Consider the following 55,378-nt stretch of genomic DNA (forward strand, 5'->3'; position numbering starts at 1 on the left):
GATGGCCGGGACCGAGAAGTCCAAGGGCGCCCACCAGGGCGCCAAGGCGCTGGCCGGGCGGATCATCACCACCCAGAACGCCGAGATCACCCGGATGGACACGCTGCTCGGCAAGGACTGAGCGACGGCGCGCCGACCGGGACCGGCGGTCCCGGTCGGCCCCTCACCGGCGCCCTGCGCCACCGGTCCCGGCCGGGTCCCAGCCGGATGGCAGACCGAGCGGATAACGGACCGGCGGCCCCGGCCCCGGTCGGGTACGGACCGGCAGACCCGGTCGAGTCCTCACCGGCGGCCCCGGCCGGCCCCGTCGAGCCCGGACCGGCGCGACGGAGTGCGGCGGAGTGGGGGCGGGCGTGGTGCGGGGCGCGTCCCGCACCACCCCGCCGTCGCTGCCCTCCCGGTCCCGCGCGCCCCCGCGCCCGGGACCGGGCGCGCCATCCCGGTGCCCCGCCCGCCGCGGCCCACCACCCGTCCGCCGGGTCAGACGGCCCGTCCGCCGGCTACCCACGACCCGTCCGCCGGGTCCCTCGGCCCGTCCGTCCGTGAGCCACGGCCCGCCCCGCCGGCGTCCACGGCCCGCCCGCCCGGGCTACCGGTCCGCCCCACCGGCGCCCGCGGCCCGTCTCGCCGACGGCCCGCGTCCGGCGGTCCCGTGCCCCCACGGCCAGGGGCTGCCGCTGCCGCTGCCGCTGCCGCGCACCCGATTGCGTCAGAAAGACGATTACACTGGGCCCGTGCCTCAACTTCGCCTCGCTCTGAACCAGATCGACTCGACCGTCGGCGACATCTCCGGCAACGTGGAGACGATCATCCACTGGACCCGGCACTCCGCCGGGCAGGGCGCCCATCTGGTGGCGTTCCCCGAGATGGCGCTGACCGGCTACCCCGTCGAGGACCTCGCCCTGCGCGCCTCCTTCGTCGAGGCCTCGCGCGCCGCGCTGCGCACCCTCGCCACCCGGCTGGCCGAGGCGGGCTTCGGCGACCTTCCGGTGGTCGTGGGCTATCTGGACCGCAGCGAGCAGGCCGAGCCGCGGTACGGCCAGCCGGCGGGCGCGCCGCGGAACGCGGCCGCGGTGCTGCACCGCGGCGAGGTGGCGCTGACCTTCGCCAAGCACCACCTGCCCAACTACGGCGTCTTCGACGAGTTCCGCTACTTCGTGCCCGGCGACACCCTGCCGATGATCCGGGTGCACGGGGTGGACGTGGCGCTGGCGATCTGTGAGGACTTGTGGCAGGAGGGCGGCCGGGTGCCGGCCGCGCGCACCGCCGGAGCCGGTCTGCTGCTCTCCGTCAACGCCTCGCCGTACGAGCGGGAGAAGGACGACACCCGGCTGGACCTGGTGCGCAAGCGCGCCCAGGAGGCCGGCTGCACCACCGCGTACCTGGCCATGATCGGCGGCCAGGACGAGCTGGTCTTCGACGGCGACTCGCTCATCGTGGACCGGGACGGGGCGGTGATCGCCCGCGCCCCGCAGTTCGCGGAGGGCTGCGTGCTGGTCGACCTGGACCTGCCCGCCGCGGGGGAGGTGCCGGCCGGCGTGGTCGACGACGGCCTGCGCATCGACCATGTGACGCTCTCCGCCGACCCGCTGCCGCCCTACGAGCCGGAGCTGGCCGGCGGCGAGGCGGACCGGCTCGGCGACGACGAGGAGGTCTACACCGCGCTGGTGGTGGGGTTGCGGGCGTACGCCGCCAAGAACGGCTTCCGCAGTGTGCTGATCGGGCTCTCCGGCGGCATCGACTCCGCGCTCGTGGCGGCGATCGCCTGCGACGCGCTCGGCGCGCAGCAGGTGTACGGCGTCTCCATGCCGTCCCGGTACTCCTCCGAGCACTCCCGGGACGACGCCGCGGAACTGGCCCGGCGTACCGGGCTCAACTTCCGTACGGTGCCGATCGCCCCGATGTTCGACGCCTATCTGGGGTCGCTTGGGCTGACCGGGCTGGCCGAGGAGAACCTCCAGTCCCGGCTGCGCGGCACCATGTTGATGGCCCTCTCCAACCAGGAGGGGCACATCGTCCTCGCGCCCGGCAACAAGTCCGAACTGGCTTGCGGCTACTCGACGCTCTACGGCGACTCGGTCGGCGCCTACGGGCCGATCAAGGACGTCTACAAGACCTCGGTCTTCCGGCTCGCGAGGTGGCGCAACCAGGCCGCGCTGGACCGGGGCCAGACCCCGCCGATCCCGGAGAACTCCATCAGCAAGCCGCCGAGCGCCGAGCTGCGGCCGGGCCAGGTGGACACCGACTCGCTGCCGGACTACGAGGTCCTCGACCGGATCCTGGAGCGCTACGTGGACCGGGACCAGGGGTTCGCCGAGATCGTCGCCGCCGGGTTCGACGACGCGCTGGTGGCCCGGGTGCTGCGGATGGTCGACACCGCCGAGTACAAGCGGCGGCAGTACCCGCCGGGGACCAAGATCTCCGCGAAGGGCTTCGGCAAGGACCGCCGGCTGCCGATCACCAACCGCTGGCGCGAGCGGGTGTGACCCCGGGCGCGCCGCCGCCGCGGGACCGCCGGACACGGACCGCCCGGCGCCGGAGGCCGCGTGCCCGGTACCGGGCGGCCGGCAGCACCCGGCGCGCGGCCGGCCGACAGTGCGGCGGGCCGGCCGGCCGACGGTGCGGCCCGCCGCGCGGGAACAGCCGGCCACCCGCCGCGGTTAGCATTGCTTGAGTTTTCAAGCACATGTCGGCAATGGAGTGAGTGCCCCCGTGAAGGTCGAGATCTACAGCGACATCGCATGCCCGTGGTGCCACCTGGGCAAGAGCCGGTTCGAGCGGGCCCTGGCGGCGTTCCCGCAGGCCGACCGGGTCGAGGTGGTCTACCGGCCGTTCCAGCTCGATCCCGCCGCCCCCGAGGAGCCGCGGCCGCACCGCGAGGTGCTCGCGGAGAAGTTCGGGCCCCGGTCGGTGGCGATGGACGCGCACATCACCGAACTCGGCGCGGCCGAGGATCTCACCTTCGACTTCGACACCGTGGTGGAGAACAACTCGCTCCTCGCCCACCGGTTGCTCCGCTTCGCCCTGGAGGAGTACGGGCCCGCCGCCCAGGCCCGCCTCAAGGGGCGGCTGCTGGAAGCCCACTTCGGTGAGGGGCTCGACATCGGCGACCGCGAGCACCTGACCGACGCCGCCGTCACCGTCGGCCTGGACCGCGACCCGGTGGCCGCGTTCCTGGACGGCGACGCGCTGCACGACGAGGTCCTGGACGAGATCGAGGAGGCCCGGCAGCGCGGCATCACCGCGGTGCCCACCTTCGTCTTCGAGGGGCAGTGGGCGGTGCAGGGCGGCCAGGAACCGGCGACCTTCCTCAGCGTCCTGCACCAGATCGCGGAAGAGACCGGCGCCGCCCCGGAACAGCCGGCCGGACCGGACGCCGGGTGCGCGGACGGCGCCTGCGAGGTGCCGCGCGACTGACCGCCCGGCAGCCGGCGGTCGCCACGGCCGCCGGCGGTCGTGGCGGGTCCGGTGGTGGACCGCCCCGCCCGCCCCTAGCCTCGTGACGGGGACCACCGAGTTCCGGGAGGCGAGCTGCGTGACCGAGCGGTTCGAGGTGGATCATCCGATCCTGAAGCGGATGTACTCGCTCGGCGGCGACGTCGAGGAGCGCACCGGCATCTACGACGAGTGGGCGGGGAACTACGACCGGGACACCGTCGAGGGCCTGGGCTACGTCGGCCCCGCGCTGGTCGCGGCCCGGGTCGCCGCGCTCGTGCCGGCCGCCACCCCGGTCCTGGACGCCGGCTGCGGGACCGGGCTGGTGGGCGGTGAACTGGCCCGGCGGGGCTTCACCACGGTCGACGGGGTGGACCTGTCCCCCGGCATGCTCGCCGTCGCCCGCGAGAAGGGCGTCTACCGGCGGCTGGCGCGGGCGGACATCACCCGCCCGCTGCCCCCGTCCCCGGACCCCGGCGGCTACGGCGCGGTCGTCTGCGCGGGCACCTTCACCGCCGGGCACGTCGGGCCGGAGGGGCTCGGACCGCTGCTCCGGGCCACCCGGACCGGCGGCTACCTGGTCGTCACCGTGCTCACCCAGGTATGGGAGCGGATGGGCTTCGACCGGCGGGTGGCGGAGCTGACCCGGCGCGGCGCCGCCCGGCCGGTGGAGGACCGGGCCGACCAGACGTACCACGCCAAGGAGCACGTCACCTGCCGGCTGGTGGTGCTCCGGGCGGCGTGACCGCGCGCTCCGGTACGGCCGGGACCGCTCCGGTACGGCCGGGCCGCCCCCGCGCGGCCGGCCGGCGCCCGGCACGGCCCGCTACCGGGACGCCTCCGCGAACGGGCGGTCGCGCCGGGCGTCGTGCAGAACCGAGCCCCACCACAGCAGCTGGTCGAGCATCACCTTGGCGGCGGCCTCGGGCCCCTCGGGGGCGAGCAGCTCGCCGTCCTGGCCGAACAGTTCGTAGTACCGGGGGAAGCTCACGTAGTCGCGGATCGTGTGGGCGTGCAACTCCCCGAAGACCTGGCGCAGTTGCTCGATCGCCAGCAGCCCGCCGCTCGCGCCGCTGTAGCCGACGAAGCCGATCGGCTTGGCCGCCCACTCGGTGTAGTGCCAGTCGATCGCGGCCTTCAGCGCCGCCGGGAAGCTGCGGTTGTAGTCCGGGGTCAGCACCACGATCGCGTCGGCCGCCGCGATCCGCGCGGTGAGGTCCGCCATCCCGGCGGGCCGGGCCAGGTCGGGGTCGACGGCCGGCGGCACCGGCGGCAGGGCGAGCGGCAGCGGCGTGTCCGCCAGGTCGACCAGGTTCACCGTGAACCGGCCGTGCCGCTCGGCCTGCCGGACGAACCAGTCCGCCACCACCGGCGCGAACCGCCCCTCCCGGACACTGCCGACGATCACCGCGAGGTCGAGATTGTCACTGGACACAGCTGGGCTCCTCAGTTCTCCCGGGCCGTCCCCGGGCTCTCCCCTGCCCTCCCCGGTGCTCCGGGTCGGGCGGCGCCCGCCGTCGCGGGGCCACGTCCCTCAATCTGCCGGGCCCGGCGGGGGCCAGGAAGGCCGGGCGGAGACTGGTAGTGGCAGGGCCACCATCCGTTCCTGCCGCGCCTGTTACGTTCGGGCGGTGAGCGACAACGAGCTGGGGATGTTCCTGCGCCACCGCCGGGAGGCGGTCAGTCCCGCCGAGGCGGGGCTGCCCACCGGCCCGCGGCGGCGCACGCCGGGGCTGCGCCGGGCCGAGCTGGCCACCCTGGCCGGGGTCAGCGTCGAGTACGTGACCCGGCTGGAGCAGGGGCGCGACCGCCACCCGTCGGCACAGGTGCTCTCCGCGCTGGCCGACGCGCTGCGCCTGACCGCCGCCGAACGCGTCCATCTGCACCGCCTCAGCAAGGGGGCGGAGGGCGGCTTCAGCTGCCTGGGTGGCGCGGCCCCCGGCCGCACGGTCCGCCCCACCGTGCGGGCGCTGGTCGAACGCCTGGAACCGACGCCCGCGGTGGTGCTCAACCGGCTGAGCGAGGCGCTGCTCTGGACGGCGGGCTACGAGCGCCTCGCCGGGCCCGTCGGGCTGCTGGACGACGGGCCGCACGGCACGCCGCCGAACCTCGCCCGGTTCGTCTTCACCGACGAACGGGCCCGGACCGCCTACCCCGACTGGGACCGGATCGCCGACCAGCAGGTGTCCGCCCTCAAGCAGGGGCCGTTCCGGGCGGACCCGCACATCGCGGCCCTCGCCGACGAGCTGGCCGTGACGGCGGGCGCCGCCTTCACCGGGCGCACCGGGACCGTGCTCGGACTCCCCCGGTCCAGCGGCGTGGAGCGGCTCGTGCATCCGGAGGCCGGCGAGCTGCGGCTGGCGTACGAGACCCTCGACCTGTCCGCGGACGACGATCTGCGCCTGATCGTGCAACTGCCCGCCGACGAGGCCACCGCGGCCGCCCTCGACCACCTCACCGGACGCCGGCCGGGCATGCTCCGCTCGGTCTCCGCCTGACGCTTCCGCGCCCGGCCCGGACCGGTGCCGCGGCGGCCCGGCGCCGGGCGGGACGGGACGGGGCCGGGCGGGACGGGACGGGGCCGGCGGTCCCGGCGCCGCGTGGTGCGGTGCGGTGCGTCGGCGGCCCGGCGCCCGGCGCGGCTCCGGGCCGCGCGGCGTCAGTCGACCGGCTGCCGCTCGGGGTCGGGTACCGCGGACCGGGCCACCAGCCGGGACGGGCCGGGCGTACGGTCCAGCAGCCCGGCGGTGACCGCGATGCCCAGGCCGGCGATCGCCAGGACCGCGCCGACCAGGGTCGGGGACGTCCAGCCCCAGCCCGCCGCGATGGCCGCCCCACCCAGCCAGGCGCCGCCCGCGTTGGCCAGGTTGAAGGCGGAGTGGTTGGAGGCGGAGGCGAGGGTCGGGGCGTGCTTGGCCTTGTTCATGACCAGCATCTGCAGCGGGGTGGTGGTCATGAAGCCGACCGCGCCGAGCACCACCACGGTGACCAGGGCCGCCCACGCGACGTGGACGGTGAAGTGGAATACGACCAGCACGACGGCGAGCGCGGCCAGCGAACCGTACAGCGTGGGACGCAGCGCCCGGTCGGTCAGCGGTCCGGCGACCAGCGCGCCGAGGGTCATGCCGATACCGAAGAGGGCGAGCACCACGGTCACGGACGACTCGGCGAAGCCGGTGACCTCGGTCGCCATGGACGCGAGGTAGCTGTAGACGGCGAAGACCCCGGCGAAGCCGAAGACCGCGGTCAGCAGCCCGAGCAGCACCTGGCGGTCGCGGAGGGCGCCGAGTTCGCGGCGCAGACCGCCCTGCGGGTCGGCCGGGACCTGCGGGACGAGCCGGACGAGCGCGGCCATCGCGAGCACGCCGATGGCGGTGACCACCAGGAAGGTGGCGCGCCAGCCGAGGTGCTGGCCGAGCAGGGTGGCGGCCGGGACACCGATGATGTTGGCGACGGTCAGGCCGAGGAACATGGTGGCGACGGCGCGCGCCTGCCGGCCCTCGGCGACCAGGCGCGCGGCGACGACCGCGCCGACGCCGAAGAACGCGCCGTGCGGCAGCCCGGCGAGCACCCGGCCGGCCAGGAGCAGCCCGAAGGACGGGGCGAGCGCGGAGGCCAGGTTGCCGAGCGTGAACACGCCCATCAGCGCCACCAGCATCCGCTTGCGCGGCACGCGGGAGCCGAGCGCGGTGAGCAGGGGCGCGCCCACGACGACCCCGAGGGCGTAGGCGGAGACGAGGTAGCCGGCGGTGGGGACGGAGGTGCCCAGGTCGTCCGCGACGTTGGGCAGCAGGCCCATCATCACGAACTCGGTGGTGCCGATGCCGAAGGCCGAGATCGCGAGCGCGAGCAGGGCGAGGGGCATGAGAGACCTTTCGGGAACGAGGGGCGGAGGTCAGCGGGAAGGTTATGTTTCTCAGCTGAACAAAGTCTCTCATGGCCGGTCCGCCCCGCGCCGCCCCGCGGGTGAACGGCGGGACGGGACCCGGTGAACACGGCGTTCCCACCCGGCCCGGGCGGAACCGGTGGCCGTCCCCGGCGGACGGCGTGGCGGCCGTCCCCGGCGGACGGCACGGCGGCCGGAGCGACGACCGGCCCGGCGGACGACCTGCCGGACGACCCGGCGGACGACGTGACGGCACGGCCGGGCGCAGCAGCAGCAGACGGGACGCCCGGGCTCCACGGCCCGGCCGGATGCCCGGGGCGACCGCCGGACCACAACGCCCCGGACCGCAACGCCCCGGTGTGGCACGCCCCGGCCCGGCACGCCCCGGCGTGGCCCCCGGGGCCGACGACCGGCTCAGTGGCCGCCGGTCAGAGCTTCACCGAGGCGGCCACCGGCAGGTGGTCGCTGGCGGTCCGCGGCAGGGTCCACGCCGACACCGGGTCCATCCCCCGCACCATGATCTGGTCGATCCGGGCCATCGGGAACGACGCGGGCCAGCTGAAGCCGAAGCCGTCCCCGGCCGCGCCCTGCGCCGAGCGCAGCTGGGAGGTGACCGGGGCCAGCGCCCGGTCGTTCATGGTGCCGTTCAGGTCGCCGAGCAGGACCACCCTGCCCAGCCGTTCGTCCGCGATCCGCTCGCCCAGCGCTTCCGCGCTGTCGTCCCGCTGTCCGGCGGTGAACCCCTTGTCGGACTTCACCCGGACCGACGGCAGGTGGGCGACGTAGACCGCGACGTCGCCGTACGGGGTGGCGACGGTGGTGCGCAGCGCGCGGGTCCAGCCCAGCTTGATGTCCACCGGGGCGCTGTCCCGCAGCGGGTACTTGCTCCACAGTCCGACCGTGCCCTGCACCGTGTGGAACGGGTAGGCGTCCGCCAGTGCCTTCCGGTACGCGGGGACCGCCTCGCCGGTCAGCTCCTCCAGGGCCACCACGTCGGCGCCGGAGGCGGAGACCTTGCGCGCGGTGCCCGCGGGGTCGGTGTTGTCGGCGTTGACGTTGTGGGTGACGACGGAGAAGTTGCCGCCGGTGCCCGAGCGGTCGAAGAACATCAGCCCGCCGAAGAGGTTCAGCCAGACGACCACCGGGAGCAGCAGGGCGATCAGGGCGGTGGCGGACCGCCGCACCAGCGCCACCACCAGCAGCACCGGGATGAACAGCCCCAGCCAGGGCAGGAAGGTCTCCAGCAGGCTGCCGAGGTTTCCCACCCGGTTGGGGATCTGCGCGTGGAAGACCATCATCAGCGCCAGCAGGACGGCGAACCCCGCGGTGACCAGGCCGCGCCGCCAGATGCCCCGGTCGTGCCGCCAGCGGCGCAGCAGGCGCCGGGCCCGGGAGCCGGCCGACTCGGAGCCGTCCCCGCCTTGTCCCGTCTCCTGCGTGTACGCCTGCACCATGCGTTGTCCCTCACTCCGGATGTGCCGGTCCGCCCCGACCCGCGCCTACGGGCACGACCATAGGCGATGACCAGGCATTTTCCCGGCGTCCTGACGGGCGCCGTCCGAACCTGGGGACGTCGTCGCGGCGCGGTCGGGTTCCAGCGGGACCGGATGAGGCGGCATCTGTGACAGAACGGGCACAAACCGGCTGATCAGGGCCGGGCACCGGATGGGCCGCGGGGCGGGCCGAGCGGGCCCGGCACCCCGGCGCGCCCCCGCGCGCCCCGGTCCGGCGGCGCCTCGCGCGTGTCGCCGCCCTCCCCCGGCCGGCCCGCACGCCGGGCGCGGGCGGGCGTCCCCGGGCCGCGGCGTCGCGGTGCCGGTCAGCCGCGCGGCCGGACCCCGTCCAGCACGGTGTCGACTATCCGTTCGGAGAGTCCTTCCGGCAGGTCCCGCCACTCGTGCATCATCGCCCGGGTCAGCATCGGCCCGACGAACAGGTCGGCGAGGAGTTCCAGGTCCTCGGTGGCGCGGATCTCGCCGCCCTCGATGCCCCGGCGCAGCACCGTCAGCAGCGTCTCGCGGCGCCGCCGCAGGACGGTGTCGTGGTACTCCTGCCACAGGTCCGGATGGGCCCGGACATGGGCGACGACCGCGCGCAGCAGCGCCGAGTGCCGCTTGGCCAGCGCCCGCTTCCGTATGAACTCCAGCATGGTCACCAGGTCGTCGCGGACCGATACGCCCGCGGGCCGGGGGTTCTCGTCGTCCAGGGAGCGCATCACGTCGAGCATCAGCGCCTCCTTGCCGCGCCAGCGGCGGTAGACGGTGGCCTTGCCGACCCCCGCGTCCCGGGCGATGCGTTCCATCGACAGCTCCCCGATGGTCGCGCCCTCCTCCAGCAGCCGCAGCACGGTCTCGATGACCACGCTGTCCACGGCGGCGCTGCGCGGCCGGCCGCGGGGGCGGGCCGCGGGCGGGCCGGCGGCGTCGGTCACCGGTCCGCTCCGGTGGGCGCCTGGCGGGGCTCGGGGCGGGCTCCGGCCGGCGCCCCGGCTCCTTCCTGCCCGGTCCGCCCGGGCAGGAAGGAGCCGACCACCACCGCGCCGACGAGGGCGACGACGGCCGCGCTCAGCGAGGTCACGTGCATGGCGTGGACGAAGGAGTCCTCGGCCGCGGTGGCGAGCCCCTTGCCGGCCGGGCCCATCCGTTCGGCGACGGCGAGGGTGGCCTCGACCGACTCGCCCGCCGTGTGGCGCGCGGTGTCGCTCAGCCCGGGGGTGCGGGCGAGGTCGTCCTCGACGCCGCCGCGGTAGGTGGTGGACAGCACCGAGCCGAGCACCGCGACCCCCATCGCGCCGCCGACCTGCCGGAAGGTGTTGTTCAGCGCCGAACCGGAGCCGGCCCGCTCGCGGGGCAGCGCCTGCATGATCGAGACCGTCACGGGCGGCATGATGTGCGCCATTCCGCAGCCCTGTACGAAGAACAGGACTTCCAGCACCCAGATCGGTGATTCGGCGTCCATGGTCAGGAAGCCGAAGAGGGTGGCCGCGACCATCAGCATCCCGGCCGTGCACACCGCCCGGGCGCCGAAGCGCTCGACGGCCAGCCGGGCGCGCGGCGCGAAGATCAGCTGGGCGGCGGCGACCGGCAGCAGCAGCATGCCGGACTGGAGCGCGCTGTAGCCGCGCACGCTCTGGGTGTAGAAGACCATGAAGAAGGTGACGCCCATCAGCGCGAAGAAGACCAGCGCGATGGCGGCGATGGACGCCGAGAAGGCGGGCTTGCGGAACTGCCCGATGTCGATCGACGGGTGGTCGCTGCGCTTCTGGTGCAGCACGAACAGGACCAGCACCGCCAGGCCGCCGCCCGCGGTGGCCAGCACCTCGGGGTCGGTGAAGTCGGCGAGCTGACCGCCCTTGATGATCCCGTACACCAGCAGCACGAGGCCGACGACGGAGAGCAGCACGCCGACCGGGTCGAGCCTGCCCGGGGCCGGGTCCCGGGAGTCGGGGACCAGCACCGTCATCGCGATCAGCGCGACCACCACCACCGGCACGTTGACGAAGAAGACCGAGCCCCACCAGAAGTGCTCCAGCAGCAGGCCGCCGGTGATCGGGCCGATCGCGATGGCCAGCCCCACGGCGGCGACCCAGATGCCGATCGCCTTGGGCTGCTCGTCGCGCTCGAAGACGTTGACCAGGATGGCGAGGGTGGCGGGCATCACGAACGCCGCCCCCAGGCCCATCACGGCACGGAAGGTGATGAGTTCGGTGGGTGAGCCGGAGAAGGCGGCGAGCACCGAGCCCACTCCGAACAGGGCCATCCCGCCGAGCAGCACCTTCTTGCGGCCGAGCCGGTCGCCGACCAGGCCGGCGGTGAACAGCAGCCCGGCGAAGACCAGCGTGTAGGAGTTGATCGCCCACTCCAGCTCGCTCTGGGTGGCCCCCAGGCCGGTGGGCTGCGGCGAGGCGATGGTCTTCATCGCCACGTTGAGGATGGAGTTGTCCAGCACCACGACGAGCACGCTGAACATCAGGACGGTGAGGATCGCCCACCGCTTGCGGTGGATGCTGTCCGGTACGGCGCGCGCCTGGTCGTCGTCGCGGTGGGGTGGGGTAGCCATGGCGCCACCGTAACTCTTTTCCGATACGGAACCGTCTCGTATCGGATAGCCATGGGGAAAGCTTTGCGATCCCGGCTCCGGCGGCCCGCCGACCGCCCGCGACCGCCGCTTCCGGGCCGCCCGTCCGGACGGTGACGCGGGCACTTCCGTGCCGAGGGTGACGCGTGCCAGCATGGGGGGTGGTCCGGAGACACCGTCAGGGTGCTTCGAGATGACAAAGGAGCCATTGCGATGACGCACGTCAGCCATGCCCCCACGCCGAAACCGGCCGACAGCGGCAAGTCGCTGTACGGGGGGACCAGCTCCCGGCGTATCACCGTCCGTGACATCGCCGCCGCCAAGCAGCGCGGCGAGAAGTGGCCCATGCTCACCGCCTACGACGCGATGACCGCCTCGGTCTTCGACGACGCGGGCATCCCGGTGATGCTGGTGGGCGACTCCATGGGCAACTGCCACCTGGGCTACGAGACCACCGTGCCGGTCACCATGGACGAGATCACGATGCTGTCCGCCGCGGTGGTACGCGGCACCAAGCGCGCCCTGATCGTGGGCGACCTGCCGTTCGGCAGCTACCAGGAGGGCGCGGTGCAGGCGCTGCGCAACGCCACCCGCCTGGTGAAGGACGCCGGGGTGGGCGCGGTGAAGCTGGAGGGCGGCGAGCGGTCCGCGGACCAGATCGAACTGCTGGTGCGGTCCGGCATCCCGGTGATGGCGCACATCGGCCTCACCCCGCAGTCGGTCAACGCCTTCGGCGGCTACCCGGTCCAGGGCCGCGGCGAGGAGGCCGCGCAGCAACTGCTGCGGGACGCCAAGGCGGTGCAGGACGCGGGCGCGTTCGCCGTCGTGCTGGAGGTCGTCCCGGCCGAGCTGGCCGCCGAGGTGACCCGGTCCCTGCACATCCCGACGGTGGGCATCGGGGCCGGCCCGGAGTGCGACGCGCAGGTCCTGGTGTGGACCGACATGGCGGGCATGACCGGCGGGCGGGTGCCGCGGTTCGTCAAGCAGTACGCGCAACTGCGCCAGGTGCTGGGGGACGCCGCCAAGGCGTTCGCGGAGGACGTGGTCGGCGGGGGCTACCCGGCCGAGGAGCACTCCTTCCACTGACCGTGACGGGGAACCCGCCCCGGGCCGCCCGGCCCGGGACCTGAGCCACCTCCGGCACACCGACAGCCCGCCGACCGTCCCCCGTCGGCGGGCTGTCCGCCGCTTGTCGGCCGTCTGTCGGTGGCGGCTGCCATGCTCTCCGGCATGACGCGATTCGAAACCAACCCAGGCGGGGGGAACGCCGTCGAGGTACGCGGACTGGTGAAGCACTTCGGTGCCACCCGGGCCGTCGACGGTGTGGACCTGGACGTGCGGGAAGGCACCGTCCTGGGGGTCCTCGGCCCCAACGGCGCCGGCAAGACCACGCTGGTGCGCTGCCTGTCCACGCTGCTCCGGCCGGACGCCGGCACCGCCGTCGTAGCCGGGTACGACGTGGTGCGCCAGCCCCGCCAGCTCCGCCGCACCATCGGCCTGACCGGGCAGTACGCCTCGGTCGACGAGAAGCTCTCCGGCTGGGAGAACCTGTACATGATCGGGCGGCTGCTCGATCTGTCCCGCAAGGACGCCCGGGGACGCGCCGACGCCATGCTGGAGCGGTTCTCCCTCACCGAGGCCGCCAAGCGGCCCGTGGGCACCTACTCCGGCGGCATGCGGCGGCGCCTGGACCTGGCCGCCTCGATGATCGGCCGGCCCGCCGTGCTGTACCTGGACGAGCCCACCACCGGCCTCGACCCGCGGACCCGCAACGAGGTGTGGGACGAGGTCAAGCGGATGGTGACCGAGGGCACCACGGTGCTGCTCACCACCCAGTACATGGAGGAGGCCGAGCAGCTGGCGAGCGAGCTGACGGTCATCGACCGCGGCAAGGTGATCGCCGAGGGCCGGGTCAACGACCTCAAGGCCAAGGTCGGCGGGCGCACCCTGCAGATCCGTCCGGTGCGGCCCGAGGACCTGGACCCGATGGTCGACGCGCTGGCCGACGCCGGTCTGGACGGCATCGGCGGGGCCACCGCCGACCGTGAGGAGGGCCTGGTCAACGTGCCGATCATCAGCGACGAGCAACTGACCGCGGTGATCGGACTGCTGGGCGTCCGCGGCTTCGCGATCGCCGGCATCGACACCCACCTGCCGAGCCTGGACGAGGTGTTCCTGGCTCTCACCGGACAGAAGACTTCCACCCCGCAGGACGCTGCGGCCGACAGCCTCGAGGAGGTCGCGGCGTGAGCGCGACGACCGTGAACGCACCCGCGGCGAAGACCCCGCCGCTGCCCGGCGAGGGCCGGATCGGCCTGCGCGCCAACCTGCGGCACATCGGCGCCCTGGTGCGCCGCAACGCCCTGCAGATCAAGCAGGACCCGGAGTCGATGTTCGACGCCGTGCTGATGCCGATCATCTTCACCCTGCTGTTCGTGTACGTCTTCGGCGGCGCCGTCTCCGGCGGGCAGGACGCGTACGTCGACTACTTCATCCCCGGCATGATGGCGATGGGCGGTCTGAGCATCGCCATGTCGGTGGGCACCGGAGTCAACGACGACTTCAACAAGGGAGTGATGGACCGCTTCCGCACCATGCCCATCGCCCGCTCCTCGGTGCTGATAGCCAAGCTGGTGGTGGAGACCGGACGGATGCTGGTCTCCACGCTGATCCTGCTCACCGTGGGCTTCATCCTGGGCTTCGACCTCAAGACGGACGTGCTGCAGCTGCTCGCCGCGGTCGCCCTGGCGCTGGTCTTCGGCTCCTCGCTGACCTGGATCTTCATGCTGCTGGGCCTGTCCATGAAGACCCCGCAGGCGGTGCAGGGCGTGGGCTTCCTGGTCATCATGCCGCTCCAGTTCGGCTCGTCGATCTTCGCCAAGCCGGACTCGATGCCCGGCTGGCTGCAGACCTTCACCGACTACAACCCGCTGTCCCAGCTGGCGGACGCGGCCCGGGCGCTGACCCAGGGGGAGGGCGCGGTCGCCCAGCCGGCGATCAGCTGCCTGGCCTGGGCGCTGGGCATCACCCTGGTGACGGCCCCGCTGGCGGTGCGGAAGTTCCGGGACAAGACCTGAGCCCGCGCCGCGGCCGGTCCGCCACGGACCGGGCCGGGCGGGTCCCGGCGCGCCTGCCGCGCGGGCGGGTGCGGCTTCGGGCACGGCGGGGGGCGCCGCCCGGAGCCTCGTGCCGGTGCGGTGACGGTCGTTTCGAGGACCGCCACCGCACCGGCACGCCTCACACCAGCGCGACGGCCTCGGTCAGGCCCAGTTCCCGGCCCGCCGCGTAGGCCCGCCGGTAGGCCGCCTCGGCCAGCCCGGCCCGGGTGTGGCGCTCCGCGTCCCGCCGGACGGTCCGTTCGACGGTCTGGCAGCACCGGGCGGCCGGGCGCAGCGTGTCGTAGGCGCCGAGCAGCCGGGCCGCGGTCCGCGTGCGCCGTTCCCCGCCGAGTTCCGCGAGCGCCTGGGCGGCGGTGAGCAGCAGGGTGACCGGGATCTGCGGGGCGACCAGCATGGTCACCTCGTCCTGGGTCTTGGCGAGTGCGCCGCGCACCTTCCGCAGGGCTTCGCCGGGCCGCCCTTCGAGCAGGTCCAGCCAGCTCTGCATGCCTTCCACGGAGCCCAGGAAGAGGTCCAGCTCGCGGCGGCGGAACTCCTCGGCCAGCGCCTCCAGCAGGTCCCGTGCCTCCTCGCTGCGGCCGGTCAGCCCGCACCGCTGGGCCAGGTAGACCCGCGCGTAGGACATCGCGTCCTCGCCGCTCTGCGCCTGGTCCGTGGCCACCTCGCGGAGCATCCGCTCCCCCTCCGCGGCCTCCGCCGGGTCCGCCGACTCGATGCGCACCCCGCCCAGCCGGGCGCGCAGCAGGTTCACCTGGCCCAGGGCGCCCAGCTCGGTGGCGTACCGGATGGCCTCGCGGTAGTCCGCGGCCGCCGCCGGGTAGTCGCCGTTCTGCTCGTGCATCTCGCCGCGGCCGGCCAGCGCCTCCGCGATGCCCCAGCCGTCGCCGGTCCGCAGGAAGATCTCCAGGCTCTCGTCGGCGTCCCGGCGGGCGGCCCGGGCCCGTTCCTCCTCGACCTGCGCCGCGGTCGGCCGGCCCGGGCCGGTCCCGGTGCCGCCGGACCGCCCGGACGCGGCGGCGGCGGTCCGCAGGCTCTGCCCGTGGACGACCTTGGCGCGCACGTGCAGGGCGAACGCCAGCTCCCAGGCGAGGCCCAGTTCCCGGCAGGTCGCCACGGTCGCGTCGAGGGCCCGCCGCAGCAGCGGCAGGTCGCCGGCGAGGATCACCGCGTAGAACCACATCAGGCCGGGCAGCCGGCAGGTCTGCGGCAGGCCCGGGCGGTAGGCGGCGATCAGCCCGTCCCGGAGGTCCTGCCGGCGCCCTCCGTTCGTCAGGTCCGCCACCTCGCCTTCGAGGTTGGCCAGCGACACCAGCCGCACTCCCCGCCTGGCCTCCGCCAGCAGGTCGGGAGGGAGCGGGGGCGGCACCGAGATCGACGAGTCCGGTACCGGCGGTGCGGGCGCCACCGGGTGTTCGAAGGGGTCGGGGCCCAGCCGGGCGGCGACCGCCGACCAGTGCCGGGCGTCCACCTGGTGGCGGCGCAGCTGCCAGAACCAGCTGAGCGAGAGCACCAGGCAGAGCACCTCCTCCTCGTCGCGGGCGGCGGCGGCCCGGCGCAGCGCGGTGCGCAGGTTGTCGTGCTCGGTCTCCAGCCGGGCCAGCCAGTCCCGCTGTTCCGGGCCGCGCAGCAGCGGGTCGGCGGTGCGGGCGAGTTCGCGGTAGGCGACCAGGTGGCGCCGCTCCACCCGCGGCCGTTCGCCGGACTCGGTCAGCCGTTCCGCCGCGTACTCCGCGACCGTCTCCAGCAGCCGGTAGCGCATCCCGGCGGCGGGGCGGTCCGGGTCGGGCTCCGCGACCACCAGCGATTTGTCGACAAGTGAACCCAGCAGGGCGGTGACGTCGCGGCGGTCGATGGCGGCCCCGGGCGGGCCCGCGCCGTCCACGGGCCGGTGCCCGGTACCGTTCGGCGGCCCCGGCGGGCGGGCCGGGACCGGGCCGGACCCGCCCCGGCGCGGGTCGGGGTGCGGCTCCGGCCGGGCGGCGGGGTGGCCCCCGGCGGGGTCGTGGGGCGGTGGCGGCGGGTCCGCACAGACCTCCTCCGCGACGGCCGGATCGCAGCCGCCGGTGAACACCGACAGGCGCCGCAGCACGGTGCGTTCGGGGCCGTCCAGCAGGTCCCAGGACCAGTCGACCACCGCCCGCAGGGTCTGCTGCCGGGGCAACGCGGTGCGGCTGCCGCTGGTGAGCAGCCGGAACCGGTCGTCGAGCCGGTCGGCCAGCTGGCGGGGGGCGAGCGACCGCAGCCGGGCCGCGGCGAGTTCGACGGCCAGCGGCAGACCGTCCAGCCGGCGGCAGATCTCGGCGCAGGCCGCCGGGTCGTCGTCGGTGCGGAAGCCGGGGCGCGCCACCGACCCCCGGTCCTGGAGCAGCCGCAGCGCGACGGGGTCGGGCAGCGGGTCGACCGGCCGTACCGTCTCGCCGGGCACCGCCAGCGGTTCCCGGCTGGTGGCCAGCACGCTCACCCCCGGGCAGTGCCCCAGCAGCCGCTCGGCGAGCAGCGCGGCGGCGTCCACCAGGTGCTCGCAGTTGTCCAGGACGAGCAGCAGGCGGCGGGCGGCGCAGTGCTCCAGCAGCCGGGCCATCGGTTCGTGGGCGGACCGGTCGACGGCCGCGCGCAGCCCCTCGGCGGCGGTTCCGTGCAGCACGGTCTCGCGTGCGCCGAGCGCGGTGAGCACCGCCTCCGGGACCGTCTCGGGGTCGTCCAGGGGGGCCAGTTCCACCAGCCACACCCCGTCCGGCCACGCGTCGGCGACGGCCTCGGCGGCCTCCTGCGACAGCCGGGTCTTGCCCGCTCCGCCGGGTCCGGTGAGGGTGACCAGCCGATGCCGGCCGAGGTCCGCGCGGAGTGCGTCGAGGTCGGCCTCGCGCCCGACGAAGCTGGTGAGCCGGGCGCGGAGGTTGCCCCGGCCGCCGCGTGCCCCGGCACTCCCGGGCGCCGTGCCGGGGCGCGGGCCGGCACCCTCGGGCACACCCGCCGGCCCCACCGGTCCGGCCGGTTCCACCAGCCCCACCGGCCCCACCAGTCCTGCCGGCCCCACCGGCCCCGAGCGGGTCGCGGTCCCGGCGCCGCCGTCCGGCCGGGCGCCCGCGGTGGTGCCCACCGCCGCGGGGGCGGCCCCGGGCACCGTCACCGGGGCGGGGCGCGGCGGCGGGGACGGCCGTCCGGCCGGGGCGGCGCCGAGGAGTTCCGCGTGCAGGGCACGCAGCACCGGCCCCGGGTCGGTACCGAGCCGCTCGGCCAGTTCCTCCCGCACCTCCTCGTAGGCGGCTAGGGCCTGGGCCGGACGCCCGGCGGCGGCCAGCGCCCGGATGCGTGCCGCGTGCAGCGGCTCGTCGAGCGGGTGGGCGCGGCACAGTCCGGTCAGCGCCGGCAGGGCGGCTTCGGCGGCGCCGCGTGCGATGTCCGCCTCCGCCCGCGCCCGCCGGGCGGTGAGCAGCCGGGCCTCGACCGGGGCGGAGACCGCGGCCCGGTCCGGGAGGTCGGCGAACGCCGGGCCCCGCCACATGGCGAGCGCGTCGTCCAGGAGGGCGGCGGCCTGCTGCGGGTCGTGGTCGGCGAGCGCCTGGGTCCCTTCCTCGGCCAGCCGCTCGAAGCGGTGCAGGTCGACGTCGTCCGGGCGGGCGGCGAGCCGGTAGCCACCGGGCGCGGACTCCACCGCGTCCCGGCCCAGGGTGCCCCGGAGCCGGCCGACGAGTGCCTGGAGGGCGCCGGGGGCGTCGCGCGGCGGGGCGTCCGGCCAGATCTCCTCGATCAGCGCGGCGGCCGGGCGTGTCCGGCCGGGTTGCCGTGCGAGCGCGGTGAGCAGGGCACGCAGCCGGGCCCCGCCGAGGGGGACCGGGGTGCCGTCGGCTCGGTGGGCCTGGGTGGTGCCGAGGATGCCGTAACGCACGGGCACCATTGTCGTGGACACCCTCGGCATATCCCTCGGCGGGCCGGGGCGGCACGGGCCCGGTCCGGCGCCGGGCCGCCCGCCGGGCACACCGGCCCGGCCCAGCCCGGCTCGGCTCGGCCCGGCTCGGCGATCAGCGGTACCGGACCACCCGGCCCGACGCGGGGCGCGAGGGCCGCCGGCCGGCATATGGAGCCCGGCGCAAGGAGCCCGGCGCCGGCCGCCCGGGCCGCGGGCCCGGGTGCCGCTTGGCGCCGTCAGCCCGCCGAACCGCCGACCGCGCCCGGCCGGGTGCCGGGGTCAGCGCCCGGCACCGCCGGTGGGGCGGGCGATCTCGACCAGGACGCCCGTCTCGTCGCGCCGGCGCCCGCCGGACGGCCGCCGCCCGTCCCCGTCGACGTCCCGGCGGAACCACTTGGGGCAGGTGTCGACCTGGCGCAGCGAGAAGTCCCCGGGCACCGGGCGGAACGTGCGGTCCTCCGGGCCGGGTGCCTCGAAGCCCTGGGTGACCACCCGGATGCGGCTCACCCGGCCGGTGAGCGGTTCGGGCCGCCCCGGCCACACGGGGTGCCCGGCCTGTGCGTACAGCGGGCCGGCCACCGAGCCGGCCGGGACCGGTCCCGAGCGGTCTGCGGGGTCCAGCGGGACCACCTGCCAGCTCACCTCCTCGCCCACCGAGAAGGGCTTGCCGCAGCACTCCATCTGCCAGTCCTGGTAGAACACCGAGCACGTCGTCATGGCGCCACTGTGCCGCAGCGGGGCCGGCGTCCGCAGACCGTTTCCGGCCGGGGCGGCGGCCGGGGCGCTCCGGGCGCGCGGCCCGTTTCCGGCCGGTGGCCGGGGCGGGTGTCCGGACCCGTGCGCCGGTCCGTTTCCCGCCCGGGCCGGCCGACGGGCGGGGCGGGCCCGGCTCAGGCGTCGGTCGTCGAGCGCCCGGCCCTGGCCCGGCGCAGGTAGTACCAGGTCATGTTGGAGGAGACACCGGCGATCAGGATCCACAGGATGCCCAGCCAGCTGCCCTGGGTGAACGACACCACCGCCGCCACGACGGCCAGGATGCAGACGGTCAGGGCGTACAGAGCGAGGCGGGGCATGGGGGTCGGCTCCTGTCCGGGATGGTGCGGTCCGCTCCATTCTCCCCCATGCCCCTCGGCGGCCGGACGCGCCCGGGCCCGGCTCCGGCGGTGTGCCGGGACGGCCGGGCCGGCGGCGGGGCGGTCCGGCCGGCCGCGGCCCGGGGCGGTTCAGACGTCGGTGACGCGCAGCCCGGCGTGCGCCTTGTACCGGCGGTTCACCGAGATCAGGTTGGCGACCAGCGACTCCACCTGGTGCGCGTTGCGCAGGCGGCCGGCGAAGACACCGCGCATGCCGGGGATCCGGCCGGCCAGGGCCTGCACCAGGTCGGTGTCGGCCCGGGACTCGCCGAGCACCATCACGTCGGTGTCGATCCGTTCGATGGCCGGGTCCTGGAGGAGCACCGCGGACAGGTGGTGGAACGCCGCGGTGACCCGGGAGTCGGGAAGGAGCGCGGCGGCCTGCTCGGCGGCGCTGCCCTCCTCGGGCTTGAGCGCGTAGGCGCCCTTCTTGTCGAAGCCGAGCGGGTTGACGCAGTCGACCACGAGCTTGCCCGCGAGTTCCTCGCGCAGCGATTCCAGGGTGGCCGCGTGCCCGTCCCACGGCACCGCGATGATCACGATGTCGCTGCGCCGGGCGCACTCGGCGTTGTCGGCGCCCTCCACGCCCTCGCCGAGCTCGTCGGCGGCGGCCCGGGCCCGGTCCGCGGCGCGCGAGCCGATGATCACCTTCTGGCCCGCCCTGGCGAGGCGGTAGGCGAGGCCCCGCCCCTGGTCGCCGGTGCCGCCGAGCACGCCCACCACCAGGCCGGACACATCGGGCAGGTCCCACGGGTCCTTCGCCGGCGCCTTCTTGCTCTGATCCGTAGCAGTCATGACAGTGATCCTGTCACGCCCCGGGCGCACCTCCGGGGTGCGCCCGGTCACGCCTTCACACTGCCCTCGGTCAGGCCGGTGCGCCAGTAGCGCTGGAGAACGGCCATCAGCACCATCAGCGGCAGCACGGACAGGAAGGCGCCGCCCACCGTGTACTGGTACAGCTCCGGCTGCCGGTCCGCGTACCCCTGCCAGGAGGTCAGGCCCAGCTGGAGGGGGTACAGCTCGGAGTCGGAGAGCATCACCAGCGGCAGGAAGAAGTTGTTCCAGATGTGCACGAACTGGAACAGGAAGACGGTGACCAGGGCGGGGGTCATGAGCCGCAGGCCGAGGGTGGTGAAGATCCGGGCCTCCCCCGCGCCGTCGATCCGGGCCGCCTCCAGCAGCGAGTCGGGGACGGCGGCGGTGGCGTAGATCCGGCACAGGTACACGCCGAACGGGCTCACCACGCTGGGCAGCAGCACCGCCCAGTAGGTGTTGGCCAGTCCCATCTCGCTGAACAGCAGGTAGAGCGGGAGGGCGAGCGCGGTGCCGGGCAGCAGCACCCCGGCGAGCACCACGTTGAAGACGCCCTCCCGGCCGGGGAAGGCGAACTTCGCCAGGGCGTACCCGGCGGCGGCCGACAGCAGGGTGGCGGCGACCGCGCCGATCCCGGCGTACAGCAGGCTGTTGAGGAACCAGCGCACGTAGATGTGGTCGTCGTGGGCGAGCACGTCGCCGAGGCGTTCGAAGGGCCGCGGGTCGGAGAACCAGAAGCCGAAGGTGCCGAAGAGGTCGCCGCTGGACTTGGTGGCGGAGACCGTGAGCCAGTAGACGGGGACCAGGAAGTACACGGCGGCCACGGCGAGGGCCGAGCAGGTGATGATGCGGTACCGCAGCGGGGGTTGCTGGGCGGACGGTGCGGCGCGCCGGCGGCGGCGTGCGGAGCGCGGCTGGTGGTCCCCGGCGCGCCCGGGCCGCGCCGGGCCGCGCCGGGCACTGCCGGGCCCCTCCGGTTCGCGGGGCTCCCCGGGCTCGGTCACGGTGGCTCGGGTCACCGGTCGCCCTCCTTTCCGCCGCGCCGGGCCGCCGGGCGCCGGGAGTCCGCGGGCGGCGTGCCGCGCCGCCGGCCCCGGCGCGGGGCGTCCGAGCGCCGGGCGCCCTGGCCCACCAGGCGCAGGAAGCCGAACGACAGCACGCACGCGACCAGGGCGAGCAGCACCGCCTCGGCCGCCGCGATGTGCTGGTTGTTGCTGGTGAAGGCCTCGTTGTAGGCGTGCAGGTTGGGGGTGTAGCCGGAGTCGATGGAGGTGGCGAGCGGGCGGAGCACCATGGGTTCGGCGAACAGTTGCAGGGTGCCGATGATGCTGAACACGGTGGTGAGGACCAGGGCGGGCCGGATGAGCGGGAGTTTGACGTGCCGGGCCACCTGCCAGGCGCTCGCCCCGTCGATCCTGGCCGCCTCGTACAGCTCCTCCGGGACCGCCTTGAGCTGGGCGATCAGCACCAGCATGTTGTAGCCGGTGAACTGCCAGGTGACGATGTTGGCAATGGACCACAGCACGGTGGAGCGGGACAGGAAGTCGACGTCCCAGCCGACCGAGCCGGCCATCTCCACCAGCGGGCTGATCCCGGGGACGTAGAGGAAGCCCCAGAGGATGGAGGCGATGACGCCGGGCACGCCGTACGGCAGGAAGAAGGCGGTGCGGAAGAAGCCCACCCAGCGGGCCGAGGCGGCGTCCAGCAGCAGGGCCAGCGCGGTGGCGAAGACGATCATCACCGGGATCTGTACCGCGCCGAAGAGCAGGACCCGCGCGAAGCCCGAGGTGAAGCGGTCGTCCTCCAGGGCGTGGGTGTAGTTCGCCAGGCCGGCCCAGACCTCCCTGGTCTCGCCACCCAGGCCGAGCGGGCCGGTCCGCTCGACCCTGAGGAGGCTCTCGTACACGGCGTAGCCGATGGGCGCGAGGAAGCACAGGGCGAACAGGGCGAGGAACGGCGTCAGGAACACGGCCGCCGCGCGGGCGTTCCTGGCCTCCGAGCGGGTGGGCCGCCTCACCCGGTCTCCACCTTCAGGCCCTTGTCCTTGAGGTCCCGGACCGTCTCGCCCTGCACCTTCTTCAGTACCGACCGGAAGGAGCCGCCGTCGCCGAGCGCCTCGGTGAAGGCGTCACCGAGCCGCTGGTAGAGGGTGTCGACGGCGGGGCCCCACTGCCAGCTGGTGTCCACGCCCCTGCCTGCTTCCTCGAACACCTCGCTGTACGCCTGGCCGCCGAAGAACTCCTTGTGGACGTCGAGGTCGGCCACGCCGAAGCCGGAGGTGGCGGCGGGGAAGCCGTAGCCGCCCTCGATCAGCAGCGCGATGGACTCGGGTGCGGTGTTGAGCCAGACGGCGAAGGCGAGGGCGTCCTCGGGGTAGTCGGTCCGGGCGAACACGGCGGTGGTGGACCCGCCCCAGTTGGCGTGGGCGCGCTCCCCCTTCTTCCACTGCGGCATGGGCGCGGCCCGCCACTTCCCGGCGGTGCCGGGCGCGTTGCCGGACAGCAGCGCGTCGCCCCAGCTGGCACCGAGCCAGGCGGCCATGTCCCCGGTCTGGATGTCCTTGTACCAGGCGTTCTGCCGGTCCGGGATGGTCTTGATCAGCTTCTGCCGGACCAGCGCCTCCCAGAAGTCGGCGACCTTGCGGGTGGGCTCGTCGTCGATGCTCACCGTCCACGCCTCGCCGGAGGTGCCGAACCAGCGGGCCCCCGCCTGCCAGGCGAAGCCGGCGAAGCGGTTGCCGTTGGTCGGGGAGAACGTCTCGATCCAGGCGTCCTTCTTCCGCACCGCCTTGGCCGCCGCCTCGTAGTCGTCCCAGGTCCGCGGGGTGTCGATGCCCCACTCGTCGAAGAGGTCCCGGCGCAGGAAGAGGCCCATCGGGCCGGATGCCTGGGGCACGGCGTAGACGCCCTTGCCGAAGACCGACTGCTGCCACTGCCAGCCCACGAACTTGCTCCGGTGCCGGTCCACGCCGTAGCGGGTCAGGTCCAGCAGTCCGTTGTCGAGCAGGAAGCTGGGGACGACCGGGTACTCGATCTGGCCGAGGTCCGGCGGGTTGCCCGCCTTGATGGCGGCGTGCATCTTGGCGTACTGGGCGCCGTTGACCGCCGATACCTTCTCCAGCTTGATCTGCACCTCGGGGTTCCGGCGGTTCCACAGGTCGACCGGCTTGTCGATGCCCGGCACCCAGGACCAGAAGGTCAGGGTGACCTTCTCGCCCTTCTCGCGGCCCTTGGGGGCGTCGTCGCCACCGTCGTCCGAGCCGCAGCCGACGAGGGTGAGTCCGGCGGCGACGGCGGCCGCCCCGCCGAGCACCGCCCGCCGGTCCGGCCCCCGGCCGCCCGGGGTGGTGCCGGCGGCGCGCCGGGCGCCGTCGAGGGGGTCTCGGTGCTTGCGGGGATCGATGCTCATACCAGCTCCTCCACCGGAACGCGCCGGAAGGTGATCGTCGAGTAGGCGCTGAAGTCGCCGGTCTCGTAGAGCAGCCCGACGGTCTCGTCATCGACCCTGACCAGGTCGGAGTAGGCGGCGGGCAGCCCGTCGACGGTGTGCGCCGAGCGCCAGGTGACGCCGCCGTCGTGACTGGCCCGGATGGTCATCAGGGCACGGAAGCCGGGATCGGCGGGACCGGAGAACAGCAGCACGTCGGGCTCGCCCAGGTGCAGCACACTGCCTTCGACCACCGGGGTGACCAGGCCGGCCTGCGGTCGGAAGGGTCTGACCAGGGTGCTGCCGCCGTCCCGGGAGTGGGCGTCGGCCCGGGTGCCGGGGGCGTCGGAGTCGTTGCGGGTGTTGAAGTAGACACGGCCGTCGGGGAGTTCCGCGGCGGTGGTCTCGTTGGCGTTGATGTAGCCGTTGGTGTTGTCGTCGACGTAGCCGATCCGCCAGTTGGCGCCGCCGTCGTCGCTGAGCAGGTCGTGGCCGCCGTTGTAGCGGCCCTCGGTGCCGTTGTCCTGGCCGGTGGGCGGCAGCGAGTGGTTGGCGGGGACGACGATGCGTCCGGCGTGCGGGCCGTGCCGCAACTGGAGCGCGTGCCCGGGGGTGGTGGCGTACCAGCGCCAGTGGGACTTCTTGACCTGGCCGGTGATCTCGCGCGGGGCGCTCCAGGTGGCGCCCCGGTCCTGGCTGTGCTGCACCCATACCCGGCGCCCGTCGGCGGCCGCGACCTCGCCCCGGCGGATGCGGTTCTCGGTGGCGGAGGCGGCGTTGCGGACGTGGACCAGCACCACGCGCCCGTCCGCCAGGACCACCGGCGCGGGGTTCCCCGCGGTGCCGGTGCCGTTCCGGGCGACGACCTGTAACCGGCCCCAGCTGCGCCCGCCGTCGGCGGACCGTTTCAGCACCACGTCGATGTCGCCGCTGTCGGCGGACGACGCCACCCGGCCCTCGGCGAACGCCAGCAGGTCGCCGCGGGCGGTGCAGACCACGGCCGGGATGCGGTAGCTGGCGTAGCCGCCGGTTCCGGCCCGGAAGGGGACCGACGTCTCGTAGGTACGCGCCGTCACACCGCTTGCCATCAGACCTCCCGATGCCCCGTCGCGATCGAGCGCTGCTGCCAACCCACCGGACGTAGGACGTCCCTTGTGTGCGGTGACCATAGGGATTGCCTTATGGAGCGTCAAGGCACGGCACATGAACAGTTGGTGCGCCGTCCCCTCCGGGTTCACCCGCGGCACACCGGCGCCCGCCGCGCCGCAAGCGCCCGCTCCACCGGCGGCGCGCCGCCCGAAGGGGTGAGCCCGACCGGAGCCGTCCGCTCCGCCGCCGGGCGGGCGGCAGCATGCGGGGCATGGACGCGGTACGGGTCGCGCTGCTGCGGGAAGTACTCGCCGGCACCGAGTGGCTGACGGACACCCGCCGGTTCGGCGGTGCGCTGCGCGCCGCGGCCGGCCGCTCCGAGGGCCTGCTGCTGGTGGGCTGCGAGGAGTACGAGCCGTGGCATCTGGCCGCGCACCTGCGGGAGGAGGCGGACTGGTCCGGGCTGCCCGGACTCCGCCCCACCCTGGTGCGGCACCGGGTGGCGGAGGGCCTGCCCGCCCATCTGTCGGTGGGGCTGGGGCGGCTGGAGGCGGCCGGGCGGGGCGAGACCCTGCTGGTCGTGTCGCCCGGCGCGCCGGGCGCCGGGCTGCTGGAGCGGGTGCACGACGCCCGGCGCTCCGGGGCGACCGTGTTCGCCCTGGAGGGCGGTGCCGAGCCGGGCCTGCACCCGGTGGCGCACGAGGTGCTGGCCGCGCCGCCGGACGCGGGGCCGGACCTGGAGACGGTGCAGCACCTGGTCAGCGCCGCCGCCGGGGAGAACGCGCGGCCGGCCGGCACCGGCCGGCCGCTGCGGGACCGGCTGTCCCGGCTCGCCGAGCGGCTGACCGCACCGCCGCCCCGCTGGTAGCCGGGCCCGGCCCGTGCCGCACCCGGCGGCCCCGCCGCAAATTCGGTTGCCGTCGCCCCGCCGGCTCCCGGAGCATGGCGGCTCGTGACCGACGACGACCACCCCCAGGGTCAGCGGCCGGGAGCGCGGCGCGGCCGCTCGCTGCTGCCCGACCTCGCCCCGTGGCACTCCTCCCGCGACTTCCGGCTGATGTGGGTCGCCGGACTGGTGACCGCGTTCGGCAGCTTCCTGACCCTGGTGGCGCTGCCGATGCAGGTCAAGGAGCTGACCGGGTCGGCGTTCGCGGTCGGGGCGATCGGCGCGGTGGAGCTGGTGCCGCTGATCGTGTTCGGGCTGTACGGCGGCGCGCTCGCGGACGCCGTCGACCGCCGCACCCTGATCCTGCTCACCGAGGCGGGCCTCGGGCTGCTGGCCGCGCTGCTGCTGGTCAACAGCCTGCTGCCGGATCCGATGCTGTGGCCGCTGTATGTGGTGGCGGCGGTGGCCAGCGCGCTCACCGGTCTGCAGCGTCCGGCGCTGGACGCGGTGGTGGCCCGGATCGTCCCGCTGGAGCAGCAGACCGCCGCCGCGGCGCTGAACGCGCTGCGCTGGCAGCTGTCCGCCATCGCGGGTCCCTCACTGGCGGGCGTGGTGGTGGCGTACGCGGGGGTGCCGCTCGCCTACGGGCTGGACGTGCTGACCTACGCCGCCTCCCTGCTGCTGGCGCTGGGGCTGTCCGCCTCGCCGCCCGCCGAGGACGCCGAGAAGCCGTCGTTCGCGGCGATCGCGGAGGGCGCCCGCTACGCCTGGCGGCGCAAGGAACTGCTCGGCACCTATGTGGTGGACATGGCGGCGATGCTCTTCGCCTTCCCCAACGCGATCTTCCCGTTCCTCGCCGACGACCTGGACGCCCCCTGGGCGCTGGGGCTGATGTACGCCGCCGGCTCGGTGGGGTCGGTGCTGGTCAGCGCCACCAGCGGGTGGACCTCGCGGGTGCACCGGCACGGCCGGATGGTGGTGCTGGGCGCGGCGGTGTGGGGCGCGGCGATGGCGGTGGCGGGCTGGGTACCCAACGTCTGGCTGGTACTGCTGTGCCTGGTGGTGGCGGGCGGTGCCGACATGGTGAGCGGTCTGTACCGGTCGACGCTGTGGAACCAGACCATCCCCGACGACCTGCGCGGACGGCTGGCCGGCATCGAGCTGCTGTCGTACGCGACCGGCCCGCAGATCGGCCAGGTACGGGCCGGCGGGATGGCCGGCCTGACCGGGGTGCGGGCCGCGGTCTGGTCGGGCGGGGTGGCCTGCGTCGCCGCGGTGGGTCTGCTGGCGGTGGCGATCCCGAAGCTGATGACCTACGACGCGCGGACCGACGAGCACGCCCGGCGCATGCGGGAGCTGCGGCAGGAGCAGACCGCCCCGGCGGCCTGACCCGGCGCCCGGTCCGTCCGGCGGCCGGCCGGGAGGGACCGGGAGCCGCGGCCGGCGCGGGGGCGGGGGCGTGCCCGGGGCGCGTCAGGAGGCGCCGTCGTCCTCCGCCGCCGGTCCCTTGTCGTGCCAGCGCGGGTCGGTCTCCCATGCCGCGTTCCGCTCCCGCGCGGTCTCCATGGCGTGGGCGGCCTCTTCCCGGGTGGTGTACGGCCCGAAGCGGTCGGCGGCCCGGCACTGCGGGCCCTCCTCCACGGCCTGGTGCTTGAGGCAGTAGTACCACTCGCCCGGCTTGCCCGCCGTCCCCCGCTTGAACATCGCCATCCGGCCTCGTCCTCCGTCCTCGGGCGGCCCGTCGCCGCTTCCTCCTTGCCGCCATGCTGCCCGATCCCCCGCGGATACACTCGCTGACATGTCTGGCCAGTCGCTTCTTGTCCCGGGGACGCTCTCCCCCGCCCGCTCCGTGCCCGCTTCGATCACCCGCCCCGAGTACGTGGGGAAGGCGGCGCCGGCCCCGTACACCGGTCCTGAGGTGCAGGACGCCGAGACGATCGAGCGGATGCGGATCGCCGGGCGGATCGCCGCGCGGGCCATGGAGGAGGCCGCGCGGCTCATCGCGCCGGGTGTCACCACCGACGAACTGGACCGGGTCGCGCACGAGTACATGTGCGACCACGGGGCCTACCCGTCGACGCTCGGCTACCGCGGCTTCCCCAAGTCGCTGTGCGCCTCCGTCAACGAGGTGATCTGCCACGGCATCCCGGACTCCACGGTGCTGCGGGACGGCGACATCGTGAACCTGGACGTCACCGCGTACATCGGCGGCGTGCACGGCGACAACAACGCCACCTATCTCTGCGGCGAGGTGGACGAGGAGTCGCGGCTGCTGGTGGAGCGCACCCGGGAGTCGCTGAACCGGGCGATCAAGGCCGTCAGGCCGGGCCGCCGGATCAACATCATCGGCCGGGTCATCGAGTCGTACGCCAAGCGCTTCGGCTACGGCGTGGTGCGCGACTTCACCGGCCACGGGATCAACTCGGCCTTCCACTCGGGACTGATCGTGCCGCACTACGACAGCCCGCACCACACCACCGAGATCAAGCCGGGGATGACGTTCACCATCGAGCCGATGCTGACGCTGGGGACGCACGAGTACGACATGTGGGACGACGGCTGGACCGTGGTGACCAAGGACCGCAAGCGCACCGCGCAGTTCGAGCACACGCTGGTGGTCACCGAGACCGGCGCGGAGATCCTCACGCTGCCGTAGCCGCGGCGGCGGAACCGCGCCGGAGAGGTTTACCGACAGGGCGTCGGGAAAGCATTGACTTAGGGAAACCTAAGTAGCAACAATCGCCTTACGCCCCTCTCGGTACCCGGAGGCCCGTCTTGAACGTCGCAGCCAGCAACCCGACGCCGGTCACCCCGTTCTCCGCGCTCATCCGCACCGCCTCCCAGGAACAGCACACCGAGGCGAACGGCATGTCGTTCATCGGCGACATGCTGGGCGGCCGGCTGGGCGTCGACGCGTACCGGCGCTACACCGAGCAGCTGTGGTTCGTCTACCGCGCGCTGGAGTCGGTCCCCGGGGAGCTGGCCGGCGATCCGGTGGCGGGCCCCTTCATCCGGCCCGAGCTGGCCCGCACCGCCGAGCTGGAGCGCGATCTGGCCCACCTCGGCGGCCCCGGCTGGCAGGCCGGCCTGGTGCCGCTGCCGTCGACCGCGGCCTACGCGGCGCGGGTGGCGGAGTGCGCCCGCGACTGGCCCGCCGGATACGTCGCCCACCACTACACCCGCTACCTGGGCGACCTCTCCGGCGGCCAGATCATCCGCGGTACGGCCGAGAAGACCTGGGGCTTCGACCGCAAGGGCGACGGGGTCCGCTTCTACGTCTTCGAGGGCATCGCCAACCCGGCCGCGTTCAAACGGGATTACCGCGCGCTGCTGGACGCGCTGCCGGTGGACGACCTGGAGAAGCAGCGGGTGGTCGAGGAGTGCCGGCGCGCCTACGCGTTGAACACCGCGGTACTGCGGGAGCTGGGGCGGGAGTTCCCGCTCAGCGCCTGACCGGCCGCTGGGCCGGGTGGGCCGAGCGGGCCGGTCGAACCGCATGGGCCCGGTGGGCCGGTCGAGCCGGGTGGGCCGGCCGGGCCGAGCAGGCCGAACGGGCCCGGGCGCCGGCACTCCCCGCCCGCCGCTGCCGCCGCCCGGCCGGCCCCCCTTCGGGCCCCGTGGCGCCCGGCGGGGGCCGGGCCCGTCCCCGCGCCCGGACGCCGCCGGGCCCCCGGTAGGGTGGCGCCGACCCGCAGCAGCCGAAGGAGCCGGAGCCCCATGACACGCAGGCCGCCCCGCCGGACGTTGACCGCGACGGCAGCCACCGTGCTGCTGTTCTGCGCCCCGTCGCTGACCGGTTGTGTGACGGTGCACGGCGAACGGGAGAACATCCCCTCGGTGGCCGAGTCCGAGGCGCCCAAGGCGCTGGATCGGTTCCTGGACACGTACAACAAGGCGTACCGCGAGCTGGATCCGGAGCTGCTGGGCCAGGTGGAGTCCGGCCCGCTCGGCGAGATATTCACCGCCGACCTCACCGCGCAGCGCGCCAACAGGCCCGGCGGCAACCCGGACTTCCCCCCGCTGGAGCTGACCGACGCCCGCTACCACATCCCCAAGCAGGTGGGGTGGCCCAAGTTCTTCGTGGCCGACACCCGCAGCAACCGGGAGGCGCCGGACAGCGGAACCCGCTGGCTGCTGGTGTTCTCCCGGGCCGCGGCGGGCGAGCCGTGGCGGGTGGCGTACCTGTCCATCCTCAGCCGGGACGAGGTGCCGCGGTTCGCGGCCGACGAAGACGGCTGGGCCGAGGCGGTGCCCACCTCCGGGAAGGGCGCCGGACTGGTGGTCGCCCCGGACACGCTGAGCAGGGCGTACACCGGCTATCTGATGACCGGCAAGGGTGACACCTTCGCGGCCGGGTCGGCGACGACGCGGCTGCGCGAGGACCGCAAGCGGTTCCTGCGCACGCCGAAGTTCTGGACCGAGTACATCGACTCCCCGGCGGAGGGCGACGCTTACGCGCCGGTGGGGCTGCGCACCCGGGACGGCGGGGCCCTGGTGTTCTTCAGCTCCCACCACCGGGAGAAGCAGACCATGGCCAAGGGCGTGCGGCCGCAGCCCGACGAGCGGGTGAAGCCGCTGCTGAAGGGCGAGGCGAAGCGGGCGGTGACGCTGACCCGGGTCGCGGAGTCGGCGGTGAAGGTGCCGGCCGAGGACGCGGCCGACCGCAAGGTGGTCTTCGTCAACCGGATGGAAGGCGTGACGGCCGCCAAGGGCGAGTGAGCAGGCCGGGGCGCGGCGCCCTCCGGTGGGGGCCGGGCGGGCCGGCTGCGGGCGCGCGGCGGCGCCCCGCGACGGCGCGGGCGGCCCCGACGGGCCGGGGAACCGGGCGGACCGGTGCCGTCAGCGCCCCATCGGCCAGGCCGCGGAGTGGTGCTCCTGCTCGGACCCGGCGAACCGGGCGCAGGCGTCGGTGAGCGCCTCCAGCAGGGTCAGCGGGTCCGGCAGCGGACGCTCGGGGCCCAGCAGCCAGGCCACGTGCCCGTCGCCGGGCAGTCGCGCCGGCGGGACCAGCACATAGCTGCCCCGGCAGTGCCAGCGCAGCCCGGGGTGCTCGTCCATGGTCTCGGGGTGGCAGTCCAGCTCGCAGGGCCACCATTCGTCCTCGTCCTCGGGGGTGCCCCGGGTGGCGGTGAAGAACAGCATGCGGCTCTGCTGGAGATCGGCGCTGGACGTGGCGACCGGCCCCACCTCGACCCCGGCGGCGCCGAGCCGTTCCAGGGCCAGGCGTCCGGCGTCCGCCGGCACGTCCAGCACGTCGTGGGCGATGCCGGTGGCGGTGATGAAGTTGGCCTCGGGCTGGCTGCGGAGCCACTGCCCGACCTTCTCCGGGTCGGTCGTGGCCTGGGTCTGCCAGGCGAAGGAGACCGGGTGCCGGGCCGGCGTGGGACAGCCGATGCGGTCGCAGGAACAGCCGTACCCGGAGGGGTGGGCGGCCGGCGCGAGCGGGAATCCGGCGGCCGCGGCCGCCAGGAGCAGATCCTCGCGGGCGCCGCCGGCGCCCACTCCCGTGCCCGCCTCGCCGCCCGCTCCGCTCCTGGGACGGCGCAGCCACTGGGAGAACCTGCCCTTGCGTTCCATCTATCGCCTCGTTTCACGGCTGTCGTGGCTGTGGTGCGGCATCGCCCTACCCGATCAATGCTGCCACCATCCTGCTCCTGAGGTGGCCGGTGTCCGCATCCGGGGTGGGCGCTACCCCCACCAGTGGGTGCACTTACCGGGCATAACCGCATTCTCCGGCTTAGCGTTCCGTATATGGTCTCAAGATCTCTGCTGGCGGCGGCCATGGCCCTGGCGCTGGCCACCCCCGCCTCGGGGGTGGTGCTGCCCGCCGCCCGCGGAGCGCCGGGGCAGGCGAGCGGCGCTCCGATACGTGGCTCCATCACGTACACCGCACACCGCGGGGGCGCCCTGGAGGTGCCGGAGAACAGCATGGCGGGGCTGACCGCGGCGCTGGAGCGGGGTCAGGCGGAAGTGATCGACTTCGACACCCGGGTGCTTCGCGACGGCACCCCGGTGGTGATGCACGACGCCACGCTCGACCGCACGACGTACTCCTCCGGCCGGGTCGACACGCTCAGCCTGGACCAGTGGCGGCACGTGCTGCTGCGGCCGGACCCGGCACTGCCCGGCGAGTGGCTGCCGGAGCCGCCGCCGACCGTGGCGGAGGTGCTGGACCGGTTCGGCGGGCACACCACGCTGATGATGGAGGCCAAGGACGCGCGCGGGCTGCCCGCCCTGGCCAAGCTGGTCAAGGACCGGGGGCTGGCCCGCTCGGTGTACGTCAACACCAACACCCCGGCCGTGGCCCGGCAGGCGCACGACATGGGGTTGATCGCCCAGCTGTGGCGTTCGGCCGCGCAGTTGCGGGACGACGACCCTTCCGCCTGGCGGTCGTTCGTGGATCTGCTGGACGTGGACCACCGGGCGCGGGACGAGGACGTGAAGCGCGCCGTCCGGTCCGGCATCCCCCGGGTGTGGGGGCACACCGTGAACACCCCGGCCGACCGGGACCGGATGCTCCGCCTGGGCTGCACCGGGATCATCACCGACGCCCCCGGACTGCTGACCGGCATCCCGGTCCGCCCCTGAGTGCGCCCCGGCCCGCCGCCCCGCTCCCGGGCGGCGGCGGGGCGGACCGCCCGGACCACCGGACGGTCACGGCACGCGCCGGCGGGCGGTACCGCCGACCGGCGGACGGACGACGCACGGCGGCGCGGACCGGTGGCGGGCGGCGCCCGGCGGGGCGGCACGGCCCGCCGCGGCGGGTGACCGCCCGGTGGGGCGATGCCTCTCGGTCGCGGGGCGCCGCTCAGCGCGGGGCGATGCCGCGCAGCGCCACCTCCACCACGGCGTCGGCGTACTCGTGGGTGAGCGGCAGGGTGCGCAGCAGCCAGCGGTGGGCGAGCGGCCCGACCAGCAGTTCCAGGGCGATCCGGGGGTCCGGGCCGGGGTCGGCCTGCCCGGCTTCCTGGGCCGCGCGCAACCGCTTCACATAGAGCTGGAGCGACGGTTCCAGCAGGCGGGAGACGAACTCGGCGCCGAGTTCGGGGTTGACCACGCCCTCGGCCGCCAGGGCGCGGGCGGGCAGGTCGTACCGGGGGGAGTTCATCTCGTCGACGGTGGCCCGGAGCACCAGTTTGAGGTCGGCCTCCAGGTCGCCGGTGTCGGGGATCTCGGGGTCCCCGCCCGCCGCCTCCGCCGCCTCCTCGCCGAGGGCGGCGAAGGCGTCGAGGAGGACGGCGGCCTTCGAGGGCCACCAGCGGTAGATGGTCTGCTTGCCGACGCCGGCCCGGGCGGCGATCGCCTCGATGGTGAGTTTGGGGTATCCGACCTCGCCGACGAGGTCGAGGGCGGCTTCCTGGATGGCGCGCCGGGAGCGCTCGCTGCGGCGGGAGGCGTCAGGGGGAGTCTTGTTGGCCATGGCCTCAATCTACCAAGCACATGAGGCGAGACGTATCGTCTTGACAAGACGATACGTCTCGCGGAAACTATGACTAGTGCGAGACGAAACGTCTCGCTCACTCGGAGCGAGCACAGAGGAGATCACCATGAGCAAGGGCAGGTCGGGCACGATGCTGGGCGTCGGCGGCACCCGCAGCAACCTCTCCCGGGCCACGCTGCACGGCGGGCGCGGCACCGGCACGGAGGGCCGCGGCGGCCTCGACCCACTCGCACAGAAACGGGAGCTGCTGCGCAAGCTCCAGGAACGCCGGAACACCCGTTCGGCGGTGGAGGGCGAGGAGGACTGAGCCGCCGCACCCGCAGCCGCGGCTCCCCGGGACGGCCCGGCACCGGACGCCGGGCGCGGGGCGCGGGCGGGCACCCCGGGCACGGTCCGCGCCCGGGGTCCCCGGGCCGTCAGCACCCCGCGGAGCCGTCCGCGGTGGCGGCGGCCCGGCCGGACTCCACGTACCGGCCGCGGCGCCGGCCCGATATCAGCGGTCCCGCTCCGGCGCGGGCGGCCACTCGTCGCCCCAGCCGGTGTCCCGGGCGGCGCGGTAGGCAGGGCCGTGCCGCTTCGTCACCGTCTCCCGGCGCAGCCCCTCCGTCCCGGTGCACAGGTCCAGCAGCACCATGCCCTTGCGGATCTGGGGCTTGCGCACCACCCGGTCCACGGCCGCGGCCGGTGGCGCCGGCAGGTCCCGGACCGCCGCCACATAGCTGAACTTCTCGTCCTCGTACGGCAGTGAGCCGCCCTTGACCTGCCGGTGCAGCGACGAGCGGCTGACCCGGGCGGCGAAGTGGCACCAGTCGGAGCCCACCTCGATGGGGCAGGTGCCGCTGTGCGGGCACGGGGCGACCACCCGCAGCCCGGCGGCCACCAGCCGGTCCCGGGCCGCCCGGATCCGCAGGTACCCCTCGGGGGTGCCCGGCTCGACGATCACCACCGCTTGGCCCGCGCGGGCCGCCTCGTCGACCACCACGCCCCGGTCGGCCTCGGTCAGTTCGCCCAGCACGTAGGAGATCGTGACCAGGTCGGCCGGTTCGATCCGCAGCCGGCCGTCGATCGCCTGCCGCAGCCACCGCGCGTCCCGCAGCGCCGGCTCGCCGGACCCGGCGGCCAGTTCCTCGCCGAGCGACAGCGCCGCCTGCGACCAGTCCAGCACCGTGGTGCCGCGGGCCGCGCCGGTCCCGGGCGTCTCGCCGGCCCACGCGTCGGCGACCGCCCAGCTCGCCGCGCCGGTACCGCCGCCGACGTCGACGTGGTGCGCCGGGACCCAGTGGGGCAGCCGGGCCCGGAACGCGGCCAGCGCCGCCCGCACCGCCTCGTAGGTCGCGGGCATCCGGTACGCGGCGTAGGCGGCCACGTCGGAGCGGTCCCGCAGCACCGGCGCGTCGGTCGGGGTCCGCCCCCGGTAGTTGGTGATCAGCCGCTCGACGGCCTGCGCCGCCTGGGAGGGCGGCAGACCGTCCAGCAGTCGGGCCAGCGCCGCGCGCAGGGCGTCGCGGGCGGGGACGGATTCGGGGGCGTGCATCCGATGAATGTTACCCGTCCCCGGCGCGCAGCAGCCGTGCCAGCGCCGTCCCGGCCGCGGCCCGCGGAGCGCTGTCGCCGGGGCGGCGGCGCGGGTGGACGGTGTTGGCGAGCAGCACCAGATAGGAGTCGGTGGCCCGGTCGATCACCAGGCTGGTCCCGGTGAAACCGGTGTGCCCGGCCGCGCCGCGGCCCGCGAGTCCGCCCATGAACCACGGCTGGTCCACCTCGAAGCCGAGCCCCGGCGCGGTCAGCAGCAGGTCGACCGAGCCGGGCCGGAGCACCCGGACCCCCTCGTGGGTACCGCCGCCGAGCAGCGCCCGGCACAGCCGCGCCAGATCGCCCGCGGTGGCGAAGAGCCCGGCGTGCCCGGCAACGCCGCCCAGCGCGTGCGCGTTCTCGTCGTGCACCTCGCCGCGCAGCATGCCGCGGTCCAGCTTGGCCCAGGGCCGGCGCTGGTCCTCGGTGGCGGCGACCCGGGGTCGCAGTGCGGGCGGCGGCCGGAAGCAGGTGTCGCGCATGCCCAGCGGCCCGGTGATCACCTCCGCCACCAGCCGGTCCAGCGGCTGCCCGGTGATCCGCTCCAGCACGCCCTGCAGGATCAGCAGGTTCAGATCGGAGTAGCGGCGCCCGGTGCCCGGTGGGGCCGTCGGTTCCTCGGCGCGGAGCATCGCCAGCCGCTCCGCCGGCCCCGGGCAGGCGTACAGCGGCAGTTCGGGGCGGAGGCCGGAGGTGTGGGTGAGCAGCTGCCGCACGGTGATCCGGTGCGCGGCGGCGGCACCGTACTCCGGTGCGTAGGCGGCGACCTGCCCGTCCAGGTCCAGGGTGCCCCGCTCCACGCACCACACCGCGACGACGGCGGTGAACAGCTTGGTCAGGGAGGCGAGGTCGAAGAGGGTGCCGGTGTCCGCCGGCACCCGGGCCGCGGCGGGCAGTTCCACTCCGCGGTCGGTGTCCGGGTCGTACCCGGCGTAGCGCACGGCCCAGCCGAACGCCTCCTCGGCCAGGGTCCCGGTGCCCCGGCCGGCGCTGACCACCGCGCCGGCGCACCAGGGCCGCTCGCCCTCGGTGAGCGCGGCCACCCCCCGCACCAGGTCCGCCACCGGATCATCCGCGGGCCGGTCCGCCCCGGGGCCCGCCACCGCATCCGCGGGCCGGTCCGGCGCCGGGTCCGTCACCGGCCCGCTCGCTTCCGCTGCCATGGACGGCACAGTCCCACGAAGCAGGCCACCGCGGCGAGCGCGCACCCCAGCTGGACCAGCGCCATCGGTACCGCCGTGCCCTCCCCGGCGATCCCGACCAGCGGCGCGGCGGCGGCGCCGACCAGGAAGGAGCTGGTGCCCAGCAGCGCGGAGGCGGAACCCGCGGCGTGCCCGGCGCGCTGGAGCGCCTGCGCGTTGGTGTTGGAGAAGATCAGCCCCATCGCGGACATCAGCACGAACATCCCGGCCGCCATCGCCGCCAGCGGCGCCCTGCCGAACACCCCGGAGGCCAGCACCGTCAGGGTCCCCGCGGCCAGCGTCACGGCCGCCAGTCCGACGGTGATCACCACGTTCGGGTCGACCCGGCCGACCAGGACCTTGCCGTTGAGCTGCCCCATGCCGACCAGCCCGACGGAGTTGAGGCCGAACAGCAGGCTGAAGGTCTGCGGGGAGGCGCCGTAGATGTCCTGGACCACGAAGGACGACCCGGCGACGTAGGCGAACAGCGCGGCGAAGGCGAACGCGCCGGCCAGCAGGTAGCCGGTGAAGACCCGTTCGGCGAGCAGCCCGCGGATGGTGCGCAGCGTCTCGCCGAGCCCGCCGACGTGCCGCCGTTCGGGCGGCAGCGTCTCGCCCAGGCAGCGCCACACCAGCACGGTGAGCAGGGCGCCGACGGTGCCCAGGACGACGAAGACCCCGCGCCAGTCGGTGAACCGCAGCACCTGGCCGCCGATGAGCGGGGCGGCGATCGGCGCGACGCCGGCGATCAGCATCAGGGTGGAGAAGAACCGGATCATCTCCACGCCCTCGTACAGGTCGCGGACCACGGCGCGGGCGATCACGATGCCCGCCGCGCCGGCCAGGCCCTGCACGACCCGGAAGACGACGAGCAGTTCGGCGGTGGGGGCGAAGGCGCAGACCACGGTGGCCAGCACATAGACCACCATGCCGGCCAGCAGCGGCCGGCGGCGGCCCCACCGGTCGCTCATCGGGCCGACCAGCAACTGGCCGACGGCCATGCCCGCGATGCAGGCGGTGAGGGTGAGCTGGACGGTGGCGGCCCGGCTGTGCAGGGCGTCGGTGACCTCCGGCAGTGCCGGGAGGTACAGGTCCATGGAGAGTGCGGGCAGGGCGGTGAGCCCGCCCAGCACGAAGGTGGTGAGCAGGCCGGTGCGGCGCTGCGCGGCGGTGCCACGGGGCCGCCCCGGTGCGGCGTCCGGTTCCTCCCGGATCCCCTCTCCGGTGTCCTCCCGGGGGCCCTCGTGGGGCCCCGCCGCCGGGTCTCCCGTCCGCTGCCGCCCCACCCGGGGGCGGCCCGCCCCCGAAGCGGCGGGTGGCGGTGGTGCCGGGGCGGTTCCGTCGTCCGTGCCTGCGGTCCGGGTGATGCCGGGGGTGCCGGTGGTGCCGGCTATGCCGTCGTCGGCAGACGCGGGGTGGGCGGATTCCGCCATGCAGCGCTCCCAGGGGTCGTCGGGTCCGCCCATGTTCTCAGCCATCCGCGTGTATACGGCAGCCACCGTGGGCGGCGCACCCCGGACCCGGCCCGGGTGGCGGGCCGGGTCCGGGTCCGGTGCCGCCGGCCGGCGGCCGCGGTCAGACCTGGTGCAGACCGGGGTTGCCGGCCTCGCAGACGAAGGACGCCGCGGTGCTCAGGGTGCCGCCGGGCGTGGTGACGCGCGAGACCGTCTTGTAGTCGGCACGCGCCTGCTCCGCGTCGAGGGTGACCGTGGTGTAGCCGCGGCGGCCGTTGTAGAACTTCATGTGCGGGTTGGCCGCCAGATAGGTGTCCCAGTTGCCCGGCTTGTCGGCGCCGTCCTTGCCGCTGCTGACGGAGGTGCCGACGAACTCCACGCCCACCGTCCGCGAGGCCGGGTCGTCGAAGTCCCGCTTGATCTCCAGGGCGTAGGAGACGTGCACGTCACCGGTGAGCACGACGAGGTTGTCCAGGCCCGCCTGCTCGGCGCCGGCCAGGATCCGCTCGCGGGAGGCCGGGTAGCCGTCCCAGGAGTCCATGGAGAGCTTGGACCGGTCCGCGGTGGTGTTCTTCCGGCGGGAGAAGGTGACCTGCTGGGGCAGCACGTTCCAGGTGGCGTGCGAGTGGCGGAAGCCGTCCAGCAGCCAGCGCTCCTGCGCCGCGCCGATCATGGTGCGCGAGGGGTCCTCGGACTCCGGTCCGGGGTACTGCCAGCCGTCCCCGTACGCCTGGTCCGAGCGGTACTGCCGGGTGTCCAGGATGTCGAGCTGGACCAGCCGGCCGTAGTGCGCGCGGCGGTACAGCCGCATGTCCGGGCCGTCGGGCAGCTGCGGCATCCGCAGCGGCATGTTCTCCCAGTAGGCGCGGTAGGCGGCGGCGCGGCGGATCAGGAACTCCTGCGGGTCCTGGTCCTTCTCCGGGATGCCGCCCGCGTAGTTGTTCTCCGTCTCGTGGTCGTCCCAGGTGACGAACCAGGGGAAGGCGGCGTGCGCGGCCCGCAGGTCCGGGTCGGACTTGTACAGGGCGTAGCGCAGCCGGTAGTCCTCCAGCGTGACGGTCTCCCGGTTGAACACCTCGGGCAGCGTGCGGTCGGTGTAGTTCCGGGCCCCGCCGACGGCGTTCACCGCGTACTCGTACTGGTAGTCGCCGACGTGGAAGACGGCGTCCAGGTCCTCCCGCGCGAGGTGGCCCAGCGCGGTGAAGTACCCGTCGTGGTACGCCTGGCAGGACACCAGCCCGAACCGGGCGTCGTTGACCCGTATGCCGCGCGCGGGCGTGGTGCGGGTGCGGCCGACCGGGCTGATCCACTCGCCGGCCCGGAAGCGGTACCAGTAGACCCGGTCGGCGGCGAGCCCGTCGGCCTCCACGTGCAGGGTGTAGTTGAACTCGGCGTGCGCTCTGGCGGTGCCGCGCCGGGCGATGCGGGTGAAGCGCTCGTCCCGGGCGACCTCCCAGTGCACGCGCACCGCGCCGGTGGCCGGCAGGCCGTTGCCCGGCTCGTAGGGGCGGGGGGCCAGGCGCGTCCACAGCACCACCGAGTCCGAGCGCGGGTCGCCGGAGGCGACGCCCAGCGTGAACGGGTCCTCGGTGAGCGCGCGGGGGGCCAGTTCGGCGGCGTGCGCGGCCGGCAGGTTGGTGGTGAAGGCGAGCGCGGCGGCCGCCGAGGTGACGGTGAGGAAGCGGCGCCGGCCCAGCCGGGCCGCGGCGGACCTGAGCTGCTGCTGGTGCGGTGCGTGTGCGTCGGCTGCGTGTGCCATCTGTCCCATCTGCCTTCCCCTGACGTGACGTGTCAGAGGAATTGGAGTGGAGCGGAGCGGCGATGTACCGACCCGTGCACGACACATATATGGCCCTCAGGTGAGCGCAGCATCCGGATGGGGCATTCGGCGCAATCTCCCGGGGCCGGAAGGTGTCGCGTACGCTGCGGAGCCATGAACGGGAGCAGTCCGGGGTCGAAGGGGGCGGCGGTGTCAGAGGGATCTGCGGTGTCCCAGCGGTCGGTGGTGTCCAGGATCGCGGTCGTGACGGGTGCGGGCTCGGGAATCGGCCGGGCGGTGGCGCTGGAGCTCGCCGAGGCGGGGTGGTCGGTGGTCCTGGCCGGCCGCCGGGAGGACGCGCTGGCCGAAACCGCCCGGTTGGCGGGCTCCGGGGCGCTCCCGGTGCGGACCGACGTGACCCGGCCCGCCGAGGTGGACGCGCTGTTCGCGACGGTGCGCGACCGCTTCGGCCGGCTCGACCTGCTGTTCAACAACGCGGGCGCCTTCGGCCCGCCGGTGCCGCTGGACGAACTGTCGTACGAGGACTGGCGGGCGGTGGTCGACACCAACCTCACCGGCGCCTTCCTCTGCGCCCAGGGCGCGTTCCGGCTGATGCGGGCCCAGGACCCGCAGGGCGGACGCATCATCAACAACGGTTCCATCTCGGCCCATGTGCCCCGGCCGCACAGCATCGCCTACACCGCCACCAAGCACGCCATGACCGGCCTGACGAAGTCGCTGTCGCTGGACGGCCGCCGGTACTCCATCGCCTGCGGCCAGATCGACATCGGCAACGCCGCGACCGAGATGACCGAGCGGATGAGCACCGGCATCCTCCAGGCGAACGGCGAGGTGCGCGCGGAGCCGGTGATGGACGCGGCGGACGTGGCCCGCACGGTCCGCCACATGGCCGCCCTGCCGCTGGAGGCGAACGTCCAGTTCGCCACCGTGATGGCGACGGCCATGCCGTACATCGGCCGGGGCTGAGCGGACGCGGGCCGCCGCCCGGCCGCGGGAAGCGCCCGGTCCGCGACGCCGCGGACCGCGACGCCCCGGGCCCGGACCGCCCCCCGTCCCGGGGCCGCCGGCGGGCGGCGCGGTGCCCCGCGCGGCCCGTCGCGCGGTGCTCGCCGCGCCCCCGGAATAACCCGACCGGTGCCGTGGGTTGCCCCGGACATGACGATCCAGAACGACGTTCCCGCCCTGCCCGACGTGCTGCGCTACACCGCCTTCTCCGCGGATCCCGCCGGAGGGAACCCGGCCGGTGTGGTGGTGGACGCCGCCGGACTCGACGACGCCGCGCAACTGGCGATCGCCGCCGAGGTGGGCTACTCGGAGACGGCGTTCCTGACCGCCCCGCCGGAGGGGCTGGGTGAGCCGGGCCGCGCCTTCACCGTCCGCTACTTCAGCCCGCTCGCCGAGGTGCCCTTCTGCGGGCACGCCACGGTCGCCACCGCGGTCGCCCTGGCCGAGCGGTCCGGGCCCGGCGCCTACGCGTTCGCCACTCCGGTGGGCACCGTGCCGGTCGAGGTGCGCGAGATCGACGGTGTGCTGCGGGCCACGCTGACCAGCGTGGCACCGCAGGTCGAGGAGGTCGCCGAGCCGGAGGTCACCGAGGCGCTGGCGGCGCTCGACTGGCCCGCCGCCGACCTGGATCCGGCGCTGCCGCCGCGCATCTCCTTCGCCGGCGCCCGGCACCTGGTGCTGGCGGCCGCCACCCGGGAACGGCTGGCCCGCCTGGACTACGACTTCGACCGGCTGGCGGCGTTCATGCGGAAGCACGACCTGACCACCGTTCAGCTGGTGTGGCGGGAGTCGGAGACCGTCTTCCACGTCCGCGACCCGTTCCCGGTCGGCGGCGTGGTGGAGGACCCGGCCACCGGCGCGGCGGCCGCCGCGTTCGGCGCGTACGCCCGCGAGCTGGGCCTGGTCACCGCGCCGGTCACGCTCACCCTCCACCAGGGCCACGACCTGGGACGGCCCGGCCTGCTGGAGGTCGGGCTGAGCGCCGACGACCCGCGCGTCACCGTCACCGGCACCGCCACCCGCATCCCCTGACGGGCACCGCGCCCGCCCGCGGCCACCGGGGCCCGGCTCCCCGGCGGCCGGCGTGACGCGGCTGCGGACGAGCCGGGCCCGCCCGGGGCGCCGGCCTTCGGGCGGGCGGCGGTGACACCCGGGGCGCCGGCCCGGCTGTCCGGCCCGGCCGCTACGGTGCACCCCACCGTCCGGCCGGCCCGCTGCCGGACCCGCCCGCGAGGACGCCCATGACCGCCGCCACCCCGCCGCCCGCCCCCGGGGCGCCACCCGCCCCGCTGGCCGACGTGCCCGCCCTCGCGCCGTTCGCCCGGGCCGCCGTCCGGCTCGATCCGGTGCCGCCCGGGGCCGCCTCCGGCGCGGCGCCGGACGGCGGGGGCCCCGGCCCCACGGCGGACGGCACCGCGCCCTCGCCGTACGAGAGTTCGCTGGGCGGGCCGCTGCTCTGGCCGGAGGACGAGAGCTGGCCGGTGTGCCGGGAGGCCGGGCGCGCGTTCCTGGAGGGGCACCCGACCGCCGTGCCCATGGTGCCCGTCGTACAGCTGCGGGCCGAGGACGCGCCGGGCGGCTGGTGGCCGCCGGGCACCGACCTGCTGCAGATCCTGTGGTGCCCCAACGACCACGAGGGCGCCGGCCACGACGGCCCGGTGCTCGACATCCGCTGGCGCGCCGCGGCCGAGGTGCGCCGACCGCGCACCGCCCCGCCCCCGGAGACCTGGTGCGCCGACTGGGACGCCGCGTACGCGTACCGGCCGACCGCCTGCCGCCTGACCCCCACCCCGCTGACCGACCTCCCCTACCCGGACGAACTGCCAGACGAGGTGCGGGCGGAGGTGGACGCGTGGAGCGCCCGGACCGGCGGCGACTACCTGGCGTTCGCCTGCCTGCCGGGCTGGAAGGCCGGCGGCTGGCCGACCTGGCACCTCACCGACTACCTGCCCAACCCCTGCCACTGCGGGGCCGAACTGCGCCTGCTGTTCACCGTGGCGAGTTCCGACGCCCCGCCGAAGGTGATCGTGGGGCGCTTCGGCGACCTGCGCGTCTTCCGCTGTCCGGAGGACGCCGCGCACGGCTTCCGCGTCGACGTGCACTGAGCCGGCCGGGACCTGCCCGGTCCGGCGAGACGGCACCGCCCGGCGGCCGGAGGGCGCCGGGCGGCTACCGCACCGGGTCCCGGAGGCTCATCGGCCCGCCCGGGGACCCGGGCTGTCCCCGGTTCCCGTGGTGTGGCATGGTCGTCTCTCCCGCAGTCCTCGTCCCCCGTCAGCGAAGAGGGACCGCCGTGCGTTCTCTGCCGATCCTCCTGGGCGCCCGCCTGCTGCCCGTCGCCGTGCTGACCGTCGCCGGTCTGGCCATGACGACCAACAGCCACTCCGACACGCAGCCGGAGAAGTCCGCCGCCCGCCCCGGGCCGGCGCCGGACGACTCCGCCTCCGCCCGTCCCTCCCCGGGCCGCTCCGAGGGCTCCTCCCCCGGTGATTCCTCTCCCGCCACCGGCACGCCCGCCCCGGGCCGGTACACCGCGCCGCCCGCCGAACCGTGCGCCGGGGTGCCCGCCGGAACGGTCCGGAAGCTCGTCCCCGGAGCCCCGGTCGCCGGCAAGAAGATCAAGGCCAGCGACACCGCCCGCCGCAGCAGCTGCTCCTGGAACGCGCTGGACGGCTACGACTACCGCTGGCTGGACATCAGCTACGCCCTCGCCGCCGGCGGCCGGACCACCCCGCCGGCGGCTCCCGGCGAGCCGGTGGCCGGGATCGGGGATTCCGCGACCCTGAACGAGCGCCTGACGACCGAGGACGACCAGCAGATCCGCGAGGCGGTGGTGACGGTCCGGGTGGACAACGCGGTGGTCACCGTGACGTACAACGGCAGCGACTTCGAGAACGGGAAGGCGCCGGGCGCCACCGAGATCCGGGAAGGCGCCCTCGACGCCGCGCGCGCCGCCCTGCGCGCCCTGGACTGAGCCGCCCGGCCCACCCTGGACTGACCCACCCCGCGCGGTGCCCGGCGCGCGCCCTCGGACGCCCGCGCCCCCGCCCGGAGCCCGTCGCGCGTCCGCAGGTCCGCGGCCCCCCGGCGATGGCCGTTCCGACCGCCGCCGCACCGGGTATATCCGCTCTGTCCATCCGCTCACTCCCCTCCGCACCCGGCGTGCGGCGATCCGCCGTGCCCGCATGCGCGTACGCCGCCGGGGCGCACCCCCCACGCCCGCACCCCTTCCTCCGGCCACAACCGACCCGTCGAGGAGGTCGTCCCATGGCCAAGAAAGTCGAACGCAAGGTCTCCTGGGCAACCGTCGGCAGTCTTGCCGCCGCCGGTGCCGTCACCGTCCTGAACGCCACGGTCGGCGACGCGGAACTGATGGGCTCGCTGCCGTCGGTGGCGCAGTACGTCATCACCCTCGTCGTCCCCCCGCTGGTCACCTTCCTCAGCGGCTACGCCGCCCCGCACACCCCGCGGATCGGCGCCCGCCTGCCGAGGTGAGCCCGCCCGGTGCCCCGCCGCCCGGCCCCGGCCGGACGGCGGGACGCCCGGCTCCGGGCCGTGCCTTACGCTGCCCGCATGATTCGCGCGGTGGTGTTCGATGTCGGTGAGACCCTCGTCCGGGACGACCGGACCTGGGCCTCCTGGGCGGACTGGCTCGGCGTGCCCCGCCACACCCTCTCCGCGCTGGTCGGAGCCGTGGTGGCCCAGGGCCGGGACAACGCGGACGCCATCCGGCTGATCCGGCCGGGCATCGACGTCGCCGCCGAGCGGGCGGCGATGGACGCGGCCGGGATCACCGAGCACCTTGCCGAGGACGATCTCTACCCGGACGTGCGACCCGCCCTGTCGGCCCTCCGGGCAGCGGGCCTGCGCGTGGCCGTCGCGGGAAACCAGACCCGGCGCGCCGGCGAACTCCTGCGCGCCCTCGACCTGCCCGTCGACGCCATCGCCACCTCCGGCGCCTGGGGCGTGGCCAAACCGGACGCCGCGTTCTTCGAACGCGTCGTGGAACTCGCCGGGGTGCCCCCGCACGACACCCTCTACGTGGGCGATCATCCGGCCAACGACGTGGCTCCTGCGGCCCGCGCCGGTCTCCGTACCGCGCTGCTGCGCCGGGGGCCGTACGGCTACCTGTGGTCGGACGCGTCCGTCGGCGCCGAAGCCGACTGGCGCGTCGATTCGCTGACGGACCTCATGGGCATCGTCGAGGCGCTGTCGTAGCGGCGCCGATACGCTGCGGAGTGGCCCCGAGGGAGGAGCTGGGCGATGCCGCACGACGACGGTCCGCGTGAACTGGGCAAGCGCGTCGCCTACTTCAGGCGGATCGCACGTATGACGCAGCGTGAACTCGCCGACGCGGCGTGCCTGCACATCGGAACGGTGCAGAAGATCGAACGCGGTGCGCGAGGGGCCGGTGACGGGGTACGTGACGCGCTGGCCGCCGCGCTGGGCATCGACCCGTCGCGGCTGGAATCGGGTCAGGACCGGTCCGATGCCAGGGTGCACGAGGCGATGCCCGGCCTGTCCGCCGTACTCGCCGCCTACGACGTGCCGGCGGACGGCCCCACGAGGTCGCTGCCGGAACTCCGCTCCGTCGTCGGCGACGCCGTGACTTGGCGGCTCTCCGCACACTACGCGCAGATCGCCCGGCATCTGCCACTCCTCGTCGACGAGTTGACCCGCGCCTTCCACGCCGCGTCCGCGGACGACCGGAGGGAGGCCGCGCACCTCCTGGCAGCCGCCTACCGGACCGCCGATGCCGTGGCGTACAAGTTCCGAGCCCGGGACCTGTCGGCCAGGCTCATCGAGCTGATGCGCTGGGTCGCGCCCTATGCGGAGAACCCGCTGCTCGACGCGGCGACCGCCTACGTCCGCACCGAGACCTTCTTCACGGCCCAGGCTCATGCCGCCGGGCTCAGGGCACTGGAGAGGGCGATCGACGCGTCGCCGAACCCGGTGGGCCCGCATGCGACGGCCGCGCGCGGGGCACTCCACATGCGCGCCGCCGTGATCGCCGGACGCGCCGCAGACCCGGTCGCCGCCCATGAGCACCTGGCGCAGGCCCGCGCCCTGGCCGAACTGGTTCCCGAAGGCGTCTACACGGGCACCGCTTTCGGTCCCGACAGCGTTCGCATCCACCGGGTGGCGGTCGCGGTGAGCCTCGGGAACGACCATACGCACCGGGCCCTGGACGAGGTGAACGGATGGCGGCCACCGCACCATCTGCCCGCCGAGCGCCGGTCCGGATTCCACATCGAACTGGCTCGCGCGCAGTTGTGGAGCGGTGACCCCCACGCGGCCTTCGCCTCGCTGCGAGCGGCGCGACGTATCGCGCCCCAGCACGCCCGCGAGCACCGCTGGGTGCGCGAGGACGTGGCCACGCTGCGCCGACTGCGACGATCCGACGCCGGGACCCTCACCGAGTTCGCCCGTTGGTGCCACGCCTACGAGTGACACCGGCTAACCCGCGGCGGGTCACCTGAGGCCCTTGCGGCGGACGACCATCTTCCCGACCGCAGCGCAGGCAGATGGGAGTCCGAACCCGATGAGCGATCCAGTACGCCCTTACCGCCCGTTCGGCGAGGGGAGCCGCCCCTCGCTTCACCACACCACCGCCCCGGGCGTCCCGAACGCCCCGGCGGGCGGCGCCTGGGAACCCCCCAACCTCACCGACGTGCACGTCCTGCCCGCGGGCCGGTGGTGGGACGCCGTGCGCGCCCCGCAGTACATCGGCGCCCGGGCCCTGGCGCTGCTGGGCGAGGAGACCGGGGCGGTCATCGAGGACCCGCGCGGCAGGCGCCTGTACTGGCTGGTGCCGCCCGGGACCGCGACCGCCTGGTCCCTCCAGCAGGTCGCGGTGCTGGCCGGCGCCACCTACGTCGCCGTGCCGCCCAGGCACGTCCGGCACGGGGGCGGGCCGCACTGGCGGGTGCCGGTCTCGCACGGGCGGTACCTGACCGACGCGCCGCTTCTGCACGCGGCGCTGCGGGCCGCGATCACCGCTGAGCTGGGCCCTCGTCCGGAAGCCGCGCCGTGAGCCGGGCCCGGATGCGCTATGTCGACATGTCGCTGGGGCCGGATCCGGACGCCGAGCCGTACATCGTCGAGGTCGAGTGCACCAGCTGCGCGGCGGCCTCCGCGCCCGCGCCGGAGCGGGTGCCCGGCGAGATGCGCGACCGGGCCGAGGAGTGGGCGCTGCGGCACACCGGGCGGGCCGACGCCGACGGACGGCACCACACCGGCTTCCGGGTCACCGTGACGATGTTCTGGCGGGTCACCCCGCACGAGGAGATCGATCCGCCGGCCGGCCCGGAGCCCGCTCGGCCGGGGGCCGGACCGGAGCCGGACCGCACTGTCAGACCCGCCCGCTAACGTCGGTGTCCGTCCCTATACGTCATTGCTGCTGACGCTACTCGGACGTCGCCCCGCCTCCCGTAACAGCGCACGGGGGGCGGGGCGTTCAGCAGGGTGCCGGGGCCGGATCCGGCACGGCGTTCCGCGGGGCGCCGGGCACCGGGCCCTCGCGGGGGCGTTCCGCGGCTGCGGGGGCCGGACGGCGGACCGGGGTCACGCCCGGCGGCCGTAGCGCAGGTTGCTCAGCGCGGTCACGGCCATCGGGGAGAGGCCGATCACGGTGAGGCTGTCGTCCACCAGCCGGACCAGGATCCACCCCTTGGAGCGGAGCGACGCCACCTCGCGCTTCACGTCCGCCCCGGTGTCCCGGGCCAGCTCCTCGACGGTGGGTGCGTTGCCCTCGTCCAGGTGGCCCACGATCAGGAAGAGGAGATCCTGCTCCTCCGCAGTGATGCGGAAGTCCATACCTCGACGGTAAGTCCGTTGCCGCCGGGATGCGCGTACGGGCCGGTCACGGGCGTTCCCGGGCCGGCGCGGCCGGTTCCCCGCGCGGTCGCTCCGGCGTGCTCGTGAAGGAGCGGCGGTAGGAGCGGGGCGGCACCCCCCGGCGGCGGACGAACTGCTCCCGCAGTACCGCCGCGCTCCCGTATCCGACCCGGTGGGCGATCTCCTCGACCGGGAGGTCGGTGGTCTCCAGGAGTTCCTCGGCGCTGCTCAGCCGCAGGTTGCGCAGCCAGGCGTGCGGCGTGGTGCCGGTGGCGGCGGTGAAGCGGCGGGCGAAGGAGCGTTTGCTCATCAGGGCGCGCCGGGCCAGTTCCGCCACCGGAAGCGGCTCGTGGAGGTGCTCGCGGGCCCAGGCGAGCACCTCGGCGAGACGCTCGTCCTGGCAGTCCTCGGGGACGGGCGCGGACAGGTACTGGGCCTGTCCTCCGTCGCGGTGGGAGGGCAGCACCATGTCGCGGGCGACGACGTTCGCCGCCGCCGCGCCGTACTCCCGTCGCAGCAGGTGGAGGCACATGTCGAAGCCCGCGGCGGCTCCCGCGCCGGTGATGACGCGCCCTTCGTCGATGTAGAGGGCGCCCGGTTCGACGGTGACCGCCGGATGGCGGCCGGCCAGCAGTTCCGCGAACCGCCAGTGGGTGGTCGCCCGCCGGTGGTCGAGCAGCCCGGCGGCGGCGAGCGCGAAGGCGCCGACGCAGTGCGCCGCGACCAGCGCGCCGCGCTCGTGGGCGGCCCTCAGCGCGTCGAGCACGGCGGGGGCGGGCGGGGTGCGGAAGTCGGCCCCCGGCAGCGCGATCAGCAGATCGGCGGAGGCCAGCCGATCCAGGCCGCTGGTGACGCCGAGCGACCCGCCGGAGTCGGTGGGGACCGGTCCGGGCCGGTCGGTGCACAGCGCGAAGTCGAAGGCGGGCGATCCCTCCCCGCGCGGACCGAACACCTCGGTGACGATGCCGACGGCGAGCACGCCGACTCCGGGCGGGGCATAGGCGGCGACGTTCACGAAGGGCGGCACGGACGCAGTGTGCCACGGCTGGCACAGATCCTGCGATCAGCGGCAGAAGTGCCACTCGTGACGGAACGGCCCGGTCGGCAGGATCAAGGGCATGACAGACGCACCGCTCGGGCGCAGCGCCGAGTACACGATCCTGACCACCGGATACACGGGCGCCACCGGCCCCGGGGTGGCCGCCACCGTCTCCTACGTCTCCGACGCGGGCCGGCACGTGATCTTCGACCCGGGCATGGTGGCGAGCCCCGACCGCATCCTCGGTCCACTCGCGGCACTGGGCCTCGGCCCCGACGACATCACCGACGTGGTGCTCAGCCACCACCACCCGGACAACACCATGAACGTGGGCCTGTTCGGCCGGGCCCTGGTGCACGACCACAAGGTCGAGTACCGGGGCGACCAGTGGCGGAACCGGGACGCGGAGGGTTATGAGCTGACCCCGTCGCTGCGGCTGATCCGCACCCCGGGGCACAGCTCCGAGGACATCACGCTGCTCGCGGGCACGGCCTCGGGCGTGGTGGCGTTCGCCGGCGACCTGTGGTGGCACTCGGAGGGCCCCGCGGACGACCCCGTGGCCCCGGACCGCGACGTACTGCGTGCCTCCCGGCTGCGGGTGCTGTCCGCCGCCGACCTGATCGTGCCCGGCCACGGCGGCCCGTTCACACCCGACGGCAGCACGCCGCGGTAGGGGATCGTCCGGTGGATCATGTGACCACTAGGCTGCGCCGATGGAACACGCAACCGACGCCCCCGGGGGCTGCACCGGGTCCTCGGGCCGGGTGAACGACTACGACGGCTTCGCCGAGGCGTACTCGGCGGAGAACGAGGACAACCTCGTGAACGCGTACTACGAGCGGCCCGCGATGCTGGCCCTCGCCGGGGACGTGGCCGGTCGCCGGATCCTGGACGCCGGGTGCGGCTCCGGGCCCCTGACCGCCGCACTGCGCGACCGCGGCGCGGTCGTCACCGGCATCGACGCCAGCGCCGGGATGCTGGCGCTGGCGAGGCGGCGGCTCGGGGACGACGCGGCCCTGCACGTGGCCGACCTGAACGACCGCCTGCCGTTCGCCGACGGCGCGTTCGACGACGTGGTCGCGTCGCTGGTGCTGCACTACCTGGAGGACTGGGGGCCGGCGCTGGCCGAGTTGCGGCGGGTGCTCAGGCCCGGCGGCCGGCTGATCGCGTCGGTGGACCACCCTTTCGTGGCCTACACGTTCCAGGAGCCCCGGCCCGACTACTTCGCGACCACCAGCTACACCTTCGACTGGACGTTCGGCGGGCGGTCCGTGCCGATGAGGTTCTGGCGCAAGCCCCTGCACGCGATGACCGATGCCTTCACCACGGCCGGTTTCCGGCTGTCGGCCATCAGCGAACCGCAGCCCGACCCGGCCGCCCGTGAGCTGTTCCCCGAGGGCTTCCACGACCTCTCGACCAGGACCACGTTCCTGTTCTTCGTCGTCGAGGTCCCGCGGTCGGCCGGCGGCTCCGACGGCTCCGACGGCTAGGGTCCGTCCGCCGGTACGGCGCCCGCACCACCCCCGCCACGGCGGGGGGACCACTGCCCCGCCGACCCGGTCGGCGGGACGGTTCGGCTGGGCGGAACACCGCACTCCTGCCGGTGGCGCCGCCGGCAGGGAAGCTGTCGGAGCCGCGGGTTCCCCTACAACGGTGACGGGCGGTCGGCGACAGGCCGCTCAGCGTGGAGTCCCGGTGTCCGTCGCCCCCCGGACGGCGTCGGGTGTTCCCCGGAGCCGAGTGGGGCGGTGGACTCAGCGCCAGTCGTCGATCACGTAGGCGTCCGGGTGGCTGTAGCCGGGTTCGTTGGGCTTGTGCATGGTCACGCCTTGCAGCCAGGTACGGAAACCGCGGTCGGCCATGCGCCGGTAGGCGTCCTGGCGGGCCAGGCTCATTCCGGCGTCCAGTTGCCCCAGCCCCTTCTCGGCGGCCAGCTGCTCGCACGCGTCCAGCAGTCGTTCGAACCGGTCCGCGGCGCCCGGGCCGGGGCGCACGGCGCCGAACTTGACGAAGCACACGTCCTCACCGGCCTCCGACCCCGCTCCGCAGTGGCAGACAGCCAGACCGTCGAGGCCGGAGTCGGCGCCCTCGAGGAGGACGGTCTCGCCGAGCCCCTGCGCCTGGGTGGCCGTGATCTCGCGCTCCAGGCTCAGGCCCTCGTACACGGCCCCCGTCAGGGCGTGACCGAGGCTCAGTGCCTCGGGCCGCTCGGCGGCGGTCAGCTCGCCGTACAGCACTCGGCCGGGGACCGCGGCGCTGACGGCGACCTGCTTCTTCATGATGGCGGTGAGGAACCGGGGCCAGAAACCGTACCGGCGGTAGAGCTCGAGGTGCTTGGGGCTGTGCGAGAAGGTGAACAGGCCGAGGTGGCGGTTCTCCCAGGTGTCGAAGCAGGCCATGACCGGTTCCATGAGGCGCCTGCCGATGCCCTGGTCCCACAGGTCCGGACGTACGGTCAGCGGGCCGAAGAACCCGACGCTGCCCCAGTCGGCGGCGAAGTTCGATCCGACGACCTCGCCCTCGACGGTCGCCGTGAAGGCCGCGCGTGGATCTGCCGCCCAGCGGGTGCGGACATAGTCGGCGGTCCCGAAGAACGTCTCCGGCTCGGGGAACCCGAGGAAGGTCCCGAAGGCAACCCTGAAGATGTCGTCGGCCCGATCCAGGTCCGGCTCGACCAGCGGACGGACCGAGGCGGCGACACCCGTTCGCTTCGTTGCGGGCATGATCGCTCTCCTTTCCGCCCCCGGTTCCATCGCACCACGGACGTGCGCCGTGGGCGATGCGACGGTTCCGGTGGTACCCCAGGGATCGAGCGGCCGTGTTCCCGCGAGGACCGGGCGGCCGTCTTCCCGCCGATCGACGACCCGCCGGGCCTCCGGGACGCCGGGGCTCCGGGACGCCGCCAGGAGCGCCGACGGTGCCTGCTCGTGCTCGTCGGTATGACGGGACCGGCCGCAACCGTCGCCGCCGGCGTCCATAGGCGGCCCACCACCGGGCCGGGCCGGCGGGCGCGGCACCGTGCGCCTGCCGGCCCGCCCCGGTCGCCGGGTCAGCGCGCCGCGCCGTCCTGCTTGACCGCCTCGTCGGTCAGGTCCGTCACCTGGCTCGCCGGAGGGGCATCCGCCTCCACCTCGGTGCCGAAGTCGGAGAACTCCAGCACCGTGCGCACCGTCACTCCCTGCGGGGCGGACGAGGACCGCTGCGAGGAGCCGGCCTCGGGGCGGGGGGTGGCCTTGAGGGCCATGTCCACCTGCTGGCGGCGGATGCGCCCCTGGTCGTCGAGCCAGAGGTCCATCGGGAGGGTGGGGCCGAGCCGCTTGCTCAGGGCGGCGCCGTCGGGCAGCTCGGCGACGTCGACGCGCACGCGGTACCGCGTGGTGGTGACGCCGCCGACCGTGGCCGTGCCGCTCTTCACCACGTCCTTGTCGTCGATCGCCTTGGCGAGGCTCGCGGACCGCGCCGGATCGTTCATGGACTGGTCACCGCTGCGCTGCTGGGCGGCGACCTTCCGCAGGTCGATCCTGATCCAGGGTTTGCCGTCGGGCGCCTGCCCGGCGGGGGGCTTCTGGTACAGCAGCTGGTCGACCACGCGCTGCTCGATCCGCCCGCCGTCCGCGGTGAGCGTCAGGACGCTGTCGCCGTCGTCCAGGTCGACGGCGCCCTTTCCCCGCACCGTCGCCGACTTGCCCTCGGCCGAGGTCCGCGTCCGCAGCGTCACCCGCGCGGTCTCCTGGTCGGCCGTCCGGTCGTAGGCGGACCGCACCGCCTCGGTGGCCTGGTTGCGGGCGTCGTCCGCGCCCTTGGTGGCGCGCGACTCGTCCGCCGGTCCGGCCGTGTCGCCGTCGCCACCGCAGCCGACCACCACCGTGCCGGCGAGAACTCCGGCTACGGACAGCGCCGCGATCCTGCTCCTGCCCGACCTGGCCATCGAGTGCTCCTCTCAGCTGTGCCGCCGACCGGCTCCGTGCGACGCCGGTCCCGTCCGTGCCCCAAGTGCCCGCTTATGACCTGAACACACCTACGAGTCCGGCCAGTTGCCGCCAGGACGGCCATCGGCGACGCGCCGCCCGCCGTTTCCCGGGCGTCCCGGCTGGTGCCCCCGTGGGGCAGGGCGAACCGGTTGACGGGCGGGGGCGCCTGGGCACCGGCGCCGGACGCGTGGTGGCGGCGAAAGGGGGCAGGCGGGACCCACCGGTCGCAGGGCCCTTACCGCGACGTACTGCGCGCCTCCCGGCTGCGGGTGCTGTCCGCCGCCGACCTGATCGTGCCCGGCCACGGCGGCCCGTTCACACCCGACGGCAGCACGCCGCGGTAGGGGACCGTCCGGTGGATCATGTGACCACTAGGCTGCGCCGATGGAACACGCAACCGACGCCCCCGGGGGCTGCACCGGGTCCTCGGGCCGGGTGAACGACTACGACGGCTTCGCTGAGGCGTACTCGGCGGAGAACGAGGACAACCTCGTGAACGCGTACTACGAGCGGCCCGCGATGCCGGCCCTCGCCGGGGACGTGGCCGGTCGCCGGATCCTGGACGCCGGGTGCGGCTCCGGGCCCCTGACCGCCGCACTGCGCGACCGCGGCGCGGTCGTCACCGGCATCGACGCCAGCGCCGGGATGCTGGCGCTGGCGAGGCGGCGGCTCGGGGACGACGCGGCCCTGCACGTGGCCGACCGGCTTCCACGACCTCTCGACCAGGACCACGTTCCTGTTCTTCGTCGTCGAGGTCCCGCGGTCGGCCGGCGGCTCCGACGGCTCCGACGGCTAGGGTCCGTCCGCCGGTACGGCGCCCGCACCACCCCCGCCACGGCGGGGGTGGGACCGCTGCCCCGCCGACCCGGTCGGCGGGGAGGAGGGAACGACGGACGAGTCGGCCTGTACGCCGGGTTCTGTCTCCCGGGAGCCTCGCGGCGCCCGAGGAGGCGGCCATCCATCTAGGACCGGTGTTGCCACCGGCCTCGTGCGGTCTACCCGCGGACTCGGGCGGGCAGCCCTCGATCGTCCGCGCAGAGCCGTCAGCCGACGGCTCCTCTTGACCTTGCTCCGGGTGGGGTTTACCTAGCCGGCCGGGTCACCCCGGTCGCTGGTGGTCTCTTACACCACCGTTTCACCCTTACCGGGTGCCTTGCGGCTCCCGGCGGTCTGTTTTCTGTGGCACTGTCCCGCGGGTCACCCCGGGTGGGCGTTACCCACCACCCTGCCCTGTGGAGCCCGGACGTTCCTCGGCGGGGTCTGGGACCCCGACGCGGCCGCCCGGCCGGCTCGTCCGCCGTGCCGACCATGCTACCCGGCCCAAGGTCACGTCCCGGACCGGACCGGGCCGGAGCCGGTGCCGGTGCCGCCGGGCCGGGGACCCGACGGACCGCACGGGCCGCGGCGGCTCGGCCCCGCGTCAGGCCGGGGCGAAGCGGACCTTCTCCCGCCCGGGTCCGGCCGCGAGGAGCCGCACCCGCAGCGGGTCGCCGAGCGGGAGCGCGGGGCCGTACGGATCGGTGTCCACCCGGCCGACCACGGCGGGTTCACGGAGCTGCACGGTTCCCCGGGTCGGGGCGTCCTCCCGGACCTCCACCACGAAGCCGTCGAAGACCTCGCCCACCCGGTCGCTCATCACCGCCGCCTCGACCAGATCCACCGATTCGCGCTCCGCCCGGCGGGCACGGGCCGCGGCGCCGGCCATCTCGGCCGGGAGCGCGTCGAGGGCGGCGCGGACCCACTCGGGCGGTTCGGCCCCCTCGGCCGCGGCCAGGCACAGCTCGCCGGTGTAGCGGTCCACGAGGCGGCGCAGCGGCGCGGTGCAGTGCGCGTAGTCGTCGGCGAGGGCGGCGTGCCGGGCCTCGGCCGGGTCGGGCGGATCGCCGTCGAACACGGTGTACCCGGCGCCGCGCAGCAGGCCGGTGCACTCCTGGAGGAAGGCCGCGTGGCGGGGCTCGATGGGCGGCGGCCCGCCGGAGCCGCCCTCGCCGGGCCGCTGGGCCGCCGAGAGGGAGCGGACGACGTCGGCGTACGAGGTGCCGTGCGGCCAGTCCACGTCGAGCGCGTGGGCCACCCGGCGCAGCCGCTTGACGGCCCCGTCGGGCGCGGTGGGCAGCGTGCGCAGGATGCCGGTGCCCGCGGTGAGCATCAGGTCAGCGGCGGCCATACCGGTCATCAGGGAGATCTGGGCGTTCCAGCCGTCGACCGGCAGCGGGGCCCGGTAGGCCAGGGCGCAGCGCCCGTCCCGCGGGACGACGACCTGCTCGGGGACGTCGAGGGAGATCCCGCCGCGTGCCTGCTCCAGCTCCTGGCGGAGCAGGCCGATGTCACGCAGCAGGGTGAGCGGTTCCTCCGCGGCCCCGCTGTCCAGTTCCCGCTGCACCCCGGCGTAGTCCAGACGGGCGCGGCTGCGCACCAGGGCCCGCCGTACGTGGGTGAACACCAGCTCCCCGAACTCGTCGAGGTCCATCTGGTACAGCAGGGCCGGGCGGTCCCGGTCGGGCAGGAGGCTGGCCGCCCCCTCGCCGAGCACCTCGGGGTGGAGCGGCACCCGGCCGTCGGGGAGGTAGACGGTCATGCCCCGGCGGTGGGTCTCGGCGTCCAGGGCGCCGCCGGGCACGACGAACGCGGCCACGTCCGCGATGGCGTAGTACACCCGGAAGCCGCCACCGGGCCGCCGGTCCAGGAACATGGCCTGGTCGAGGTCGGCCGCGCCGGGCGGGTCGATGGTGAACAGCGGGAGGTCGGTCGCGTCCACCGCGTCCGGCAGCGGCCGGTGGTGGGCGGCCGCCTGCTCGGCCTCCTCCCGTACCGCCTGCGGGAAGGCGGCCGGGAGGTCCAGTTCGCGGCGCAGTTCGTGGAGGGCGGCGCGGAGCTCGGCGCCGCCCGTCCCGGACACGTGAATGGGGCGGCGGGGCATGGCTTCGAGCCTAGGCGGGGGCGGGGCCTCCGGCACGGCGAGCGGGGCGGGGACCGCCCGGCGCGGGGGTACGGGCCGCAGGCGCTCCGAGGGGACGGGCCGCAGGCGCGCGGGACCGGAGGCGGCGGGACCGGAGGCGGCGGGGCGCGTCTCGCGGACCGGCCGGGGTTCGGCCCGCCGGGGTCCCGGGCCGTAGGCTGCGGGATCGGGCGATGAGCCCGCGCCCCACCGTCGCCTACCGAGGAGTCCGAAGTGCTCGTGCTGTTGCCGCCGTCCGAAGGGAAGGCCGCGGAGGGGTCCGGGGCGCCGTTGAGCCTCGGGACGCTGTCGCTGCCGGAGCTGGGCGGGGCACGCGCGCGGGTCCTCGACGAGCTGGTGTCCCTGTGCGCCGGTGACGAGGACAA

The 55,378-nt window shown here is 74.8% G+C and carries 52 protein-coding genes, 1 other RNA gene and 1 pseudogene (2 of these 54 only partly in view); 28 read left to right on the forward strand and 26 right to left on the reverse strand.

The genetic code is table 11. The features are described 5' to 3' along the window. The 4 genes from ACH4B3_RS11150 to ACH4B3_RS11165 all read left to right on the forward strand — a co-directional run. Positions 1-121, forward strand: partial view of a DUF305 domain-containing protein gene (locus ACH4B3_RS11150; protein ID WP_398462511.1) — the 3' portion only. 518 nt of this gene lie to the left of the window's left edge; the window shows 121 of its 639 coding nt (coding positions 519-639); its start codon lies beyond the left edge, outside the window; its stop codon occupies positions 119-121. A 613-nt stretch (positions 122-734) separates the two neighbouring features. Next, positions 735-2,486 carry an NAD+ synthase gene (locus ACH4B3_RS11155; RefSeq protein WP_398462512.1) on the forward strand — a complete coding sequence of 584 codons (1,752 nt, stop codon included), beginning with the start codon at positions 735-737 and terminating at the stop codon, positions 2,484-2,486. A 226-nt stretch (positions 2,487-2,712) separates the two neighbouring features. Then, entirely contained in the window at positions 2,713-3,417 is a 705-nt protein-coding gene (locus ACH4B3_RS11160) for a DsbA family oxidoreductase (protein WP_398462513.1), read from the forward strand. An 82-nt stretch (positions 3,418-3,499) separates the two neighbouring features. Further along, positions 3,500-4,180, forward strand: coding sequence for a class I SAM-dependent DNA methyltransferase (locus tag ACH4B3_RS11165; RefSeq protein WP_398462514.1), 681 nt, complete (start codon positions 3,500-3,502; stop codon positions 4,178-4,180). An 81-nt stretch (positions 4,181-4,261) separates the two neighbouring features. Here ACH4B3_RS11165 and ACH4B3_RS11170 read toward each other — a convergent pair whose 3' ends face one another. After that, positions 4,262-4,870, reverse strand: a complete 609-nt coding sequence (locus ACH4B3_RS11170; RefSeq protein WP_398462515.1) for an NADPH-dependent FMN reductase — start codon at positions 4,868-4,870, stop codon at positions 4,262-4,264. 196 nt (positions 4,871-5,066) lie between these two features. Between ACH4B3_RS11170 and ACH4B3_RS11175 the strand changes: the two genes are divergently transcribed. Then, the gene (locus tag ACH4B3_RS11175) at positions 5,067-5,933 is read left to right on the forward strand and encodes a helix-turn-helix domain-containing protein (RefSeq protein WP_398462516.1); all 867 of its coding nucleotides are present in this window, start codon (positions 5,067-5,069) and stop codon (positions 5,931-5,933) included. 161 nt (positions 5,934-6,094) lie between these two features. Here ACH4B3_RS11175 and ACH4B3_RS11180 read toward each other — a convergent pair whose 3' ends face one another. The 4 genes from ACH4B3_RS11180 to ACH4B3_RS11195 all read right to left on the reverse strand — a co-directional run bounded on the left by ACH4B3_RS11180 (position 6,095) and on the right by ACH4B3_RS11195 (position 11,380). Next, on the reverse strand, positions 6,095-7,300 hold the full coding sequence (locus tag ACH4B3_RS11180) for an MFS transporter (RefSeq protein WP_398462517.1): 1,206 nt from the start codon (positions 7,298-7,300) through the stop codon (positions 6,095-6,097). Between the two features lie 449 nt (positions 7,301-7,749). After that, positions 7,750-8,775, reverse strand: a complete 1,026-nt coding sequence (locus ACH4B3_RS11185) for an endonuclease/exonuclease/phosphatase family protein (RefSeq protein WP_398462518.1) — start codon at positions 8,773-8,775, stop codon at positions 7,750-7,752. 365 nt (positions 8,776-9,140) lie between these two features. Continuing rightward, entirely contained in the window at positions 9,141-9,752 is a 612-nt protein-coding gene (locus tag ACH4B3_RS11190; RefSeq protein WP_398462519.1) for a TetR/AcrR family transcriptional regulator, read from the reverse strand. Beyond that, positions 9,749-11,380: an MFS transporter gene (locus tag ACH4B3_RS11195; RefSeq protein WP_398462520.1), complete on the reverse strand. Its 1,632-nt coding sequence runs from the start codon at positions 11,378-11,380 to the stop codon at positions 9,749-9,751. The genes ACH4B3_RS11190 and ACH4B3_RS11195 overlap by 4 nt, the downstream gene beginning before the upstream one ends. Positions 11,381-11,611: 231 nt before the next feature. Between ACH4B3_RS11195 and panB the strand changes: the two genes are divergently transcribed. From panB to ACH4B3_RS11210, 3 genes are all read left to right on the forward strand, one after another. After that, positions 11,612-12,484 carry a 3-methyl-2-oxobutanoate hydroxymethyltransferase gene (gene panB / locus ACH4B3_RS11200; protein ID WP_398462521.1) on the forward strand — a complete coding sequence of 291 codons (873 nt, stop codon included), beginning with the start codon at positions 11,612-11,614 and terminating at the stop codon, positions 12,482-12,484. A 144-nt stretch (positions 12,485-12,628) separates the two neighbouring features. Continuing rightward, the gene (locus ACH4B3_RS11205; protein WP_398462522.1) at positions 12,629-13,648 is read left to right on the forward strand and encodes an ATP-binding cassette domain-containing protein; all 1,020 of its coding nucleotides are present in this window, start codon (positions 12,629-12,631) and stop codon (positions 13,646-13,648) included. After that, a complete protein-coding gene (locus ACH4B3_RS11210) occupies positions 13,645-14,475 on the forward strand; it encodes an ABC transporter permease (protein WP_398462523.1) in 831 nt (276 codons plus the stop codon). The genes ACH4B3_RS11205 and ACH4B3_RS11210 overlap by 4 nt, the downstream gene beginning before the upstream one ends. Positions 14,476-14,635: 160 nt before the next feature. On the opposite strand, the gene ACH4B3_RS11215 is transcribed toward ACH4B3_RS11210, so the two are convergent. From ACH4B3_RS11215 to ACH4B3_RS11250, 8 genes are all read right to left on the reverse strand, one after another. Further along, positions 14,636-18,415 carry an AfsR/SARP family transcriptional regulator gene (locus ACH4B3_RS11215; RefSeq protein WP_398462753.1) on the reverse strand — a complete coding sequence of 1,260 codons (3,780 nt, stop codon included), beginning with the start codon at positions 18,413-18,415 and terminating at the stop codon, positions 14,636-14,638. A 291-nt stretch (positions 18,416-18,706) separates the two neighbouring features. Then, on the reverse strand, positions 18,707-19,144 hold the full coding sequence (locus ACH4B3_RS11220; RefSeq protein WP_398462524.1) for a DUF6578 domain-containing protein: 438 nt from the start codon (positions 19,142-19,144) through the stop codon (positions 18,707-18,709). A gap of 173 nt (positions 19,145-19,317) precedes the next feature. Continuing rightward, positions 19,318-19,500: a hypothetical protein gene (locus ACH4B3_RS11225; protein WP_398462525.1), complete on the reverse strand. Its 183-nt coding sequence runs from the start codon at positions 19,498-19,500 to the stop codon at positions 19,318-19,320. A 150-nt stretch (positions 19,501-19,650) separates the two neighbouring features. Continuing rightward, the gene (gene npdG, locus ACH4B3_RS11230; RefSeq protein ID WP_398462526.1) at positions 19,651-20,355 is read right to left on the reverse strand and encodes an NADPH-dependent F420 reductase; all 705 of its coding nucleotides are present in this window, start codon (positions 20,353-20,355) and stop codon (positions 19,651-19,653) included. A gap of 47 nt (positions 20,356-20,402) precedes the next feature. Continuing rightward, the gene (locus ACH4B3_RS11235; RefSeq protein WP_398462754.1) at positions 20,403-21,233 is read right to left on the reverse strand and encodes a carbohydrate ABC transporter permease; all 831 of its coding nucleotides are present in this window, start codon (positions 21,231-21,233) and stop codon (positions 20,403-20,405) included. A gap of 155 nt (positions 21,234-21,388) precedes the next feature. After that, complete coding sequence (locus ACH4B3_RS11240; RefSeq protein ID WP_398462527.1) at positions 21,389-22,390, reverse strand: carbohydrate ABC transporter permease; 1,002 nt, start codon at positions 22,388-22,390, stop codon at positions 21,389-21,391. Continuing rightward, complete coding sequence (locus tag ACH4B3_RS11245; RefSeq protein ID WP_398462528.1) at positions 22,387-23,781, reverse strand: ABC transporter substrate-binding protein; 1,395 nt, start codon at positions 23,779-23,781, stop codon at positions 22,387-22,389. Before ACH4B3_RS11245 ends, ACH4B3_RS11240 begins: the two co-directional genes overlap by 4 nt. Continuing rightward, positions 23,778-24,887 (reverse strand): exo-alpha-sialidase, encoded by a 1,110-nt coding sequence (locus tag ACH4B3_RS11250; RefSeq protein ID WP_398462529.1) that lies wholly within the window; start codon positions 24,885-24,887, stop codon positions 23,778-23,780. The genes ACH4B3_RS11245 and ACH4B3_RS11250 overlap by 4 nt, the downstream gene beginning before the upstream one ends. A gap of 272 nt (positions 24,888-25,159) precedes the next feature. Between ACH4B3_RS11250 and ACH4B3_RS11255 the strand changes: the two genes are divergently transcribed. After that, positions 25,160-25,756 carry a hypothetical protein gene (locus ACH4B3_RS11255; RefSeq protein ID WP_398462530.1) on the forward strand — a complete coding sequence of 199 codons (597 nt, stop codon included), beginning with the start codon at positions 25,160-25,162 and terminating at the stop codon, positions 25,754-25,756. A gap of 84 nt (positions 25,757-25,840) precedes the next feature. Beyond that, positions 25,841-27,163: an MFS transporter gene (locus ACH4B3_RS11260; RefSeq protein ID WP_398462531.1), complete on the forward strand. Its 1,323-nt coding sequence runs from the start codon at positions 25,841-25,843 to the stop codon at positions 27,161-27,163. 84 nt (positions 27,164-27,247) lie between these two features. On the opposite strand, the gene ACH4B3_RS11265 is transcribed toward ACH4B3_RS11260, so the two are convergent. Beyond that, positions 27,248-27,484 (reverse strand): hypothetical protein, encoded by a 237-nt coding sequence (locus tag ACH4B3_RS11265; RefSeq protein ID WP_398462532.1) that lies wholly within the window; start codon positions 27,482-27,484, stop codon positions 27,248-27,250. 88 nt (positions 27,485-27,572) lie between these two features. Here ACH4B3_RS11265 and map point away from each other — a divergent pair, with 88 nt between their 5' ends. The 3 genes from map to ACH4B3_RS11280 all read left to right on the forward strand — a co-directional run bounded on the left by map (position 27,573) and on the right by ACH4B3_RS11280 (position 30,493). After that, on the forward strand, positions 27,573-28,430 hold the full coding sequence (gene map, locus ACH4B3_RS11270) for a type I methionyl aminopeptidase (RefSeq protein WP_398462533.1): 858 nt from the start codon (positions 27,573-27,575) through the stop codon (positions 28,428-28,430). Positions 28,431-28,549: 119 nt separating this feature from the next. After that, positions 28,550-29,227, forward strand: coding sequence for a heme oxygenase (biliverdin-producing) (locus ACH4B3_RS11275; RefSeq protein WP_398462534.1), 678 nt, complete (start codon positions 28,550-28,552; stop codon positions 29,225-29,227). A 264-nt stretch (positions 29,228-29,491) separates the two neighbouring features. Beyond that, positions 29,492-30,493, forward strand: a complete 1,002-nt coding sequence (locus ACH4B3_RS11280; RefSeq protein ID WP_398462535.1) for a hypothetical protein — start codon at positions 29,492-29,494, stop codon at positions 30,491-30,493. Between the two features lie 120 nt (positions 30,494-30,613). Here the strand turns inward: ACH4B3_RS11280 and ACH4B3_RS11285 are convergent, their stop codons facing one another. Beyond that, a complete protein-coding gene (locus ACH4B3_RS11285) occupies positions 30,614-31,351 on the reverse strand; it encodes a bifunctional DNA primase/polymerase (protein ID WP_398462536.1) in 738 nt (245 codons plus the stop codon). A 174-nt stretch (positions 31,352-31,525) separates the two neighbouring features. Here ACH4B3_RS11285 and ACH4B3_RS11290 point away from each other — a divergent pair, with 174 nt between their 5' ends. Beyond that, a complete protein-coding gene (locus ACH4B3_RS11290) occupies positions 31,526-32,362 on the forward strand; it encodes a glycerophosphodiester phosphodiesterase (RefSeq protein ID WP_398462537.1) in 837 nt (278 codons plus the stop codon). 220 nt (positions 32,363-32,582) lie between these two features. Here the strand turns inward: ACH4B3_RS11290 and ACH4B3_RS11295 are convergent, their stop codons facing one another. Continuing rightward, positions 32,583-33,194 (reverse strand): TetR/AcrR family transcriptional regulator, encoded by a 612-nt coding sequence (locus ACH4B3_RS11295; RefSeq protein WP_398462538.1) that lies wholly within the window; start codon positions 33,192-33,194, stop codon positions 32,583-32,585. Positions 33,195-33,321: 127 nt separating this feature from the next. Here ACH4B3_RS11295 and ACH4B3_RS11300 point away from each other — a divergent pair, with 127 nt between their 5' ends. Beyond that, positions 33,322-33,522, forward strand: coding sequence for a DUF6243 family protein (locus tag ACH4B3_RS11300; RefSeq protein ID WP_398462539.1), 201 nt, complete (start codon positions 33,322-33,324; stop codon positions 33,520-33,522). Between the two features lie 186 nt (positions 33,523-33,708). On the opposite strand, the gene ACH4B3_RS11305 is transcribed toward ACH4B3_RS11300, so the two are convergent. From ACH4B3_RS11305 to ACH4B3_RS11320, 4 genes are all read right to left on the reverse strand, one after another. Beyond that, positions 33,709-34,749, reverse strand: a complete 1,041-nt coding sequence (locus ACH4B3_RS11305; protein WP_398462540.1) for a small ribosomal subunit Rsm22 family protein — start codon at positions 34,747-34,749, stop codon at positions 33,709-33,711. A 10-nt stretch (positions 34,750-34,759) separates the two neighbouring features. Continuing rightward, positions 34,760-35,950 carry a serine hydrolase domain-containing protein gene (locus tag ACH4B3_RS11310; RefSeq protein ID WP_398462541.1) on the reverse strand — a complete coding sequence of 397 codons (1,191 nt, stop codon included), beginning with the start codon at positions 35,948-35,950 and terminating at the stop codon, positions 34,760-34,762. Next, the gene (locus ACH4B3_RS11315) at positions 35,923-37,446 is read right to left on the reverse strand and encodes a multidrug effflux MFS transporter (protein ID WP_398462542.1); all 1,524 of its coding nucleotides are present in this window, start codon (positions 37,444-37,446) and stop codon (positions 35,923-35,925) included. Before ACH4B3_RS11315 ends, ACH4B3_RS11310 begins: the two co-directional genes overlap by 28 nt. A 97-nt stretch (positions 37,447-37,543) precedes the next feature. Next, positions 37,544-39,181 (reverse strand): alkaline phosphatase D family protein, encoded by a 1,638-nt coding sequence (locus ACH4B3_RS11320; protein ID WP_398462543.1) that lies wholly within the window; start codon positions 39,179-39,181, stop codon positions 37,544-37,546. A gap of 210 nt (positions 39,182-39,391) precedes the next feature. Here ACH4B3_RS11320 and ACH4B3_RS11325 point away from each other — a divergent pair, with 210 nt between their 5' ends. The 9 genes from ACH4B3_RS11325 to ACH4B3_RS11365 all read left to right on the forward strand — a co-directional run bounded on the left by ACH4B3_RS11325 (position 39,392) and on the right by ACH4B3_RS11365 (position 46,576). Next, a complete protein-coding gene (locus ACH4B3_RS11325; RefSeq protein ID WP_398462544.1) occupies positions 39,392-40,168 on the forward strand; it encodes an SDR family oxidoreductase in 777 nt (258 codons plus the stop codon). Positions 40,169-40,357: 189 nt separating this feature from the next. Continuing rightward, positions 40,358-41,239: a PhzF family phenazine biosynthesis isomerase gene (locus ACH4B3_RS11330; protein ID WP_398462545.1), complete on the forward strand. Its 882-nt coding sequence runs from the start codon at positions 40,358-40,360 to the stop codon at positions 41,237-41,239. Positions 41,240-41,448: 209 nt separating this feature from the next. After that, positions 41,449-42,312 (forward strand): hypothetical protein, encoded by an 864-nt coding sequence (locus ACH4B3_RS11335; RefSeq protein WP_398462546.1) that lies wholly within the window; start codon positions 41,449-41,451, stop codon positions 42,310-42,312. Positions 42,313-42,500: 188 nt separating this feature from the next. Next, positions 42,501-43,181 carry a hypothetical protein gene (locus ACH4B3_RS11340; RefSeq protein WP_398462547.1) on the forward strand — a complete coding sequence of 227 codons (681 nt, stop codon included), beginning with the start codon at positions 42,501-42,503 and terminating at the stop codon, positions 43,179-43,181. Between the two features lie 293 nt (positions 43,182-43,474). Then, on the forward strand, positions 43,475-43,702 hold the full coding sequence (locus ACH4B3_RS11345; protein WP_398462548.1) for a holin: 228 nt from the start codon (positions 43,475-43,477) through the stop codon (positions 43,700-43,702). Between the two features lie 78 nt (positions 43,703-43,780). Beyond that, complete coding sequence (locus tag ACH4B3_RS11350) at positions 43,781-44,425, forward strand: HAD family hydrolase (protein WP_398462549.1); 645 nt, start codon at positions 43,781-43,783, stop codon at positions 44,423-44,425. 45 nt (positions 44,426-44,470) lie between these two features. Next, positions 44,471-45,658 (forward strand): helix-turn-helix domain-containing protein, encoded by a 1,188-nt coding sequence (locus ACH4B3_RS11355; RefSeq protein ID WP_398462550.1) that lies wholly within the window; start codon positions 44,471-44,473, stop codon positions 45,656-45,658. Between the two features lie 91 nt (positions 45,659-45,749). After that, positions 45,750-46,241, forward strand: coding sequence for a hypothetical protein (locus tag ACH4B3_RS11360; RefSeq protein ID WP_398462551.1), 492 nt, complete (start codon positions 45,750-45,752; stop codon positions 46,239-46,241). Next, positions 46,238-46,576 (forward strand): hypothetical protein, encoded by a 339-nt coding sequence (locus ACH4B3_RS11365; RefSeq protein WP_398462552.1) that lies wholly within the window; start codon positions 46,238-46,240, stop codon positions 46,574-46,576. Before ACH4B3_RS11360 ends, ACH4B3_RS11365 begins: the two co-directional genes overlap by 4 nt. Before the next feature lie 195 nt (positions 46,577-46,771). Here the strand turns inward: ACH4B3_RS11365 and ACH4B3_RS11370 are convergent, their stop codons facing one another. After that, positions 46,772-47,023 (reverse strand): hypothetical protein, encoded by a 252-nt coding sequence (locus ACH4B3_RS11370; RefSeq protein WP_398462553.1) that lies wholly within the window; start codon positions 47,021-47,023, stop codon positions 46,772-46,774. A gap of 46 nt (positions 47,024-47,069) precedes the next feature. Next, entirely contained in the window at positions 47,070-48,071 is a 1,002-nt protein-coding gene (locus ACH4B3_RS11375; protein WP_398462554.1) for a GlxA family transcriptional regulator, read from the reverse strand. Positions 48,072-48,162: 91 nt separating this feature from the next. On the opposite strand from ACH4B3_RS11375, the gene ACH4B3_RS11380 reads away from it, so the two are divergent. After that, positions 48,163-48,756 (forward strand): MBL fold metallo-hydrolase, encoded by a 594-nt coding sequence (locus ACH4B3_RS11380; RefSeq protein WP_398462555.1) that lies wholly within the window; start codon positions 48,163-48,165, stop codon positions 48,754-48,756. A 40-nt stretch (positions 48,757-48,796) separates the two neighbouring features. Continuing rightward, the gene (locus tag ACH4B3_RS11385; RefSeq protein WP_398462556.1) at positions 48,797-49,573 is read left to right on the forward strand and encodes a class I SAM-dependent methyltransferase; all 777 of its coding nucleotides are present in this window, start codon (positions 48,797-48,799) and stop codon (positions 49,571-49,573) included. A gap of 264 nt (positions 49,574-49,837) precedes the next feature. On the opposite strand, the gene ACH4B3_RS11390 is transcribed toward ACH4B3_RS11385, so the two are convergent. Both ACH4B3_RS11390 and ACH4B3_RS11395 read right to left on the reverse strand, forming a co-directional pair. Beyond that, entirely contained in the window at positions 49,838-50,806 is a 969-nt protein-coding gene (locus ACH4B3_RS11390) for a GNAT family N-acetyltransferase (RefSeq protein WP_398462557.1), read from the reverse strand. Positions 50,807-51,132: 326 nt separating this feature from the next. Further along, entirely contained in the window at positions 51,133-52,011 is an 879-nt protein-coding gene (locus tag ACH4B3_RS11395) for a hypothetical protein (RefSeq protein WP_398462558.1), read from the reverse strand. Positions 52,012-52,438: 427 nt separating this feature from the next. Between ACH4B3_RS11395 and ACH4B3_RS11400 the strand changes: the two are divergent. Beyond that, positions 52,439-52,765, forward strand: a pseudogene (locus tag ACH4B3_RS11400) (class I SAM-dependent DNA methyltransferase); the annotation flags it as partial. A gap of 179 nt (positions 52,766-52,944) precedes the next feature. Here the strand turns inward: ACH4B3_RS11400 and rnpB are convergent. Continuing rightward, an RNA gene (rnpB, locus tag ACH4B3_RS11405) (RNase P RNA component class A) lies at positions 52,945-53,347 on the reverse strand. 127 nt (positions 53,348-53,474) lie between these two features. Continuing rightward, positions 53,475-54,974, reverse strand: a complete 1,500-nt coding sequence (locus tag ACH4B3_RS11410; RefSeq protein WP_398462559.1) for an RNB domain-containing ribonuclease — start codon at positions 54,972-54,974, stop codon at positions 53,475-53,477. A gap of 252 nt (positions 54,975-55,226) precedes the next feature. Between ACH4B3_RS11410 and yaaA the strand changes: the two genes are divergently transcribed. Then, positions 55,227-55,378, forward strand: partial view of a peroxide stress protein YaaA gene (gene yaaA / locus ACH4B3_RS11415; protein WP_398462560.1) — the start only. 646 nt of this gene lie beyond the right edge of the window; 152 of the gene's 798 nt are visible here — the first part of the coding sequence; the start codon lies at positions 55,227-55,229; its stop codon lies off the right edge, out of view.

Origin of the sequence: Streptomyces sp. NPDC018031 (assembly GCF_044327625.1) — a bacterium.
Lineage (GTDB): Bacteria > Actinomycetota > Actinomycetes > Streptomycetales > Streptomycetaceae > Streptomyces.

Excerpts from the sequence above, each read along its gene's own strand:
- ACH4B3_RS11180 (WP_398462517.1), bottom strand. The coding sequence starts at position 7,300 with ATGCCCCTCGCCCTGCTCGCGCTCGCGATCTCGGCCTTCGGCATCGGC.
- ACH4B3_RS11185 (WP_398462518.1), bottom strand. The coding sequence starts at position 8,775 with ATGGTGCAGGCGTACACGCAGGAGACGGGACAAGGCGGGGACGGCTCC.
- ACH4B3_RS11195 (WP_398462520.1), bottom strand. The coding sequence starts at position 11,380 with ATGGCTACCCCACCCCACCGCGACGACGACCAGGCGCGCGCCGTACCG.
- panB (WP_398462521.1), top strand. The coding sequence starts at position 11,612 with ATGACGCACGTCAGCCATGCCCCCACGCCGAAACCGGCCGACAGCGGC.
- ACH4B3_RS11205 (WP_398462522.1), top strand. The coding sequence starts at position 12,629 with ATGACGCGATTCGAAACCAACCCAGGCGGGGGGAACGCCGTCGAGGTA.
- ACH4B3_RS11215 (WP_398462753.1), bottom strand. The coding sequence starts at position 18,415 with ATGGTGCCCGTGCGTTACGGCATCCTCGGCACCACCCAGGCCCACCGA.
- ACH4B3_RS11220 (WP_398462524.1), bottom strand. The coding sequence starts at position 19,144 with ATGACGACGTGCTCGGTGTTCTACCAGGACTGGCAGATGGAGTGCTGC.
- ACH4B3_RS11225 (WP_398462525.1), bottom strand. The coding sequence starts at position 19,500 with ATGCCCCGCCTCGCTCTGTACGCCCTGACCGTCTGCATCCTGGCCGTC.
- npdG (WP_398462526.1), bottom strand. The coding sequence starts at position 20,355 with ATGACTGCTACGGATCAGAGCAAGAAGGCGCCGGCGAAGGACCCGTGG.
- ACH4B3_RS11245 (WP_398462528.1), bottom strand. The coding sequence starts at position 23,781 with ATGAGCATCGATCCCCGCAAGCACCGAGACCCCCTCGACGGCGCCCGG.
- ACH4B3_RS11250 (WP_398462529.1), bottom strand. The coding sequence starts at position 24,887 with ATGGCAAGCGGTGTGACGGCGCGTACCTACGAGACGTCGGTCCCCTTC.
- ACH4B3_RS11255 (WP_398462530.1), top strand. The coding sequence starts at position 25,160 with ATGGACGCGGTACGGGTCGCGCTGCTGCGGGAAGTACTCGCCGGCACC.
- ACH4B3_RS11265 (WP_398462532.1), bottom strand. The coding sequence starts at position 27,484 with ATGGCGATGTTCAAGCGGGGGACGGCGGGCAAGCCGGGCGAGTGGTAC.
- map (WP_398462533.1), top strand. The coding sequence starts at position 27,573 with ATGTCTGGCCAGTCGCTTCTTGTCCCGGGGACGCTCTCCCCCGCCCGC.
- ACH4B3_RS11280 (WP_398462535.1), top strand. The coding sequence starts at position 29,492 with ATGACACGCAGGCCGCCCCGCCGGACGTTGACCGCGACGGCAGCCACC.
- ACH4B3_RS11285 (WP_398462536.1), bottom strand. The coding sequence starts at position 31,351 with ATGGAACGCAAGGGCAGGTTCTCCCAGTGGCTGCGCCGTCCCAGGAGC.
- ACH4B3_RS11290 (WP_398462537.1), top strand. The coding sequence starts at position 31,526 with ATGGTCTCAAGATCTCTGCTGGCGGCGGCCATGGCCCTGGCGCTGGCC.
- ACH4B3_RS11295 (WP_398462538.1), bottom strand. The coding sequence starts at position 33,194 with ATGGCCAACAAGACTCCCCCTGACGCCTCCCGCCGCAGCGAGCGCTCC.
- ACH4B3_RS11300 (WP_398462539.1), top strand. The coding sequence starts at position 33,322 with ATGAGCAAGGGCAGGTCGGGCACGATGCTGGGCGTCGGCGGCACCCGC.
- ACH4B3_RS11305 (WP_398462540.1), bottom strand. The coding sequence starts at position 34,749 with ATGCACGCCCCCGAATCCGTCCCCGCCCGCGACGCCCTGCGCGCGGCG.
- ACH4B3_RS11310 (WP_398462541.1), bottom strand. The coding sequence starts at position 35,950 with ATGGCAGCGGAAGCGAGCGGGCCGGTGACGGACCCGGCGCCGGACCGG.
- ACH4B3_RS11315 (WP_398462542.1), bottom strand. The coding sequence starts at position 37,446 with ATGGCTGAGAACATGGGCGGACCCGACGACCCCTGGGAGCGCTGCATG.
- ACH4B3_RS11320 (WP_398462543.1), bottom strand. The coding sequence starts at position 39,181 with ATGGCACACGCAGCCGACGCACACGCACCGCACCAGCAGCAGCTCAGG.
- ACH4B3_RS11330 (WP_398462545.1), top strand. The coding sequence starts at position 40,358 with ATGACGATCCAGAACGACGTTCCCGCCCTGCCCGACGTGCTGCGCTAC.
- ACH4B3_RS11335 (WP_398462546.1), top strand. The coding sequence starts at position 41,449 with ATGACCGCCGCCACCCCGCCGCCCGCCCCCGGGGCGCCACCCGCCCCG.
- ACH4B3_RS11345 (WP_398462548.1), top strand. The coding sequence starts at position 43,475 with ATGGCCAAGAAAGTCGAACGCAAGGTCTCCTGGGCAACCGTCGGCAGT.
- ACH4B3_RS11350 (WP_398462549.1), top strand. The coding sequence starts at position 43,781 with ATGATTCGCGCGGTGGTGTTCGATGTCGGTGAGACCCTCGTCCGGGAC.
- ACH4B3_RS11355 (WP_398462550.1), top strand. The coding sequence starts at position 44,471 with ATGCCGCACGACGACGGTCCGCGTGAACTGGGCAAGCGCGTCGCCTAC.
- ACH4B3_RS11360 (WP_398462551.1), top strand. The coding sequence starts at position 45,750 with ATGAGCGATCCAGTACGCCCTTACCGCCCGTTCGGCGAGGGGAGCCGC.
- ACH4B3_RS11370 (WP_398462553.1), bottom strand. The coding sequence starts at position 47,023 with ATGGACTTCCGCATCACTGCGGAGGAGCAGGATCTCCTCTTCCTGATC.
- ACH4B3_RS11380 (WP_398462555.1), top strand. The coding sequence starts at position 48,163 with ATGACAGACGCACCGCTCGGGCGCAGCGCCGAGTACACGATCCTGACC.
- ACH4B3_RS11385 (WP_398462556.1), top strand. The coding sequence starts at position 48,797 with ATGGAACACGCAACCGACGCCCCCGGGGGCTGCACCGGGTCCTCGGGC.
- ACH4B3_RS11390 (WP_398462557.1), bottom strand. The coding sequence starts at position 50,806 with ATGCCCGCAACGAAGCGAACGGGTGTCGCCGCCTCGGTCCGTCCGCTG.
- ACH4B3_RS11395 (WP_398462558.1), bottom strand. The coding sequence starts at position 52,011 with ATGGCCAGGTCGGGCAGGAGCAGGATCGCGGCGCTGTCCGTAGCCGGA.
- ACH4B3_RS11410 (WP_398462559.1), bottom strand. The coding sequence starts at position 54,974 with ATGCCCCGCCGCCCCATTCACGTGTCCGGGACGGGCGGCGCCGAGCTC.